Below are 55330 nucleotides of genomic sequence, written 5' to 3' on the forward strand. Positions count from 1 at the left end.
GCCGGCGATGCTGGCCGAGCTGAAGCGTGCGTACGCCAAGAAGGAGCCGATCGCGGTCACCCTGTGGTCGCCGCACTGGGCGTACAACGAGTTCGACCTCACCAAGCTGAAGGACCCCGAGGGTGCCTGGGGCGAGGGCGATGAGATCCACACGCTGGCGCGCAAGGGGTTCTCGAAGGAGTTCCCCGAGGTGGGCAAGTGGCTCAAGGACTTCAAGATGTCCGAGGAGCAGCTGACCAGCCTGGTTCCCGTGGGAGGAGGACATCGCCGCCACGTACCTGTGGAAGCACGTCCTCGAGGACCGCGGCTACAAGATGAACCTGCACCAGTTCGAGGTCGGCCCGATGTACGCGGCGATGTCGCGCGGCCAGATCGACGTGCAGTTCGACGCCTGGCTGCCGAACACGCAGAAGAAGTACTGGGACAAGTACCAGAACGAACTGGTCGACCTCGGTGACTGGTACGGCCCCACCTCGCTGGAGCTGGCCGTCCCCGACTACGTGAAGGACGTCAAGTCCCTCGCCGACCTCAAGGGCAAGGGCGAGCAGTTCGACGGGCGCATCGTCGGTATCGAGGCCGGTACCGAGACGATGGACATCCTGAAGAACAAGGTCGTCCCCGGCTACGGCCTGAGCGGCGAGTACAAGGTCGTCGACAGCTCCACCCCGGGCATGCTCGCCGAGCTGAAGCGGGCGTACGCCAAGAAGGAGCCGATCGCGGTCATGCTCTGGACGCCCCACTGGGCGTACAACGAGTACAAGCTGAACAAGCTCGAGGACCCGAAGAAGCTCTTCGGCGAGGGTGACCAGCTGCGGACCGTGGCGCACAAGTCGTTCACCGAGAACTACCCGGTCGCCTCGGACTGGTTCCGCGACTTCGAGCTCAGCGAGGACCAGCTCGCCGGGCTGGAGAACGAGATCCAGAAGCTCGGCACCGGCAAGGAGGAGCAGGCCGTCGACGCCTGGCTCAAGGAGAACCCGGAGATGGTCGACAAGCTCGCACCCATGTGAGCCTGGAGCACCCCGCGTGAGGGTTCCGGTGCCCCGGCACCGGACCACTCCACGTGACCGGAGCGTCACCTGACGGCGCGCCCCCGGCGCGCCCGGCCAAGGGGCGGACCCCACCGCGAGGCGGGGTCCGCCCCTTCGGCATGCGCCCCCGTGCGCCCGGCGATCCCGCCGGTCATGGCTTTCCACTCGCCAGGGGGCGGGTCCTTCGGGCAGGGTTACCAGGAGGGGGTGCTTCCGGACGCCGTCCGGGAGGCCCGCCGTCCGCCGGACCTGCGTAGGGTGCCGGAACACCCACGGGAGCCGAGGAACACGAGGGGGCGCCGCAGCGATGGACGAGAAAGTGACCCTGCGGGTCGGACCAGCCGTACGGCGGCGCCGCCGTGCCCTGGAGCTGACGCTCGCCGCCGTCGCGGAGCGCAGCGGGCTCTCCGTGCCCTTCCTCAGCCAGGTGGAGAACCAGCGGGCCCGCCCCAGCCTGCGTTCGCTGGAGGCCGTCGCCGACGCGCTGGAGACCACCGCCGTCGAGCTGATGGACTCCGTCGACCCCGCCCACACCGTGGAAGTGGTCCGCGCCGGACCCGAGAGCCCGGGCGCCAAGGAGGTCCGCACCCTCATCCCCGGACACCACCAGCTGGAGGCGCTGGAATTCACCGGGGACCACGACGAGGGCCGCGAACAGGTCCACCGCAACGACGAACTGCTCTACGTCGTCGAGGGCTCGGCCGAGGTCGAGGCCGAGGGGCGGGCCCACCGCCTGGGCAAGGGGGACACGCTCTACCTCACCGGCGGGGTCCGCCACCGCTGGCGCGCCACCGGGCCCGACACTCGCATCCTCGTCATCACCGTCGCCGACCACGTCGCCACCGACGAGGACACCCGCGACTGACCGGCGACCGGCCCGTCTCGCTCAGGCGGGCGGCGCCGGCAGCCGGCCCGTGACCAGGCGGCGCGCGGTGCCGGCGCACGCCACCAGCCAGGCCGCCACCAGCAGCGCGTACAGGCCCGTCGCGGCCAGGTCGAAGAGGCCCAGGCCGGTCCGGCTGCCGAGCCCCGCCAGGCCCGTGACACAGGTGCCGACCGGGAAGGTGAACCCCCACCAGGTCAGCGAGAAGCCCAGGCCGCGCCGCAGCGCCCGCACCACCAGTGCCCCGGCCAGCCCCAGCCAGAGCGCGGCGAACCCCATCACCGGCACCCCGTACAGCACGGCGAGGGTGGCGAAGCCCCCGGCGTAGGGTCCGGGGACGACGCCCTGCGCCGCCTCGGCGAGCTGGTGGACGGCGGTGGTGGACTGGCCGAGCGGTCCCAGCACCAGGAAAAGCGTGGGCGTCAGCGCCAGGGCGGGCGGGCCGCCGGTCAGCAGCCGCCCCAAGACCAGCGGCAGCATCAGCAGCGCGCCGAGCAGGCTCAGCCCGAAGAGGCCGTAACAGCAGTACAGGAGGGTCTGGCGGAGCTGGCCCGCGGGCAGGTGCGGCACCAGCAGCGGACCGAGCGCCGCCGAGACCATCGGGGCGACCACCGGCAGCAGCCACACCGGGGAGGCGTCCGCGAGCGGCGGCCGGTGCCGCGTCACCATCAGGTACGGCACGGCGACGGCCGCCAGGACGCCGGTCACCGTTCCGGCCGTGAACAGCACCAGGTCGACGGCGACCGCCGCCCGTACCCCGATCCAGTCGGAGCCCACCACCAGCGTCGCCCCGCCGACCGCCAGCAGCGCCATCGCCAGGCAGCCGTAGAACGGGGCCATGGAGGCGTCCAGGAGGTGGGCGCGCGCCTGGTCCCGGTGGTGCGCCCAGTGCAGCGCGCGGGCGGCGAGCAGCACCCCCAGCAGGAGCGCGGAGAGCGCCCACACCACGGTCAGCGCCGTCCGCATCCCCGGCGGCTGCCACGGCAGGCCCGCCCCCGCGGTCGCCACGATCGCGGTCCCCATCACCGAGGCGTACCAGTTGGGGCCCAGGTGGCGCAGGGCGGGCAGGCGGCGCACCGGCGCGCCGGCCGGCGAGGAGGCGGGCGGGACGGCGGGACGCGTGGTGAGGGCAACCATCCCTCCACTCTGCCTTTCCCCAGGTCGGGCCCACCAGCCACCGGCGAGCCATGGCCTCATAACCTGGTCCTATGAGCACCGACGAGCCGTACGCCCCGGAGCCGGCCGGCCCCGCCCCCGCCGACCCGTCTCTCGCCCACCGGATGCCCGCGCTCGGCTCGCTCCAGCTGCTCCTGGCCGTCGCCCGCCTCGGCAGCCTCGGCCGGGCCGCCGAGGAACTGGGCATCAGCCAGCCCGCCGCCAGCGGCCGGGTCCGGGCGATGGAGCGCGACCTTGGCCTCGCGCTGGTCGACCGCTCACCGCGCGGCTCGCGGCTCACCCCGGCCGGGGCCCTGGTCACCGACTGGGCGGGCCGGGTCGTCGAGGCGTCGGCCGCCTTCGACGCCGGGGTGCAGGCGCTGCGCGACCGGCGCGACGCCCGGCTCCGGGTCGCCGCCAGCCTCACCATCGCCGAGTACCTGCTGCCCGGCTGGCTCATCGCCCTGCGCCCGCTGCGCCCGGCCACCGCCGTCTCGCTGCGCGCGGGCAACTCCGAGGCGGTCGCCGCCCTGCTGCTGGACGGCGAGGCCGACCTCGGGTTCGTCGAGGGGCCCGCCGTGCCGGCCGGGCTCGACGCGGTGACCGTGGCCCGGGACCGCCTGGTGGTCGTCACCGCGCCCGGCCACCCCTGGACGCGCCGCACCGCCCCGCTGGACGCCGCGGAACTTTCCGGTCGCCCGCTGATCCTCCGGGAGGAGGGCTCCGGGACGCGCCAGGTGCTCGCCGAGGCGGTCGGCGGGCTGGCCGCGCCCCTGCTGGAACTCGCCTCGACCACCGCCCTCAAGGCCGCCGTCGCCAGCGGCGCGGGCCCGGCCGTCCTCAGCGAACTCGCCGTGAGCGACGAACTGGCCGCCGGGCGGCTGGTGAAGATTCCCGTGGAGGGCGTCCGGCTCACCCGTGAACTGCGCGCCGTCTGGCCGGCCGGCCACCCGCCCGTCGGCCCGGCCCGGGACCTGCTGGCGCTGACCCGTGGCGGGCGGGGCTGACCTGGGCGTCAGCCGGCGCGCCGCCCGCCCCAGGCGGCCGCCGCCTCCACCAGCCCCCGCATCACCCGGGTGTCCTCGCCCATCTCCGGGTGCCACTGGACGCCCAGCACCCACTGCTCCCCGGCCGGCTCGATCGCCTCCACCGTGCCGTCGTCGGCCTGGGCGGAGACGGCGAGGCCCCGCCCCAGTTCGGCGACGCACTGGTGGTGGTAGGCGGGGACCGCGGACTCCTCCGGCACCACCGCCGCGTACCGGCTGCCCGGGACCGGCTTGACCAGGTGGGAGCCGAAGACCCCGGTGGCGCCCGTGTGGCCGTCCAGGTGCTGGACGAGGGTGCCGCCGAGCGCCACGTTGAGCAGCTGCATGCCCCGGCAGATCCCCAGCAGCGGCGTGCCGAGCGCCAGCGCCGCGTCGATCAGCGCCAGCTCCCAGGCGTCCCGCGCCCGCGCCGGGGGACCGGTACGCGGGTCGCGCTCGGCCCCGTAGCGGACCGGCTCGACGTCGGGGCCGCCCGCGATGACCAGGCCGTCCAGGCGGGCGACCGCGGCCGTGGCCCGCTCGGGCGCGTCGGGCGGGAGCAGCGCGGCGAGGCCGCCGGCCGCCTGGACCAGGCCGGGGTAGCCGACGGGCAGCAGCGCCGCCGGCATCGTCCACACCCCCCAGCTGACCTCGTCCTCCAGGTAGGTGCTGACGCCGATCAGCGGCGGGACGTGCATGGGTCGTACTCCTCGTGGTGCGTGACGGTGCGGGGGCGGCGGTGGGCTCAGCCCCGGTCGAGTTCCGCCTCGGCGGCGGCCAGGGCGGCGAACTCCTCCTCGGGAGCCTTCGCCACCAGATGGTGGCGGCTGTAGAAGCCGAAGTACGCGACCGCCACTCCGTAGACCACCAGGGCGATCACCGCGGCCACCACGTCGACCAGGAAGGTCGCCACCAGCGCCGCGCAGGCCAGCGTCAGCGCCACCGAGGAGGTCGCCACCCCGCCGGGCGTGCGGTACGGCCGGTGCAGCTCCGGCTCGCGGCGGCGCAGCACGATGTGGGAGAGCGACATCAGGGCGTAGCTGATGGTGGCGCCGAAGACGGCGACGTTGAGCATCCGTGCCCCGTCGCCGGTGGCGGCGGCCAGGCCGAAGCCGATGGCGCCCGGGACCAGCAGCCCGAGGTAAGGGGCCTTGCGGCGGCTGGTCAGGGAGAGGAAGCGGGGCAGGTAGCCGGCCCGGGAGAGGGCGAAGAGCTGGCGCGAGCCCGCGTAGATCAGGGAGAAGAAGGAGGCGACGAGGCCGGCCAGGCCCGCGTAGTTGATGATCCGGCTCAGGGTGGTCGGCTCGCCGTCCGGCTGGAGCGCCTCCACCAGCGGGTTGCCCGCGTCCTGGATGGCGGCGGCGCCGCGCGACCCGGCCGAGGCGAAGAAGGTGAGCAGCGCCAGCACCACCAGGATCGCCATCGACCAGCGGATCGCCTTCGGCAGGGTGCGGGCCGGCTCGCGGGTCTCCTCGGCGGCCAGCGGGACGCCCTCCACGCCGAGGAAGAACCACATGCCGAACGGGAACGCCGCCCAGATGCCCAGCAGGCCCATCGGCAGCCAGGAGTTGGAGCCGAAGGCGCTCGCGTCGACCGGGATGTCGTTGAGGTTGGCGGCGTCGAAGCGGGTGAAGGCGCCGACCGCGAAGATGAGCAGGGCGGTCACGGCGATGCCGGTGACGACGAAGCTGAACCGCAGCGCCTCGCCGACGCCCCAGAGGTGGATGCCGATGAAGACGACGAAGCAGAACAGGTAGACCGGCCAGCCGGAGGTGAGGCCGAACAGCCCGAGGGACTCCACGTAGTCGCCGATGAAGATGGAGATGGCGGCGGGGGCCAGCACGTACTCGATGAGGATGGCGGTGCCGGTGAGGAAGCCGCCCCAGGGGCCCAGCGCCCGCCGGGCGAAGCCGTAGCCGCCGCCCGCCGTCGGCAGCACCGAGGAGAGCTCGGCCAGCGAGAAGACCATGCAGCCGTACATGATCCCCATCAGCACCATGGCGATGGCGAGCCCGCCGAAACCGCCTTCGGCCAGGCCGAAGTTCCAGCCGGAGAAGTCCCCGGAGACGACGTAGGCGACGCCGAGCCCGGTCAGCAGCAGCCATCCCGCGCTGCCCCGGCGCAGTGCCCGCCGTTCCAGGTAGTCGTCGGGGGCCCCGCCGGCCTCCGGCGGGGTGCCGGGGGAGTCCCCGGGGGCGGGACGGGCGGGGTTCACGGTCATGTCACGACTCCCACGGAGGCGGTGGAGGTGCAATGGAATGAGGCCATACCTTTGCGCTCCCTGGGTGCGCCGCGCAAGACCCGTGCGTTACGCGGTGGTTAATCCGGCGGCGGGCCCAGAGGTACCCGTCGCTCAGGTGAGGAAACCCCGCAGCAGGGCCGCCGTGCCCGCGCAGTGCTCGCGCATGATCTCCCGGGCCGCGTCCGCCTGGCCGTCCAGGACCGCCTCCACCAGCGCCGCGTGCTGCCGCTGGGAGTGCTCCAGGTTCCGCACCAGGAGCGGGATGCCGTCGAGCAGGCCGTTGACCTCGGCGCGGACCGCCGCGTACCGGGCGGTCAGGGAGGGGGAGCCGGCGAGTTCGGCGAGGGTGAGGTGGAAGAGGGTGTCCTGGCGGCGGTACTCCTCGGACGGGGCGTCGCCGGTGCGCTCCAGCGCCTCGCGCAGCCGCCCGGCCCCGGCCGCGCCGAGGCCGTGCGCCGCGCAGAGTCCGGCCGCGCCCACCTCCAGGACCTCGCGGAACCGCAGGGTGTCCTCCAGCGCCGCCGCGTCGGTCCGCCCGGGCGCCGGGTGCGGGCCGGCGCCGGGCGCGCGGACGAACGTACCGCCGTACCTGCCGCGCCGCGGCTCCACCAGCCCCTGGTCCTGAAGGGCCTTCAGGACCTCGCGCAGCGTCACGCGGCTCACCCCGATCCGCTCGGCCAGCTCCCGCTCCGCGGGCAGCCGCTCGCCCGCCGGGACCAGGCCCAGGCGGATCACCTGGAGGATCTGTTCCATCGCCTCCTCGAAGCCGTTGCCCGCCCGCACCGGCCGGAGCACCGGGGTGAGGCGGTCGTCGCGCGCCCCCGGCGCGCGGTCCCGGTCCGCGCCCCGCGGCGACGCGCTCGCGTCAGTCATCCGGCGGTACCCCCTTCCCAAGCAATGGTCGTTCCCCATACCTTATGGCCCTCGGTGACGAAGGAGGAATTCCCGTGGCACACCGCACACCCCCGCTCTCCGTCGAGGAGTTGCGCAGCCTGGTCCGCGCCGGAGAGATCGACACGGTGGTCCTGGCCTTCCCCGACATGCAGGGACGCCTCCAGGGCAAGCGGTTCGCCGCCCCCTTCTTCCTCGACGAGGTCCTCGACCACGGCACCGAGGGGTGCAACTACCTCCTCGCCGTGGACGTCGAGATGAACACCGTCGACGGCTACGCGATGGCCTCCTGGGACCGCGGCTACGGCGACTTCGCCCTCCACGCCGACCCCGCCACCCTGCGCCGAGTCCCCTGGAACGACGGCACCGCCCTGCTCATGGCCGACCTCGCCTGGGGCGACGGCTCACCCGTGGTCGCCGCGCCCCGCCAGATCCTCCGCCGCCAGCTCGACCGGCTCGCCGACCGCGGCCTCACCGCCCAGGTCGGCACCGAGCTGGAGTTCATCGTCTTCCAGGACAGCTACGAACGCGCCTGGGACCGCGGCTACCAGGACCTGACCCCCGCCAACCGCTACAACATCGACTACTCCGTCCTCGGCACCGGCCGCATCGAGCCGCTGCTGCGCCGCATCCGCAACGAGATGGCCGCCGCCGGCCTCACCGTCGAGTCGGCCAAGGGCGAGTGCAATCCCGGCCAGCACGAGATCGTCTTCCGCTACGACGACGCCCTCACCACCTGCGACCAGCACTCCGTCTACAAGACCGGCGCCAAGGAGATCGCCTCCCAGGAGGGCGTCTCCCTCACCTTCATGGCCAAGTACGACGCCCGCGAAGGCAACTCCTGCCACATCCACCTCTCCCTCACCGAGGAGGACGGCACCCCCGCCATGCCGGGCGACGGGCCCGACGGCATGTCGGAGCTGATGCGCCACTTCCTCGCCGGACAGCTCGCCGCCCTCAGCGACTTCACCCTCCTGTACGCCCCCAACATCAATTCCTACAAGCGGTTCCAGCCCGGCTCCTTCGCCCCCACCGCCGTCGCCTGGGGCCACGACAACCGCACCTGCGCACTGCGCGTCGTCGGCCACGGCCCCGCCACCCGCTTCGAGAACCGCCTGCCCGGCGGCGACGTCAACCCCTACCTCGCCGTCGCCGGCATGGTCGCCGCCGGCCTGTACGGCGTAGAGCACCGCCTCGAACTCCCCGACGCCTGTACCGGCAACGCCTACACCGCCGGGCACGACAGCGTCCCCACCACCCTCCGCGAGGCCGCCGACCGCTGGGAGAACAGCCCCATCGCCCGCGCCGCCTTCGGCGACGAGGTGGTCGCGCACTACCTGAACATGGCGCGCGTCGAACTCGACGCCTTCGACGCCGCCGTCACCGACTGGGAGCTGCGCCGCTCCTTCGAACGCATGTGAGGCACCGCATGTCCGACCCCGCACCCGCCCACGGCCAGGCCGAACTCCCCGTCCTCAACCCGGCCACCGGCGAACTCCTCACCACCGTCCCCGCCGCCACCCCCGCCGACGTGGACGCCGCCGTCCGCCGCGCCACCGCCGCCCAGCGCGGCTGGGCCGCCCTCGCCCCCGCCGACCGGGCCCGGCTGCTGCGCCGGTTCGCCGCCGCCGTCGACGGCCACGCCGAGGAACTGGCCCTCCTGGAGGTACGCGAGGCCGGCCACCCGATCGGCAACGCCCGCTGGGAGGCGTCCAACGTCCGCGACGTCCTCGACTACGCGGCCGGCGGCGTCGAACGCCTCAACGGCCGCCAGATCCCCGTCGCGGGCGGGGTGGACGTCACCTTCCTCGAACCGCTCGGCGTGGTCGGCGTCATCGCCCCCTGGAACTTCCCCATGCCGGTCGCCGCCTGGGGCACCGCACCGGCGCTCGCCGCGGGCAACGCGGTGATCCTCAAACCGGCCGAGACGACCCCGCTGACCGCGCTGCGGCTCGCCGAGATCGCCCTCGACGCCGGCCTGCCCGAGCACCTCTTCCAGGTCCTGCCCGGCACCGGACCCGTCGCCGGGGAGGCCCTGGTCGACCACCCCGGCGTCGCCAAGATCGTCTTCACCGGCTCCACCCGCACCGGCAAGCGCCTCATGGCCCGCTGCGCCGGCCAGGTCAAACGGCTCACCCTGGAACTCGGCGGCAAGAGCCCCAACATCGTCTTCGCCGACGCCGACCTCGAACAGGCCGCCGCCGGCGCCCCCATGTCCTTCCTCGACAACTCCGGCCAGGACTGCTGCGCCCGCACCCGCATCCTCGTCCAGGACTCCGTCCTCGACCGCTTCCTCGACCTGCTCGCACCCGCCCTGTCCGCCGTCACCGTCGGCGACCCGGCCGACGAGGCCACCGACATGGGCCCGCTGATCTCCCGCGTCCAGCTGGACCGGGTCCGCGGCTACGTCCCCGAGGGCGCCCCCGGCCTGCGCGGCACCGCCCCCGAGGGCCCCGGCTTCTGGTTCCCGCCGACCGTGCTGACCCAGGCCGCCGAGCGCGACCCGGTCGCCGTCGAGGAGGTCTTCGGGCCCGTCGCCGTCGTCCTGCCCTTCCGCGACGAGGAGGACGCCGTCCGCCTCGCCAACGACACCGAGTACGGCCTCGCCGCCTCCCTGTGGACCCGCGACGTCGGCCGCGCCCTGCGCGTCTCCCGCGCCGTGCGGGCCGGCAACCTCTCCGTCAACTCGCACTCCGCCGTCCGCTACGCCACCCCCTTCGGCGGCTACGGCCGCTCCGGGCTCGGCCGGGAACTCGGCCCCGACGCCCTCACCGCCTTCACCGAGACCAAGAACGTCTTCCTCAGCACGGAAGGTCCCGCCCAGTGACCCAGCCCAGCACCCCGCGCCCCGACGCCGCCGAACAGCCCGTCTGCCGCCGTCTCGTCGGCCGTACCGCCGTCGTCACCGGCGCGGGCAGCGGCATCGGCCTCGCCACCGCCCGCCGCCTCGCCGCCGAGGGGGCCCACGTGGTCTGCGGCGACATCGACGAGACCGCGGGCAAGGCCGCGGCGGAGGCCACCGGCGGCCTCTTCGTCCGGGTCGACGTCACCGACCCCGACCAGGTCGACGCCCTCTTCCGGGCCGCCCACGACACGTACGGCTCGGTCGACATCGCCTTCAACAACGCCGGGATCTCCCCGCCCGAGGACGACTCGATCCTGGAGACCGGTCTGGAGGCGTGGAAGCGCGTCCAGGAGGTCAACCTCACCTCCGTCTACCTCTGCTGCAAGGCCGCCCTGCCGTACATGCGGCGCCAGGGCCGGGGCTCGATCATCAACACCGCCTCCTTCGTCGCCGTGATGGGCGCCGCCACCTCGCAGATCTCCTACACCGCCTCCAAGGGCGGCGTCCTCGCCATGTCCCGCGAACTCGGCGTCCAGTTCGCCCGCGAGGGCATCCGCGTCAACGCCCTGTGCCCCGGCCCGGTCAACACCCCGCTCCTCCAGGAGCTGTTCGCCAAGGACCCGGAGCGCGCCGCCCGCCGCCTCGTCCACATCCCCGCCGGGCGGTTCGCCGACGCCGACGAGATCGCCGCCGCCGTCGCCTTCCTCGCCAGCGACGACGCCTCCTTCGTCAACGCCACCGACTTCCTCGTCGACGGCGGCATCGCGGGAGCGTACGTCACGCCGCTCTAGTCCGTCGCCGGTTCCGGCGGGCCTGACGGGGCCCGCCGGAAACGCTCTAGGGTGACCGCATGAACACGCCGCTCCCCCCACCCGGTTGGTACGTGGACCCGGCCGCGCCCCCGCCCGCCGTCGAACGCTGGTGGGACGGGACCGGCTGGACCGCGCACACCCGCGCCCCCGCCCCCCGGACCGCCCCGGGCCCGGCCGCCCCGCCGCCCGGCTCGCCCGTGGCCCCCGACGGCGGCTTCGGCCCGCCGCCCGCCCACGGCTCCCAGGGAGTCTTCGGCCCCGGCGGTTTCGGGCCGCCCACCCCCGCCCCCGCGCCCGGCCCCTCCCGCCCGCGCGGCACCACCGCCGCGCTGATCGCCGGGGCCGTCGTGGTGGCCGCCTGCGTCGTCGGCGGCGTCGTGCTGCTGGGCGGCGGGGACACCCCGGACGACGCCCGGCCCACGGCCGCGCCGACCAGCGCCGTCTCCGAGGCGGCCGGCACCCCCACGCCGACCCCGACCCAGGGGCCCACCGGCGAGGCCGACCCCCGGGTCCTCACCGACGACCTCAACGGCATCACCCTGCCGGTGCCCGAGGGCTGGACGACCGCCAACACCCGGAGCGTCGGCGACGTCGCCATGGTGACCGACCCGTCCTACGACTGCCCCGGCGGCGGCAACTCCGGCTTCTGCTACCGCGGCCGGATCACCTCGGCCACCCTCACCGGCAGCGACGAGACCGACCCGAAGGCCGTGGCCGAGGCCGACATCTCCGAGGCCGCGGACGACCTCTACGACCGCGACACCCTCGACCGCCGCCCCTACGACGGCGTCACCGCCAAGGAGAAGGCGGCCGCCGGGCAGGTCGCGGTGGCCGGCCGGGCCGGCTACTACGTCCGCTGGCGGGTCACCACCGGCGCGGGCGAGGGCGGCTGGGTGCAGTCGCTCGCCTTCCGCTCCTCGGCCGGCAGCGAGGCGATGGTGGTCGTCCGCTTCGCCTTCGACGCCGGCTCCGAGGGGCCGCCGCTCAGCCTGATGGACACCGTCGTCAAGGGGATCGAGCCGGTCGGCGGCTCGGGCGGCACCGGCGGCGTCGGCGAAGGGCTCACCCCCGCGCCGGGCGGCTGACCGGCGCCGCGGGGGTCAGAGGAAGGTCCGCCCCTCGCCCCGGTACGTCGGCACCGTGTCCACCACCGCGTCCCCGGAGACCAGGTGGAGCGCGGCGAACCGCTCGCACAGCTCGCCCGCCTTCGCGTGCCGGAACCACACCTTGTCGCCGATCAGCAGATCGTCGGCGGGCGGCCCGAGCAGCGGCGTCTGCACCTCGCCCGCCCCCTCCTGCGGGTCGTACCGCAGCCCCTCGGGCAGGTACGGCACCGGCGAGCGGTCCGGCCCGGCCACCCCGGAGGCCGGGTAGCCGCCGCCCAGCACCGTCACCACGCCCACCCCGGGCCGGCGCACCACCGGCTGGGCGAAGAGCGCCGCCGGACGCCCGGTGAACGACGTGTAGTTGTCGAAGAGCCGGGGCACGAAGAGGCCCGACCCCGCCGCCACCTCCGTCACCGCCGGTTCGGCCACGGTGTGCTGCACACTGCCCGTGCCACCGCCGTTGACGAACTCCAGCTCCGGCACCACCGCGCGCACCGCCCGCACCACCGCGTCCCGGCGCGCCGCCAGCTCCCGCCGCGCCGCCCGCTGCATCAGCCGGATCGCCCGCGACCGCAGCGGACTGCCCGCCACATCGTCCCCGACACCCGCCACATGACCCTCGTAGGCCATCAGCCCCACCACCCGGAAACCGGGCCGGCGGTCCACCAGCCGGGCCAGCTCGGCCACGTCGGCGGGGGAGTGCAGGGGCGAGCGGCGCGCGCCCACCCGTACCCGACCGCCCAGCAGGAGCAGCGAGGTGTCCAGCTCCAGGCAGACCCGGATCTCCTCCGCGCCCGGACCGCGCGCCTCCTCGATCAGCCGGAGCTGCGCCGGGTCGTCGATTATGACCGTGACCGAGGCCGCCAGCTTCGGGTCGGCCGCCAGCTCCGCGTACCCGTCCCGGTCCGCCGAGGGATAGGCCAGCAGCACGTCCTCGACGCCGGAGCGGGCCAGCCACAAGGACTCCGCCAGCGTGTACGACATCACCCCGGCGAACCCGTCGCGGGCCAGCACCCGCTCCAGCAGCGCGCGGCAGCGCACCGACTTGCTCGCCACACGGACCGGCTTGCCCGCGGCCCGGCGTACGAGGTCGTCGGCGTTGGCGTCGAAGGCGTCCAGGTCCACCAGGGCCAGCGGGGCGTCGAGATGCGCCGTCGCCCGGTCGTACCGGGCACGGGCGTTGGCGAGGGGCGTCATGCCCGCAGCCTGCCAGAGAGCCCTACCCGGGGGTAGGGGGTGACCAGGGATCTCCCCGCCCGGTCTGCGCCCGCCGGGGATCATCCGGGCAGAACAGGCCCGACGGCCGCGGCCGTTCCCGCCGAGGCCGCGCCAACCCGTAGAGTGACGCGCACGGAGGGCGCGCGAGATGCCCCTGCCGGGCCGCGTGAGGGAAAACGGGGGGCGCATGAGTACGCAGGCACGCCGCCCGGACGTACCACCGCCCCCGGCCCGCCGCCCGGAGGAGCCCGCGCCGCGCGCCACCGCCCCCACCCCGCCGCGCCGCCCGCGCGGCCCGAGGCCGACGACGCCGCCCCGCCGAAGAGCCCCCGCACCTTCCCGGCCTTCCCCACGCCCCGTCCCGCCGAGCCCCGGCCCCGCGACCGGCGGCACACCGGCGCCGTCGACCTCACCGACCGGCCCGGCGCCGGAGCCCCGTTCGCCGCCGCCCCCAGGGGACCCGGACACGACGAGGCCACCACGCGGCTGCGCCCCGTGCCCCGCTCCCCGCGCCGTACCGCGGCCGCCGCCGTCTGCCTCGTGCTCGGCCTCGGCCTGGTCGCGGGCGGCGCGGCCGGCACCTGGCTCGCCGGCGGGGACTCCGCGGGCGCCGCCGACCGCTTCGCGGCGGGCGCCGCCCTGTGGCACGACGCCCCCGTCGACCGCCTCTTCCCGCCGACGGTCGAGGGGAAGAAGGCCGGACCCGGCGGCGCCGACCGCACCTGGACCCGGATCGCCGTCGCCCCCGACAGCGGCTGCGCCAAGGCCCTCGACCCGCTCCTCGCCTCCGTCCTCGCACCGGCCGGCTGCGCCCGCCTGCTCCGCGCCACCTACACCGACGCCACCCGCAGCGAGGTCGTCACCGTCGGCCTCCTCTTCACCCGCGCCGGCGAACAGACCATGACCGACCTGCGGACCCGCTTCCGCACCGAGAAGCTCGACCAGCGCCGCGACCTGATGCCCCGCCCCTACGCCGCCGAGGGCACCCCCGCCGAAGGCTTCGGCGACGACCAGCGCGCCTCCTGGTCCCTGACGGTCCTGGACGACCTGCCCGCCGTCGTCTACGCGGTCAGCGGCTTCGCCGACGGGCGGGTGATCACCGAACCCCAGTCGGCCGCCTCCGCCACCGCCGACGGCGCCACCACCGCCCCGGCCCAGGCGGGCCTCGGCCACACCGCGCTCGCCCACACCGAGCGCGCCACCGCCCGCCTGCGCTCCCTCGCCCGCCCCGACACCGAGGAACGGTGACCGTGCCCCGACCCCGCCGCGCCTTCCGCGCCCTCGGCGTACCGGCCGTCGCCACCTGCCTCGCCCTGCTGCCCACCGTCGCCCACGCCGACGGCATCCGCGCCCAGCAGTGGGGCCTGGAGGCGCTCCACGCCGAGGACGCCTGGCGCACCACCCAGGGCAAGGGCGTCACCGTCGCCGTCCTGGACACCGGCGTCGACGCCGACCACCCCGACCTGGAGCGCAACGTCCTGGACGGCAAGGACCTCATAGGGTTCGGCGCCGGTCCCGGTGACCGGCCCTGGGCCCGCCACGGCACCGCCATGGCCTCGGTCATCGCCGGTCACGGCCACGGGCCCGAGGACGGCGACGGCGTGATGGGTGTCGCCCCCGAGGCCAAGATCCTCCCGGTCCGGGTGATCCTGGAGGACGGCGACCCCGCCCGCAAGAAGGCCCGCTCCACCCGGGGCGGCGCGCTGGCCGAGGGCATCCGCTGGGCCGCCGACCAGGGCGCCGACGTCATCAACCTCTCCCTCGGCGACGACAGCGAGTCCGCCCACCCCGAGGCCGCCGAGGACGCCGCCGTCCAGTACGCCCTGAAGAAGGGCGCCGTGGTTGTCGCCTCCGCCGGGAACGGCGGCGAGAAGGGCGACCACGTCTCCTACCCGGCGGCCTACCCGGGCGTCATCGCCGTCACCGCCGTCGACCGCTTCGGCGAACGTGCCGCCTTCTCCACCCGCCGCTGGTACGCCACGGTCAGCGCCCCCGGCGACGACATCGTCCTCGCCGACCCCGACCGCCGCTACTACGAGGGGTGGGGCACCAGCGCCGCCGCGGCCGCCGTCTCCGGCACCGTCGCCCTGGTCCGGGCCGCCCACCCGGAGCTGACCCCCGTCCAGATCAAACGCCTCCTGGAGGACACCGCCCGGGACAGCCCCGGCGGCGGCCGTGACGACTCCCGGGGGCGCGGACTGGTCGACGCCGCCGCCGCCGTCGAGGCCGGGGGACGGCTCGACCCCGAGAAGCTGAAGCCCGCCGCCCACTCCTCCACCCACTTCGGCCCCGGCCCCGGCCCGCACGACACCGGCTCCGGCGCCGACTGGGCCGGGCCCGCCGCGGGCGGCCTCGGGGTGCTGCTGCTGGCCGCCGCCGTCCTCCTCTGGCGCGGCCGCGCACCGCTGCGCTGAGCCGCCCGGCACCGGCCCGCCCCGGGCCCCTCCGCCGAGGCCGCCTCGATAGGCTCACGGCGTGGCGAACAAGAACATTCCCGACTCCCCCTTCTCCGACGACGACGGCACCGCCGACCCCGCGCTGGGCGCCGCGCTCGCCGCCTGGGCCGAGGACCGCACCCGGCACCGGCCGGTGCTGGAGGCGCTGCGCACCGCCCGGCTGCTCGTTCCGGTCGTCGCCGTCCTCGGCGAGAGCGAGGTGGACGAGAACGGGCTGCGCCGCGAGAAGACCAGCGACATGGCGGTCCCCACCCTCAAGGCCGGCGAGCGCACCGCCCTGCCCGCCTTCACCTCCACGGAGTCCCTCGCCCGCTGGGACCCCGGCGCGCGCCCCGTCGCCGTCGCCCTCCACCAGGCCCTGGAGGCCGCCGCGCACGAGCGGGCCGACACCCTCGTCCTCGACCTGGCCGGACCGGTGCCCTACGAGCTGACGGGCGCGGCCCTGCGCGCCCTCGCCGAGGGGCGCACCGACCCCGACCCGCTGGCCGACCCGGCCGTCACCGGGGCGGTCCGTGAGGCGCTGGCGGCCGAGCCCGAGGTGGTCCGCGCCCACCTGGCCCGCTCCACCGGCGCCACCGACGGCGTGCTCGCCGTGGTGCTGGCCCCCGGCGCCGACCCGGCCGTCACCCTGAACCGGGTCGCCCGGGCGCTGGCCGCCGCCGAGCCGCTCCGTGCCCGCCTGGTCCGCGGCCTCGACCTGGCGGTGCTGCCCGCCTCGGCCGACGGGCCGGCCGAGGAGCCCGTCTACCAGCGCTGACGGGGCCGCCGGGGGAACGCTTCCGCGCCGACAGGCAGGGCGGGGGAACCAGGGGCACAATCGGCGAAGAAACCGGAACGAACCATCCCGAACCGGAAGTAATCGCGAGGTGTGTCCATGTCTACGCGTGCGCTCATATCGGAGTTCACCGGCACCGCGCTGCTGGTGTTCTTCGCCGTCGGGGCGGCGGTCCTCGCCGGGGACTTCATCGGCACCGTCGGTATCGCCCTGGCCTTCGGCTTCGTCCTGCTCGCCCTCTGCTACGCGCTCGGCCCCGTCTCCGGCTGCCACGTCAACCCGGCGGTCACCCTCGGCATGTACACGGCCGGCCGCATCGACCTGCGCTCGGCCGTCGGCTACTGGGTGGCGCAGGTGCTCGGCTGCATCGTCGGCTCGGCCGTGCTCTTCCTGCTGGCCAAGCAGGTACCGGGGCTGGAGACCCACGCCCAGTTCGGCACCAACGGCTTCGCCGACCGCTCGGCGGTGGAGCTGGGGATGGGCGGCGCCTTCCTCGCCGAGGTGGTGCTGACCTTCCTGCTGGTCTTCATCGTCCTCGCGGTCACCAACCGGCTCGCGGTGGTCGGCTTCGACGGCCTGCCCATCGGCCTCGCCCTCGCCGCGATCCACATCGTCGGCATCCCGCTGACCGGCACCTCGGTCAACCCGGCCCGCAGCCTCGGCCCCGCCCTCTTCGCGGGCGGCGCGGCCATCACCCAGCTCTGGCTCTTCATCCTGGCGCCGCTGATCGGCGGCGGCCTCGCCGCCCTGGCCCACCGCTTCACCCATCCGCCGGGCGGGCTTCCGGTGGAGGCCGACAGGGTCGAGTGACCGTACCGGCCCACGGACGGCGAGGAGGGGGGGGGGCCCCCCGGCCCCCCCCCCCCCCCCCCCGCCCCCGGCCCCCCCCCGGTGGCCCCCGCGTCCAGCAGCCCGGCCAGGGAGTGGATGAGCTTGCGGGCCTCGTCGAGGTCCTTGTGGTCCTCGCCGCCCTCGGCCAGCCCCAGGTTGACGGCGGCGGCACTCATCAGGTGCACGCCGACCGTGGTGATCACCTCGACCGCGGGGACGTCGGCGATGTCGCGGGTCATCTCGTCGAAGCCGGGGGCCTCGCCCGCGGGGGTGGCGTCGCTCATGGCAGCTGGTCTTCTTCCCTTGTCACTGGGGTGTTCCTGGGGTGTTCCCGAGGGCGCCCGCCCGGCCCGTGGCCTGGGGGGAATCCTCTCCGGCGCGCCCTCGGGCGCGTCCGGCGCCGCCCAGCCTAATGGGGTGCTGCCCGCCCCTTCCGGCCTGCCCCGGACTCCGCGGCGGCCCGGGCGGCGGACGGTGCCGACGCTGGTATGCTTGGTAGTCGACCGGCCGGGCACCTGTGTCCGGCCACAAGTGGAGGCTCCGATCTCCCACCTGGCCGTCCCCTGGACGGCGGGTCACCGGTCAGGCCGCCACACCCCGAGTGTGGCAGGCCCGATGTGCGCCCCGCGTCCACGCGGCGGTGTTCCGGTAGTCCAGGAGCCCCGCGTGTGATCGTCCGGGGCATTTTTCGCGTTCCGGCTCGGTTGGTCTGATTGACACAGACGTAACGCGGCAGCCCGCCAGGCTGTCGTGTGGTGCTACCGAGGAGGATCCATCAGCGCCGAGCCCCGCATCAACGACCGGATTCGCGTTCCCGAGGTCCGACTTGTCGGTCCCAGCGGCGAGCAGGTCGGCATTGTGCCGCTTGCCAAGGCCCTGGAGCTTGCGCAGGAGTACGACCTCGACCTCGTCGAGGTCGCGGCGACCGCCCGTCCGCCCGTGTGCAAGCTCATGGACTACGGAAAGTTCAAGTACGAGTCGGCCATGAAGGCCCGTGAGGCGCGCAAGAACCAGGCGCACACGGTCATCAAGGAGATGAAGCTCCGGCCGAAGATCGACCCGCACGACTATGACACCAAGAAGGGTCATGTCGTCCGGTTCCTCAAGCAGGGCGACAAGGTCAAGATCACGATCATGTTCCGCGGTCGTGAGCAGTCGCGGCCGGAGCTCGGCTTCCGGCTGCTCCAGCGGCTGGCGGAGGACGTCCAGGACCTCGGGTTCATCGAGTCGAACCCGAAGCAGGACGGCCGCAACATGATCATGGTTCTCGGTCCGCACAAGAAGAAGACCGAGGCAATGGCCGAGGCACGCGAGGCGCAGGCCGCCCGCAAGGCCGAGCGTCAGGGTCGTACGGCCCAGGACGACGAGGCGGCCGAAGCTGACGCCGACGGCGCCGAGCAGGCCCCTGCCGAGGCATGATCCGGAACGCGAGTTCCGTGATCGTCAACCGACACATATGACGTTCCGGGCCGCCCGTTCGTGAGGACGGGCCCCAGGACGCCACTGACGAGGAGAGAACGGCGCTATGCCGAAGAACAAGTCGCACAGCGGTGCCAGCAAGCGCTTCAAGATCACCGGCTCCGGCAAGGTGCTCCGTGAGCGCGCCGGCAAGCGCCACCTGCTCGAGCACAAGTCGTCCCGTCTGACGCGTCGCCTCACCGGCAACGCCGAGATGGCCCCGGGCGACGCCAAGAAGATCAAGAAGCTTCTCGGCAAGTGACGTCGCGGCCTCCGCCACCACGGAGGCCGGACGCCGGGACCGGGACCAATTCGAACCGGGCCGTGTGAACACCACCACGGCCCCGCTACAAGGAGTCAACAAGTGGCACGCGTCAAGCGGGCAGTCAACGCCCACAAGAAGCGCCGGGCGATCCTCGAGCAGGCCAGCGGCTACCGCGGCCAGCGGTCGCGCCTGTACCGCAAGGCGAAGGAGCAGGTCACCCACTCCCTCGTCTACAACTACAACGACCGCAAGAAGCGCAAGGGCGACTTCCGTCAGCTGTGGATCCAGCGCATCAACGCCGCTGCCCGCGCCAACGGCGTCACCTACAACCGCTTCATCCAGGGTCTGAAGGCCGCCAACATCGAGGTCGACCGCAAGATCCTCGCGGACCTCGCCGTCAACGACGCCCCGGCCTTCGCCGCGCTCGTCGAGGCCGCCCAGAAGGCGCTGCCGAGCGACGTCAACGCCCCGAAGACCGCCGCCTGATCTCCTTCCCAGGAACAGGCACACCCGTCTTCACCCGGACCCGCAGGCGCCCGCCGCCTGCGGGTCCGGTGCGTCTCCCGTCCTGACCGCACCCACAGAAGCTGGACCCCGATCCATGGGCACCCCCGAGCTGATCTCCCCGCGCTCCACGCGGGTCACGGCCGCCAAGCGGCTGGCCCGCCGCAACGTCCGCGGCAAGGAGCGCAGATTCCTCGCCGAGGGGCCCCAGGCGGTCCGGGAGGCGCTCGGCCACCGCAGCGGCGACGAGCCGACCCTGGTCGAGCTCTTCACCACGGTCGAGGCCGCCGAGCGGTACGCGGAGATCATCGGCGCCGCCCGCGACGAGGGCGCCCGCGTCCACCTCGCCGACGAGGCCACCATCGCGGAGATCGCCACCACCGTCACCCCGCAGGGGCTGGTCGGGGTCTGCCGCTTCCTCGACACCCCCTTCGACCGCATCACCGCCGCCCGGCCCCGGCTCGTCGCGGTCCTCTCCAACGTCCGCGACCCCGGCAACGCCGGCACGGTGCTGCGCTGCGCCGACGCCGCGGGCGCCGACGCCGTGGTGCTCACCGACGCCTCGGTCGACGTCTACAACCCGAAGGCCGTCCGCGCCTCCGTCGGCTCCCTCTTCCACCTGCCGGTCGCGGTCGGCGTCCCCGTCGAGACCGCCGTCACCGGCCTGCGCGAGGCGGGGGTACGCATCCTCGCCGCCGACGGCGCGGGCGAGGACGACCTCGACACCGAACTGGACCGCGGCACCATGGGCGGCCCCACCGCCTGGATCTTCGGCAACGAGGCGTGGGGCCTGCCCGAGGAGACCAGGGCACTGGCCGACGCCGTCGTCCGCGTCCCCATCCACGGCCGCGCCGAGTCGCTCAACCTCGCGACCGCCGCCGCCGTCTGCCTCTACGGCTCGGCGCGCGCCCAGCGCCACGGCTGACCGGAATCTGGCGGGCACCCAGGGGGGAGCGGCCCATGCGGGACGCGCTGGCGGAAGGCGGCTTCGCCCTGGTGGCCGGAGCGCTGGTGCTCCTGCTCGCCCTGCTGCTGCGCGGCCGGCCCACCCGCCCCTGGTGGCGGGCGCGCGCCGAACGCTCCGCCCGGGCCCGCCGCCCCCGGGAGCTGCGGCGCGCCGCCGACATGGCCATCGCCGCCGCCCGCCGGGCCGCGGGCCCCGGCGAGCCCGCGGTGGTGCGGGTCGCCGCCGTGCGGGAGCTGGCCGCCGGCCACTTCGGGCACCCGTCTGTGAGCCACCAGGAGGCCGCTGCCGCGCTCCGTGAACGGTACGAGCGGGCCGGGTGCAACCGGGACTGCGTGACCGACGCCCACCACCGGCCCTGAGCGGGGCACCTGTACCGCCCACCATGCGCCCCCGGTGTGCGCCGATCTGCGCCCCTGGTGCGCCCCTGCGCGGAGTGGATGTCACGGGCGGGAACAGTAGAGTGGCCAACTCGGGGGCCCACAGCACGGGTTCGACTCCCCCGAGCGGTTCGGTCCGGCAGGCTCGAGCGGCCTGAGAGGTGGGATACGGGGATGGCAGCCGGTTCGAGTGAACCGCCCGCGCCGCGCGGCACGACGCGCGACCACGGCACCGGCGGACCGGCGCTCGTGCCCGACGACCTGCCCGACGGCCTGGTCGTGGCCGACCACCGTGGCCGCGTCGTCTGCTTCAACCGCGCCGCCGCCCGGATCTGCGCCGTCCGCGCCGGCGACGTCCTCGGCCTTCCGCTGGCGAAGGCCCTGCCGCTGGAGGACCTCAAGGGCCGCCGCTGGTGGGAGCTGACCGACCCCTTCGGCGGCCTCGCCATCCGCGCCGGCCAGCCCGAGCGGAACCTCCTGCTCCCCGGCGGCCGCGAGGTCCTGGTCAGCGCCCGCTACGTGCGCGAGGAGCCGCTCGGCCCGGTCCGCCAGGTCGTCGTCAGCCTCCGCGACACCGAGGCCCGCAGGCGTACCGAGCGCAGCCACGCCGAGCTGATCGCCACCGTCGCCCATGAGCTGCGCTCGCCGCTGACCAGCGTCAAGGGGTTCACCGCCACCCTGCTGGCCAAGTGGGACCGGTTCACCGACGACCAGAAGCGGCTCATGCTGGAGACCGTCGACGCCGACGCGGGACGGGTGACCCGGCTCATCGCCGAGCTCCTCGACATCTCCCGCATCGACTCCGGGCGCCTGGAGGTCCGCCGCCAGCCCGTCGACCTCGCCGCCGCCGTCGGCCGCCACGTCCACGCCCTGGTCGCCGCGGGACAGCCGCCGGAGCGTTTCCTCGTCCGGCTGCACCGGCCGCTGCCCGCCCTGTGGGCCGACCCCGACAAGATCGACCAGATCCTCAGCAACCTCCTGGAAAACGCGGTGCGCCACGGGGAAGGTACTGTCACCATCGACGTGGCACCCGCGCCCCTGAAGAACGACACCGAAGGAACAGCTGTCACCGTGAGCGACGAAGGACCCGGCATCCCCGAGGAATCGGTGAACCGTGTCTTCACCCGCTTCTGGCGCGGCAGCAAGCGCGGCGGCACCGGCCTCGGCCTGTACATCGTCAAGGGCATCGTCGAGGCCCACGGCGGAACCATCAGCGTGGAGCGCGCCCGCGGCGGCGGCGCCCGGTTCCGATTTACGTTGCCCGAGGCGGCCCCGGCCTATCTGGCCTGACCCCGCCCCGGGCGCCCCGCGGTCCGCCCCCGCACCGGCCGCGCCCCGCGCGGACGCCCCGGGTCCGGGGGAAGGACCTCCAGCTCACCCCCGTTAGACTCGGTCTCCGGCACATTTTTGCGCCCTTGGCCTCTGCGGGGACCCACAGCCAGGCCCCACCATCCGGTACCCCGCGCCCGCGACACGTACCGGGCGCGGGGCGGAGCAATCGGAAGCACGGGAAGAGATGTCGGCACCGAACAAGTCGTACGACCCAGTAGAGGTCGAGGCACTGAAACCGGAAAACATCGAGCGCATGCGGGACGAGGCGCTCGCCGCCTTCGACGCCGCGGCGGACCTCGACGCCCTCGCGCAGGCCAAGACCGCGCACGCCGGCGGGACCTCGCCGCTGTCGCTGGCCAACCGGGAGATCGGCGCCCTGCCCCCGCAGGCCAAGGCTGAGGCGGGCAAGCGCGTCGGCATGGCCCGCGGCCAGGTCAACAAGGCCCTCGCCGCCCGGCAGGCCGTCCTGGAGGCCGAGCGCGACGAGCGGGTCCTGGTCGAGGAGGCGGTGGACGTCACCCTGCCGTACGACCGCGTCCCGTCCGGCGCCCGCCACCCGCTGACCACCATGATGGAGCGGGTCGCCGACGTCTTCGTCGGCATGGGGTACGAGATCGCCGAAGGGCCCGAGGCCGAGGCCGAGTGGTTCAACTTCGACGCGCTCAACTTCACCCCGGACCACCCGGCCCGGCAGATGCAGGACACCTTCTTCGTCCGCGGCGAGGGCCAGGAGCCCGGTTCCCGCGAGGACGAGTCCGGCATCGTGCTGCGCACCCACACCTCGCCCGTGCAGGCCCGCACCCTGCTCGACCGCGAGCCGCCCGTGTACGTCGTCTGCCCCGGCCGGGTCTACCGGACCGACGAGCTGGACGCCACGCACACCCCGGTCTTCCACCAGATCGAGCTGCTCGCCGTCGACGAGGGCCTGACCATGGCCGACCTCAAGGGCACCCTCGACCACATGGTCCAGGCGCTCTTCGGCCCGGACATGAAGACCCGGCTGCGCCCCAACTTCTTCCCCTTCACCGAGCCGTCCGCCGAGATGGACATGGTCTGCTACGTCTGCCGTGGCGCCTCCGTCGGCAACCCGGAGCGGCCCTGCCGCACCTGCGGCAGCGAGGGCTGGATCGAGCTGGGCGGCTGCGGCATGGTCAACCCGAAGGTCCTGGTGGCCTGCGGCGTCGACCCCGAGAAGTACAGCGGATTCGCCTTCGGGTTCGGCATCGAACGGATGCTGATGTTCCGCCACAACGTCGAAGACATGCGAGACATGGTCGAGGGTGACATCCGGTTCACCCGGCCGTTCGGGATGGAGATCTGATGCGGGTCCCGCTTTCCTGGCTGCGGGAGTACGTCGACCTCCCCGCCACCGAGACCGGCCGCGACGTGCAGGCCAAGCTGGTCGCCGCCGGCCTGGAGGTCGAGACGGTCGAGCAGCTCGGCGCCGGCCTCACCGGCCCCCTCGTCGTCGGCGAGGTGCTGACCATCGAGGAGCTGGAGGGGTTCAAGAAGCCCATCCGCTTCTGCACCGTCGACGTCGGCACCGCCAACGGCACCGGCCTGCCGCAGGAGATCGTCTGCGGCGCCCGGAACTTCGCGGTCGGCGACAAGGTCGTCGTCGTGCTGCCCGGCGCCGTCCTCCCCGGCGACTTCGCCATCGCCGCCCGCAAGACCTACGGCAAGGTCTCGCACGGCATGATCTGCTCCAGCGACGAGCTGGGCATGGGCTCCGACGGCGACGGCATCATCGTGCTCCCCCCGGAGTACGAGCCCGGCACCGACGCCATCGAGCTGCTGGAGCTGGCCGACGAGGTCCTCGACATCGCCGTCACCCCCGACCGGGGCTACTGCCTGTCGATGCGCGGCGTCGCCCGCGAGACCGCCACCGCCTACGGCCTGCCGCTGCGCGACCCGGCCCTCCTCGACGTCCCCGGCCCCAACGCCGAGGGCCACCCCGTCGAGGTCGCCGACCCCTTCGGCTGCGACCGCTTCACCGCCCGCACCGTCAGCGGCCTCAACCCCGAGGCCCGCTCGCCGATCTGGCTGCGCCGCCGCCTCCAGAAGGCAGGCATGCGGCCGATCTCGCTCGCCGTCGACATCACCAACTACGTGATGCTCGAAGTGGGCCAGCCGCTGCACGCCTACGACCGCTCCCGCGTCCAGGGCGCCCTCGGCGTCCGCCGCGCCGAGCCCGGCGAGAAGCTCACCACCCTCGACGGCGTCCGCCGCACCCTCGACCCCGAGGACCTCGTCATCACCGACGAGCGCGGCGTCATCGGCCTCGCCGGGGTCATGGGCGGCGCCGACACGGAGATCGCCGACGCGGCCCCGGACCCGCAGACCGGCCGGGTCTCGGGCACCACCGAGGTGGTGATCGAGGCCGCGCACTTCGACCCGATCGCCATCGCGCGTGCCGCCCGCCGCCACAAGCTGCCCTCCGAGGCGTCCAAGCGCTTCGAGCGCGGCGTCGACCCGCTGGCCGCCCCCGCCGCCGCCCAGCGCACCGTCGACCTGCTGGTGCTGCTCGCGGACGGCACCGCGGGCGCCGGGGTCACCGAGGTCATCTCGCCCTCGGCCCCGCACACCGTCGCGATGCCCGCCGACCACCCCGCCAAGGTGGCCGGGGTCGCCTACGACCGGGAGACCGTCGTCCGCCGCCTCCAGCAGGTCGGCTGCGACGTCTACGGCCAGGACGACCTGGTCGTCACCGTCCCGTCCTGGCGCCCCGACCTGCGCGCCCCCAACGACCTCGCCGAGGAGGTCATCCGGCTGGAGGGGTACGAGAACCTCCCGTCCACCCTGCCGAAGCCGCCCGCCGGGCGGGGCCTCACCGACCACCAGCGGCTGCACCGCCGCATCGGCCGCGCGCTGGCCGCAGCGGGGTACACCGAGGCGCTGAACTACCCGTTCATCTCCGAGCAGGTCCTCGACCAGCTCGGCCTCGCCGCCGACGACCCGGCCCGCCGCGTCGTCACCCTGGTCAACCCGCTCTCCGACGAGGAGCCGGCGCTGCGCACCACGCTGCTGCCCGGCCTCCTCGGCGCGCTCCGCCGCAACGACGGCCGGGGCAGCCACGACCTGGCCCTCTTCGAGACCGGCCTGGTCTTCCACCCGAGCGGGCACCCGCCCGTCGCCGAGCGGCTGCCGGTCGACCACCGGCCCACCGACGAGCAGCTCGCCGCCATCAACAAGGCCCTGCCCGTCCAGCCCCGGCACGCCGCCGTCGTCCTCGCGGGCGCCCGCGAGCAGGCCGGCTGGTGGGGCAAGGGGCACCCGGCCGACTGGGCCGACGCCGTCGAGGCGGCCCGGCTGATCGCCCGCGAGTCCGGCACCGAGCTGCTGATCCGCGCCGGTCAGTACGGCCCGTGGCACCCCGGCCGCTGCGCCGAACTGGCCGTCGTGATCGACGGTGACGAGCGCGTCGTGGGCCACGCCGGTGAGCTGCACCCGCGTGTCCTGAAGGCGCTGGGCCTGCCCGCGCGCACCTGCGCGATGGAGATCGACCTGGACGCCGTCGAGGCGGCGGGCACCGGCACCGTCGAGGCGCCGCGCATCGCCACCTTCCCGGTCGCCACCCAGGACGTCGCGCTCGTCGTCGACGCCGGGGTCCCGGCCGCCGAGGTGGAGGCCGTGCTGCGCGAGGGCGCGGGTGAACTCCTGGAGTCCATCCGCCTGTTCGACGTCTTCACCGGCGAACAGCTCGGCGAGGGCCGCAAGTCGCTCGCCTACGCGCTGCGCTTCCGCGCCGCCGACCGGACGCTGACCGTCGAGGAGGCCAGCGCCGCCCGCGACGCCGCCGTCGCCCTCGCGGCCGAGCGGACCGGCGCCGTGCTGCGCGGAGCCTGACACAGGGGGTGCCCCGGCCGGTCCGGGGCACCCACCCGGCGTACCACCCGCCCCCCAGGGGGCACGGAACGCCACGAGAAGGGGCCCACCCGGCACTCCGGGCGGGCCCCTCACTCGTTCGGGTGGGAACCCGGTCCACCCCGGCCGCGTCGCCGCCACCGCCGGACACAATCAGTCCGGCCGAAGGGGTGGGCCCCACCGGGTACGGTGCGCGGTGCACCGGCTCTCCGACCCCCGGCCACCCCTCAGGGAGGCCGTCGGATGTTCCGTACCAAGCCTGGCAGCCGCGAAGCGCGGCCCCGAGCGGCCGGCGCCGCCCGGCCTGCCCGGCACCACCCCCTCACCTCCCTCGCCCCCGCCCTGCTCTGGGGCGCCGCCGTCCTCGGCTACAAGTACGCCTGCCCCTTCGCCCAGCGCGACGACCTGCCGAGCCGGATCGCCACCAGCGCCGTCCTCTTCGTGGTCGGCGCGGTGCTCATCATCCGCATCCACCGCAGCCTGCTGCGGGACCTGCGGCGGATCGACGAGGTGGCCGGAGCCGCCCAGGGCGTCCTGCTCCGCCCCCTCCCCGCCCGCCTGGACGGCCTCACCCTCGCCGCCCGCCGCTTCTCGGCCCACCCCGCCGCGACCGTCGGCGGCGACCTCTACGAGGCGGTCGCCAGCGACCACGGCGTCCGCGTCGTCATCGGCGACGTGCGGGGCTCGGGACTGACCGCCATAGGTACCGTCGCCACCGTCCTCGGCAGTTTCCGCGAGGCCGCCCACGACGAACCGGCCCTCGGCGGAGTCCTGCGCCGCCTCGACCGGGCCCTCGACCGCGAACTGCGCCGCCGCGCCCGCCTGGAACATCCCTCAGGAGGCCCGGCCGAAGCGGGACACCCGCTCGCCGAGGAGTTCGTGACCCTGCTCCTGCTGGAGATCCGCCCCGACGGCACCCTCCTCACCGTCAACTGCGGCCACCCCTGGCCCCACCTGCTCTCGGCCGGCGCCGAACCCCTCAGCCACGCCGACCCGCTCCCGCCGCTGGGCCCCTTCCCGCTCCCCACCGACCTGCCGGTACGCCACTGCGGCCGCCTCCTGCCCGGCCAGGCCTTGGTCCTGCACACCGACGGGGTCGAGGACGCCCGCGACCCCTCCGGCCGCTTCTTCCCTCTCGTGGACACCCTCTGCTCCATCGCGAACGGCCCGTTCACCGCCCGGACGGCGGCCTCCGACATCCAGGCGGCCCTCCTCGCCCACAGCCAGGGCCCACCCACCGACGACGCCGCCGTCCTGGTCCTGTGCTCCGAACCCTCCCGAACGGTCCCGCCCCAGTCCACCGGCCACGAACCCTGCTCGGCGGCAGAGCCGTCGGTGCAGTGAGACGACCCCACCGGTTTCACCGGAAACCGGGTCGGTGCGGCCTCGGCCTACTGGAGAGCCGTCACTCTCCGGGCCGCTCCGGCACCATCACCAAGGGCGCCGAGCGCACCGGGCAGCACTGGGGGAGGCAGGTGGTCGTCCAGGTGCCGACCGCGACGCTGCGGCAGATCAACAAGGTGCTCGGCAGGAACTTCGTCACGGAGTACGGGACCAGGCAGGGCATCGTCGTCCTGGGCCGGGTCGCGCCGTTCGGTATCGGCGCGGTGATCGGCGGCGGCGCCAACGCGGCCCTCGCCTCCCTGGCGGTCAGGGCGGGACGCCGCGCCTTCGGCCCGGCACCGGAGCAGTGGCCGGCGTCCTGGGACGAGCCGCTGGACTGACCTGGCGTCATGCGGCCCGGGCGAATGGGCCCGAGCGGTGGGTGGTCAGCCGGCCTGACGCCGCCGGGAGCCCGCCTCGGCGGCGTCGAGTGCCGGGGCGAGAGGGGCGAGGGCGGCGCGGAGCAGGTCGGGCAGGGAGCCCGACGGGATGACGAGCCGGTCCGGCGCGGTCGACGGCGCGGGGGCGGTGCCGAGCCACTGGTGCAGGGCGATGCGCACGGCGGCGGCCACCGCGGCCGCCAGCACCGGGGCGGTGGGCGTCGTGGTGTCGTCGAGGCGCCGGCCGATCGCGTCGGCGAGGGGGCCCTCCAGCTCCGTCGCGGCCTCCAGGAAGGCCTCGCGCAGGGGCGGCGTCGCGGTGACCAGGAAGCGCTCGGTGTCGCCCGGCTCGGTGTACCGCGCCAGGATCGCGCCGGTCAGGGCGTCGGCGAGGGAGGTGTGGGCGGGTGCCGCCGTGACCTCCTCGGCGATCCGTGCCTCCCGCTCGGCGGTGATGGCGGCGACGATCGCCTGCTCGCGGCTGGAGAAGTAGTTGTTGTACGTCCTCGGGGAGACCCCGGCGGCGTCCGCGATGTCGTCCACCCGGACGTTCTCGGGTCCGTGCTCCAGGGCCAGCCTCAGCGCCGCCTCGCGCAGCGCCGCCCTGGTCGCCTGCTTCTTCTGCTCACGCAGTCCGGTCCGCCTCGTCGTCACGCCCGCATTCTCCCAGCTCCGCCACGCATCCGTGAAAATGCGCGCACGCAAACTTGCGTACACGCAATCTTTGCCTCTATGCTCGTATTCCGGCAGAGGCGACAGATGGGGACAGATTCGTGCGCGCCAAAGGCATTTGCTATGACACCGGCTTCCTCCGCCCTGGAAGCAACTCGCGGACGCGGTTCGATTCCGGCCTGGTCAGGAGAGAGCTGACCGTCATCCGGGACGACCTCCACTGCGACGCCGTCCACCTCACCGGCGGTGATCCGGAGCGCCTGGAGCTGGCGGCCCGTCACGCCGCCGACCTGGGGCTGGAGATCTGGTTCTCGCCCTATCCGCTGGAGCTGGGCACCGAGGAGATACTGCGGCTCCTCGCCGACTGCGCCGAACGGGCCGAGCGCATCCGGCGGCGGGGCGCCGAGGTCGTGTTCGTCACCGGCGTCGAGCTGAGCGTCATGAACCAGGGGTTCCTCGACGGTGCCGACACGGAGGAGCGCCTCACCTGGCTGCTGGCCGATCCGGAGCTGCGGGCCGACCGCATGGCGACGGCGAGTACCCGCGTCAACGCCTTCCTGCGTGATGCCGTGACCGTCGTCCGCGAACGCTTCCACGGCAGCATCACCTACGCCGCCATCCCGTTCGAAGGCGTCGACTGGAGCCCGTTCGACTTCGTGACCTACGAACTCATCCGCTCGGCCGAGGTCGCCGACCGCTTCCGCGAAGGCGTGCGCGGCCTCACCGCCCAGCGGAAGCCGGTCGCCGTCACAGGCTTCGGCACCGCTACCTGGCGAGGGGCGGGGGAGGTGGCGCCGCGCAGCATGGAGGTGCTCGAGAACGACCCGGTGACCGGCGCCCCCCTCCGGCTGACCCGCGCCTGCGAGCGCGACGAGGAGGGCCAGGCGGCCTACCTCCGCGAGCTGCTGGAGATATTCGACAGCGAGGGCGTCGACAGCGCCTTCGTCTTCCTCTTCGCCCTCGACAACCTGCCGCACCGCCCGGACGGAGACCCACGCGACGACCTCGACCTGGCCAGCCTCGGCATCGTCAAGGTTCTCGAAGGCGGCTGCGGCGAGACCTATCCCGACATGCCCTGGGAGCCGAAGGCGGCCTTCGCGGCGGTCGCGGAGTGCTACGGAGGTGGATGAGCGGGGAGCCGGCGCGACCGGCGGTGGTACGCGCGAAGGCCGCCCCTTCGCGGCGGAAAAGGCGGCCTTGATGTCGCGCGGGCTACCGGGCCCGTGGTGGCCGGGGCTCGTGCGGCCCTCGGCGCCGGCTCACTGGTAGGCGTAGAACCCGGAGCCCGTCTTCCGGCCCAGCCGGCCCGCGTCGACCATGCGCTGGAGGAGCGGGGGAGCGGCGTACAGGGGCTCCTTGTACTCGGCGTACATGGAGTCGGCGACCGAGGCGACCGTGTCGAGGCCGATCAGGTCGGAGAGCTTGAGGGGGCCCATGGGGTGGGCGCAGCCGAGTTCCATGCCGTTGTCGATGTCCTCGCGGCTGGCGATGCCGGACTCGAACATGCGGATGGCGGAGAGGAGATAGGGGATGAGCAGCGCGTTGACGACGAAGCCGGAGCGGTCCTGGGCGCGGATCGCGTGCTTGCCGAGGAGCTTCTCCACGACGGCCTGGGCGCGGCTGATGGTGCCCTCGGAGGTGGTCAGTGCCGGGATCAGCTCCACCAGGCTCTGGATGGGAGCCGGGTTGAAGAAGTGGATGCCGATGACCTGGTCCGGGCGGCTGGTCGCCACGGCCAGCTTGACCAGCGGAATGGAGGAGGTGTTGGAGGCCAGGATGGCGTCCTCGCGGGTCACGACCTGGTCGAGGACCTGGAAGATCTCCGTCTTGACCTGCTCGTTCTCCACCACGGCCTCGATCACGAGGTCGCGGTCGGCGAACTCGCCTAGGTCGGTGGTGAAGGTCAGCCGCTCCAGGGTCTCGTTCAGCTCGTCCTCGGTGATCTTCCCGCGCGCCGCAGCCTTGGTCAGGGAGTTCTGCAGGCGGGTGCGGCCGATCTCCAGGGCCTCGCCGGTGGTCTCGGCGACCATCACGTCGAGCCCGGACCGGGCGAACACCTCGGCGATGCCCGCTCCCATCTGGCCGCAGCCGACTACGCCGACGCGTGCGATATCCGCCATCGAGTCCGTCCCTCGTGTCTCTCGCTGATCTTCGGACCGGCTACGTCCAGGGTGCGGACGTGCGCCTGAACGCTGAACGTTACTCCGGATGAGTGCTCCCGTGGCGAGGCGGGGCGTTCGCTCCGGCTCACAGAAAGCCCTATAGCAAGACAAGGGCCTTAAGAGTGATGAAAGGTGCGAAACGGATAAAAAGGGTGCATGGAGTCCGGGGTGCGCCGGTCTCGTGCGGGAAGGGCGGACGGGGTGATCGGCGGAGGCGGGGCGGTTCGGCTGTGAGTATCCGCACGCCTCGGTGCGGGATGGCGGGGGCTTCCGCGTGGCCGGGAGCAGTGGCGGTGCGTGACCGGGGCGCCGCACGGGGTGCCGGGTGATGGTTCCGTGCGGCGGGCCGGGGTGGTCAGCCGCGGGCGCGCTGGGTGACGGCGATGCAGACCAGCACGCCCGTCGCCGCCAGCGGGGCCGCCCAGGTCAGCTCCTCGCCGAGCAGCCAGAACGACCAGACCAGCGTCATCAGTGGCTGGGCCAGCTGGAGCTGGCTGGCCCGGGCCACCCCGATCCCGGCCATGCCCCGGTACCAGACGTACAGCCCGAGGAAGGTCGACCCCGCGGCGACCCAGGCGAGGCCCACCGCGCCGTGCGGGCTCCAGTGGACCGGTTCCAGGCTGAGGGCGACCACCGATCCGGCGACCGTGACGGGCAGGCAGAGGACCAAGGCCCAGCCGACCACCTGCCATCCGGGCATCAGGGCGGCGAGCCGGCCGCCCTCCGTGTAGCCGGCGGCGCAGACCAGCAGTGCGCCGAAGAGGTACAGGTCGCCGGCGGACAGGGCGCCGCCGCTCTGCTGCCAGGTGAAGGCGGCCACCACCGCCGCCCCGGCCACGGCGGCCGCCCAGAAGACGCGCGAGGGGCGGTGGCCGGTCCGCAGTGCCGCGAGCGTCGCCGTGGTGAGCGGCAGCAGGCCCACCACGACGGCCGCGTGGGCGGTGGAGGAGGTGCCCAGCGCCAGCGTGGTCAGCAGGGGGAAGCCGATCACCACACCGCCGCCGACCACCGCGAGCCCGGCCCAGTGGCGCCGCTCCGGCAGCGGGACCCGCTGCGCCAGCAGGAACACCGCGGCGACGGCGGCGGCCAGGACGCCGCGTACGGCCACCAGCGACCACGGGCCGAAGCTCTCCAGGCCCCACACGGTGGAGGGGAAGGTCAGGGAGAAGCAGAAGACGCCGAGCAGGGCGAGGGCGGTGCCGGAGCGGGGCCGGGTGCCCGGGCCCGACGACCGGGCGGCCGTGGGGGCGTGCGGGGGAGTGACCGCTTTCGCGGTGCGGGCGGTAGCGCTACTCTGTGCTCTCATGACCGAGCGTAGCAGTGTGGCGGATCTGGCGAAAACTCTGCGAGAAGAGGTGGACCGCTACTCTCCGGGGGAGCGTCTGCCGTCGAGCAGGGCGCTGGTCGAGCGGTACCGGGTCAGTCCGGTCACCGTCTCCGGGGCGCTCGCGCAGCTCGCCGCCGAAGGGGTCGTGGTCACCCGGCCCGGCGCCGGCGCGTACCGGGCCGAGCCGAGCGGCCCGGCCAAGCCCGCGCCCGGGGACACCTCCTGGCAGGAGGTGGCGCTGTCGGCGCAGACCGCCGCCGGGCCCGTGCCCCGCTCGGTGGACGCCTCCGGCGTGCTCGACACGCTCGCCGAACCGCCGCCCGGCGTCATCGAGTTCAACGGCGGCTACCTGCACCCCTCGCTCCAGCCCGAACGCGCGCTGGCCGCCGCGCTGGCCCGGGCCGGACGCAGGCCGGGGGCGTGGAACCGGCCGCCCACCGACGGGCTTTTCGAGCTGCGGGCCTGGTTCGCCCGCCAGATCGCGGGGCCCGGCGGCGAGGGCGGGCCGACCGGCGCCGACGTGCTGATCACGGCGGGCGGACAGTCCGCGCTGACCACGGCCCTGCGGGCGCTGGCGCCGCCGGGTGCGCCGGTCCTCGTCGAGTCGCCGACCTACCCCGGGATGCTCGCGGTCGCCCGCGCGGCGGGGCAGCGGCCCGTCCCCGTACCGGTCGACGCGGACGGCCTCAGGCCCGAGCTGTTGGCGGCGGCGCTGCGGGCCACCGGTGCCCGGGTCCTCGTCTGCCAGCCGCTCTTCCAGAACCCGACCGGTGCCGTGCTCGCCCGTGAGCGGCGTCGCGAGGTGGTGCGGATCGCCCGCGACGCCGGGGCGTTCGTCGTGGAGGACGACTTCGCGCGCAGCCTCGCCCACGAGGACGCGGGCGCGCTGCCGCCCCCGCTCGCCGCCGACGACCCGGACGGCGTCGTCGTCCATCTCCGCTCCCTCACCAAGATCACCTCGCCGAGCCTGCGGGTCGGTGCGCTGGCCGCGCGAGGGCCGGTGCTGGAACGGCTGCGGGCGATCCATGTGGTCGACCAGTTCTTCGTCCCGCGCCCGCTCCAGGAGGCCGCCCTCGAACTGGTCGGCTCCCCGGCCTGGCCCCGCCACCTGCGGGCCGTCGCCGCCGCGCTCCGCCCGCGCCGCGACCACCTCGCCGCCGAACTGCGCCGCCAGGTGCCCGCCCTGGTCCAGGCCGCCGCTCCACGCGGCGGATTCCACCTGTGGGTCCGCGCCCCGGAGGGCACCGATGAAGCGGCGCTCACCGGGGCCGCCCTGCGCGCCGGCGTCGCGGTCACCCCGGGCAGGCCGTACTTCTGTGCCGAGCCGCCCGCCGTCCACCTGCGTCTCGGTTTCGCCGCCACCGCCGGTACGGCCGAGATCACCGAAGGGGTGCGCCGCCTCCGTACCGCCTGTGCGCAGGCGCTGCCCCACGGCGCCGGGGGAGAGGAGCAGGCTCCCGCGTAATCCGGCTGCACGCGCCCCCTCCCGCCTGCGAACCTCGCCCTGTGATCGATACTCAGGAACTCCTCGACGCCGCTGTCCGCCACCCGCTGCCCGCGGGATACGTCTGCTCCGCCGACCCCGGGCGCTTCGACGCGGACCTCGTCCACCGCTGGCTCTCCACCGACGCCTACTGGGCGATGGGCCGCAGCCGCGAGGCCCAGGCCCAGATGCTCGCCGGCTCGCTCGTCTACGGGGTGTACGAGGAGGGGTCCGGCGCGCAGGCGGGATGCGCGCGGGTCGTCACCGACCTGGCCGCCTTCGCCTACCTCTGCGACGTCTACATCGCGCCGGACGCCCGGGGGCGCGGGCTCGGCACCTCCTTCGTGGCCGCCGTACTCGCCGACGTGGTCCAGCGGGCGCCGCACGGAATGCACCACGTCCTGCTCGCCACCCACAACGCCCACGGCGTCTACGCCAAGCTGGGCTTCACCCCGCTGCCGCGCCCCGAGCAGTGGATGGTCCTCGGCGGCTCCTGACCCGGCGCGCGACGGTGGCCCCAGAGACGGCGTTGAGCCTCAACTCCCCCTGGGGGAGGCCCTCTTGACCCGAGGCGCGATTGCCCCGACGATCGCCGCATGCACGTTCGGGTGACGCTCGTCACAGCACCGCTCGGCACCTCGCGACTCGCCGAGCGGTTCGCCGACGACCGCCCGCTGGACCAGGCCGCCTGGCACGCCGTGCAACTCGCCTCGCACGCCCTGGTCCCGCTCAGCGCCGCCGACCTGCGCTACTGCTCCCCGACCCACCGCAGCCGGGCCACCGGCGACGCCCTCGGCTTCGCCCCGCTCGTCCAGCCCGCCCTCAGCGACTGGGACATGGGCGGCTGGCGGGGGCTGACCCTCGGCGAGGTCGCGGCGCACGACCCGCGCGCCGTCGACGCCTGGCTCCGGGACCCGCGTGCCGCACCACACGGCGGGGAGAGCCTGCTCGACCTCGTCACCCGCGTCGGCGGCTGGCTCGACACCCGCCCCTTCGAGGACGGCGGCGCCCTGGTCGCCGTCGCCGAACCCGCCGTCGTCCGCGCCCTGTTGGTCTACGCACTCAAGGCGCCCCCGGCCACCTACTGGAACGTCGACCCCGGCCCCCTCTCCGCCGCCACCGTCACCGGCCACCCGGGCCGGTGGAGCCTGCGGATGGAGGCCCCGCGCTGAGCGGCCGACGGCTACCCTCGCCGGGGTGATCATCTGGCTGAACGGCACCTACGGCGCGGGAAAGACCACCACCCGCGAACTGGCCGCCCTCCTGCCCGGCTCCCGGGTCTTCGACGCCGAGACGGTGGGCGCCCTGCTCGGCCCGATCCTCGCCTCCGAGCCGGTCGGCAACTTCCAGGACTGGCCGCCGTGGCGCGGCGTGGTCGTCGCCACCGCCACCCAGGTCCTGCGGTACACCGGCGGCACTCTGCTCATCCCGCAGACCGTGCTCAGCGAGGAGTGCTGGGCGGAGCTGTCGGCGGGCTTCGCGGAGCAGGACGTACCGGTCCGGCACGTCCTGCTCCACTGCGACCCCGACACCCTCACCCACCGCATCCGCACCGACACCGCGCCCGAGAGCGCCACCGCCGGACCCTGGCGCCTGCGCCACCGCGCGCCGTACCGCGAGGCCCTGCCGTGGCTGCGCCGCAGCGCCGAGGTGGTCGACACCACGCACCTGACACCGGCTCAGGCGGCGGCGGTGATCGCGGCGGGCCGGGAAGCCTGACAGGCGCCGCCTACTCCCGGGGCGCCCGCCCCGGCAGGTACCGGCAGGCCGCCACCGTCAGCAGGGAGAGGCCCGCGATCCCCGCGCTCCAGTCGAAGGCGGCCGGGACGGCGGCACCCGGTTCCCCGCCCGCCCGGTTGTACGGGACGAGCAGGAGGGCCAGCCCCAGCGTGCCGCCGACGGTCAGCGCGGCCTGGAGGATGCCCGCCGTGACGCCGGTGTCCTCGGGCCGGGTGGTGGCGAGGATCGTCAGGTTGAGCGGGACGAGGGCCAGGCCCACCCCGATGCCGAGCAGGGTCGTCGGACCCAGCATCCCGGTGATGTAACCGCTGTCCTCGTGCAGGCGGGTCAGCCAGAGAACTGCCAGCAGGACGACGGCGAGCCCGGTGACGGCGCGGGGGCGGTGGCCGAGGCCCGCCAGGAAGCGGTCCAGGAGTTGGGTGGTGACCAGCAGGCTCAGGCCGAACGGCAGGATCGCGAGCCCGGTGCCGAGCGGACCGAGGCCGAGGACGGCGTCGAGGTACTGGACCATGAGGAAGAGGAACGAGGTCAGCACGGCGGCCAGGGTGACGAGTCCGAGGAACCCGCCTGCCCGGCGCCGGTCGGCCAGCACGTGCGGCGGTACGAGGGGCTCGGCGGAACGGCGGTCCACCGTGACCCAGGCGGCGCCGAGCAGCAGCGCCCCGCCGAGGCACAGCAGCGCGGCGGTGTCGTTCCAGCCGTGGTCGGCGGCGCGGACCAGGCCGTACACCAGCGCGGTCAGCGCGCCGACGACCAGGGCGGCGCCGGGCAGGCCGGCCGGGCGGCGGTCCGGGCGCGGGGGAGCGGGGCTGAGGGTGCGGGCGCCGAGGAGGACGACGGTCAGCGCCACCGGCACGTTGACCAGTAAGGTCCAGCGCCAGTCGCCGAGCCAGGTGAGGAGCGCCCCGAGCAGCATGCCCGAGACCGCGCCGAGGCCGGTGACGACCGCGTAGAGGCTGAACGCGCGTTCGCGCCGGGGGCCTGTGAACTCCCGGGTCAGCAGGGCGAGTCCGGCCGGCCCGGCCACGGCGGCGCCCGCGCCCTGGAGCGCGCGGCCGGCGACGAGGACCGGCAGGTTCGGGGCGAGCCCGGCGAGGAGCGAGGCGGCGCCGACCAGGCCCACGCCCCAGAGGAAGAGGCGGCGGTGGCCCAGCAGATCGCCGAGGCGCCCGGCGGGCAGCAGCAGTCCGGCGAAGGCCAGGAAGAAGCCGTTGACCACCCAGGACGCCTCGCTGATCCCCAGGTCGAGATCGCTCCGCAGGCCGGGCAGGGCGACGTTCACGATGGTGCCGTCGAGCTGAAGCATGAACTCGGCGCCGACGACGGCGAGCAGGACCAGGAGCCGGCCGCGCGGGGGGCCGTCGGGCGGGCCGGTCCCGGAGGGTGTCGTGGTCTCGGCGGGTGTCGTGGTTTCGGTGGGCGGGGGTGTCTCAGCGGACACGCGAGGGCTCCTTCGGGAGGGGCGGAGGGCAGCCGGAACGGCAAACTGAGGCCGCCTCAGGTTGCGAACAGTTAAGCTGAGGCGGCCTCAGGTGGTCAACAGCGGGAGGAAACCGTCCATGGAACCGGCGCCCTACATCGCCCGGCGCCCCAAGCGGGCCGACGGGCGGCGCAACTACGACGCGATCCTCACGGCGGCCCGGGCCGCCTTCGACGCGCACGGCTCCGGCGCCTCGCTGGAGGAGATCGCCGCCGAGGCCCAGGTTGCGATCGGCACCCTCTACCGGCACTTCCCGACCCGCGCCGCCCTGGTCGAGGCCGCCACCCGGGACGGCCTCGACGCCCTGATCGCCGAGGCGGCCGAGCTGTCCGGACATGCCGACCCGCTCGCCGCCCTCACCCGGTGGACGCGCAGCGCCGTCCGGCACATCAGCACCTTCCGCGGCCTGGTCGGCATCCTCAGTGAGGCGATGTACGACGAGGGCACCCCCTCGCACGCCGCCTGCGCGGCCATGCACCAGGGCGCCGCCGAACTGCTCACGGCCGCCCAGGAGGCGGGCCGGGTCCGCCCCGACCTCACCCCCGATGAACTGTTCGACCTGCTCACAGCCGCCGCCTGGATCCGCGAGCACGCCACCTCCCGGCCGGAGGCGGGCCCGCGCGTCCTGGAACTGATGCTGGAGGGGATCACGGCGGGACCCGCCGCCCGCCCCTGAACCCCGGGCACCCGCACCGGAAAACGGCTTGGCTCCCGCCATCCGCCGGTGGTGGAGTCCCGCCATGGACACCCCGCCGCGTACCGCCGCCCCCGCCGCCCCGAGCCCCGACGAACTCCGGGCCCACTACGACCTCCGCATGCGCCGGGAAGCGCGTCCGGACGGTCCCGGTGCCGTGGTCGAGCGGGTCGGCGAGAGCCTGCGCCAGACCGGTGGGGCCGAGGGGTGGGACGGGGTGGTCTGGTCCGGGCTCGACGTCGGTGAGGCCGATGCCGTCATCGCCGCGCACGTGGCCCACTTCGCGGCGCTGGGCCGGTCCTTCGAGTGGAAGCTGTACGGACACGACCGGCTGCGGCCCGCCGGGCGCCGGCCCGGCGAGGACGCCGAGGGGCTGGCGGCCCGGCTGCGCGCGGCGGGTTTCGTCGCCGAGCCGGCGGAGAGCCTGATGGTGGCCGAGGCCGGCCGGCTGGAGCACCGGGTCCCGCTGCCCGGGGGGACACGGCTGCACCGCCTGACCCGGCCCGAGGAGGCGGACCTGGTCGCCGAGGTCCACCAGGCCGCCTTCGGCGACGACCGGGCCCGGACCCGCGCCTGGGTCCGCGACCTGCTCACCGACCGCGCCCGCAGCAGCGCCGTCCTGGTCGTTCTCGACGGCGACCGGCCGCTGAGCGCGGGCCGGCTGGAGTGGGAGGAGGGCGGGGAGTTCGCCGGGCTCTGGGGCGGTGGCACCGTCCCGGCCGCCCGTGGCCTCGGCCTGTACCGCGCCCTGGTCGCCGAACGGGCCCGGATCGCCGCCGCGCAGGGTGTGCGCTGGGTCCAGGTCGACGCGACCGACCGCAGCAGGCCCATCCTGGACCGCCTCGGCTTCCGCACGCTCACCACCACGACCCCGTACGTGTGGACGCCGCCCGCCGGCTGACCACCGGCCGCCCGCGCGGTGGCGGGCGGGCGGGGCCGCGCCTAGCGTGAGGCTGCGGCGGACCGCACCGGGCCCGCGCGGCCGCCGGGCAAGCAGCCGCCGCCCCGGGAAAGGACACCCGATGAGCCCAGTCGCCGCCGAGCGCCGTGCGCCCGGGCGGAGCGTCCGGTGAACCTCACCGTCTTCGGCGCCACCGGCCGCACCGGCCGCGCCCTGCTCACCGCGGCCGCCGCCGCGGGCCTGCCCACCACCGCCCACGTCCGCGACCCGGCCCGCCTCGCCGGGGCCCCCGCCGGGCGGATCGTCACCGGGTCGGTCTTCGAACGCGACACCGTCCTGGAGGCCCTCGACGGCGCCACGGCGGTGGTCGTCGCCTTCGGCCTGCGCCGCCGCGAGCGCCGCGTCCCGCTCTACGCCCAGGGCACCCGCAACATCGTCGACGCCATGCACCTGCTCGGCGTCCACCGCCTGCTGGTCGTCTCCGAGGCCGCTTACGGCGACCACGTGCACGGCGCCGTCCAGCGCGGGCTGGCCAAGCTGTACGGCACCGTCGCCGCCCCCGCCGTACGCGGGCGCCGGGAACAGGACGCCGTGGTCACCGCCAGCGGCCTCGACTGGACCGTGGTGCGCCCCGCCGCCCTCACCGAGGGGCCCGCGCGGGGGTACCGCCCGCCCGCGACCGCCCCGCGCCGGGCCGACGCCCACCGCCTCACCTACGCCGACCTGGCCGAGCTGATCCTCCAGGCGCTGCCCGACCCCGCCACGTACCGGCGCAGCCTCTACCCCTGAGCGGGCGGAGGGCCCTTTCGAACAGAGGGGCCGGACGAGATATCTTGATGTCGAGCAATGTTGCAGACGTGGAGCGGAGCACCGGTGACTGACTCGACCATCTTCTATACGCACACCGACGAGGCCCCGGCCCTGGCGACGTATTCGTTCCTGCCGGTCGTCGAGGCGTACGCCTCGACCGCGGGGGTCACGGTGGAGCGCCGTGACATCTCGCTGGCCGGACGGATCATCGCGAGCTTCCCCGAGCGTCTCGCCGAGGGCCAGCGCATCGAGGACGCCCTCGCCGAGCTCGGCGAACTCGCCAAGACGCCGCAGGCCAACATCATCAAGCTGCCGAACATCTCGGCCTCCATCCCCCAGCTCAAGGCGGCCATCGCCGAGCTCCAGGGGCAGGGCTACGCGCTTCCGGACTACCCGGACGACCCGAAGACCGACGAGGACAAGGACGTCCGTGCCCGGTACGACAAGGTCAAGGGCAGCGCCGTCAACCCGGTCCTGCGCGAGGGCAACTCCGACCGCCGCGCCCCGGCCTCGGTGAAGAACTACGCCAAGGCCCACCCGCACCGCATGGGCGCCTGGACGGCCGACTCCAAGACCAACGTCGCCACCATGGGCGTCGACGACTTCCGGTCCACCGAGAAGTCCGCCGTGGTCGCCGAGGACGGCACCCTGCGCATCGAGCTGGTCGGTGACGACGGCTCCACCACCGTGCTGCGCGAGTCCGTACCGGTCCTGGCCGGCGAGGTCGTCGACGCCTCCGTGCTGCGCGTCGCCGCCCTGCGCGAGTTCCTCACCGCGCAGATCGCCAAGGCCAAGGCCGAGGACGTGCTCTTCTCCGTGCACCTCAAGGCGACGATGATGAAGGTCTCCGACCCGATCATCTTCGGCCACGTGGTCCGCGCCTTCTTCCCGAAGACCTTCGCCCAGTACGGCCCGGCGCTCGCCGCCGCCGGCCTGAGCCCCAACGACGGCCTCGGCGGCATCTACAAGGGCCTGGAGGGCCTGGCCGAGGGTGCCGAGATCAAGGCGTCCTTCGACGCCGAGCTGGCCGAGGGCCCGGCGCTCGCCATGGTCGACTCCGACCGCGGCATCTCCAACCTGCACGTCCCCAGCGACGTCATCGTGGACGCCTCCATGCCCGCGATGATCCGCACCTCCGGCCACATGTGGGGCCCGGACGGCGAGGAGGCCGACACCCTGGCCGTCCTCCCGGACAGCAGCTACGCCGGTGTCTACCAGGCCGTCATCGAGGACTGCCGCGCCAACGGCGCCTACGACCCCTCCACCATGGGCTCGGTGCCGAACGTCGGCCTCATGGCGCAGAAGGCCGAGGAGTACGGCAGCCACGACAAGACCTTCGAGGTGCCCACCACCGGCACCGTCCGCGTGGTCGACACCAAGAGCGGCGAGGCCGTCCTGGAGCAGACCGTCGGCGCCGGCGACATCTTCCGGATGTGCCAGACCAAGGACGCGCCCATCAAGGACTGGGTGAAGCTCGCCGTCACCCGCGCCCGCGCCACCGGCAACCCGGCCGTCTTCTGGCTGGACGAGGACCGCGCCCACGACGCGCGCCTCATCGAGAAGGTCCAGGCGTACCTGCCGGAGCACGACACCGAGGGTCTGGAGATCAAGATCCTCTCGCCCGTCGAGGCGACCCGCTTCTCCCTGGAGCGCATCCGCCGCGGCGAGGACACCATCTCCGTCACCGGCAACGTGCTGCGCGACTACCTGACCGACCTCTTCCCCATCCTGGAGCTGGGCACCAGCGCCAAGATGCTGTCGGTCGTCCCGCTGATGAACGGCGGCGGTCTCTTCGAGACCGGCGCCGGCGGCTCCGCCCCGAAGCACGTCCAGCAGCTCGTCAAGGAGGACTACCTCCGCTGGGACAGCCTCGGTGAGTTCCTCGCCCTGGCCGTCAGCTTCGAGCACCTCGCGCAGACCACCGGCAACGCCCGCGCCCAGGTGCTGGCCGACACCCTGGACCGCGCCACCGGCACCTTCCTCAACGAGGACAAGTCGCCCAGCCGCAAGCTCGGCGGCATCGACAACCGCGGCAGCCACTTCTACCTCGCCCTGTACTGGGCGCAGGAGCTGGCCCAGCAGACCGACGACGCCCAGCTCGCGGAGGCCTTCGCGCCGCTGGCCGCGACCCTCGCCGAGCAGGAGGGGACGATCGTCGCCGAGCTGGCGGCCGTCCAGGGCAAGCCGGTCGACATCGGCGGCTACTACCAGCCCGACCCGGCCAAGGCCGAGGCCGTGATGCGCCCGTCGAAGACGCTGAACCAGGCCATCGCCACCCTGGCCTGACCTCGTACGGTCCCCGGACCGCACAGGAACGCCGCCCCGCCCCGGACCTCGTGTCCGGGGCGGGGCGGCGTCGTCGTGCGGCCAGGGCCAGAGCCAGGGCCAGGGCCGGTCCGGCGGCTCCGTACGCGGTGTCATGCCGAAGGCGCGGCCCGTCCGGACCGCGCCTTCGCGCCTCGCGTGCGTGCCGCTCAGTCCTCCGCGCGGGCCGCCTTCTCCGCCCGGGCCGCGTCGCGCTCCGCGATGCGGGCCGTCTCCTTGCGGACGTCGGCCTGGGTGGCGCGCTCCTTCTCCAGCCACTCGGGCCGCTCGTCCTTCAGCGCCTCGATCTGCCCGGTGGTGAGCGCCTCGGTGACGCCGCCGCGGGCCAGCCCGGCGATGGAGACGCCCAGCTTGGCGGCGACCACCGGACGCGGGTGCGGGCCGTCGCGCCGCAGGTCGCGCAGCCACTGGGGCGGGTCGGCCTGGAGGGCGTTGAGCTCGGCCCGCGAGACGGGCCCCTCCTGGAACTCACTGGGGGTGGCCGGGAGGTACACACCCAGTTTCTTCGCCGCGGTCGCGGGCTTCATGGTCTGGGTGTTCTGGTGCGAGGTCATGCCGACCAGGGTATCGAGCACCGGTGGCTGCTCCGAACCACCCGCTCGCGGGACCGTCAGCCCCCGAGGTTCTCCAGGTCGGCGAGGAGCCCCGGCCGGACCGGCGTCCAGCCCAGCCCGGCCCGGGTACGGGCGCCGGAGGCGGGCTGGTCGGTGGCGAAGACCGGCCCCAGTGGCCCGAAGGCCTCCTCGGGCACCGACTCGACGGGGAGTCCGAGCCGGCGTCCGATCACCGAGGCGATGGCGCGGACCGCGACGCCCTCGTCGGCCACGGCGTGCCAGGAGCTGCCGCCCGGCGCCTCCTCCAGCGCCAGCCGGAACAGCACGGCGGCGTCGAGGGCGTGGACCGCCGGCCAGCGCTGCGCCCCGTCGCCCGGATATCCGGCGACGCCGGTACGGCGGGCGTGCTCCGTGAGCAGGCCGGCGAAGCCGCCCCGGCCGTCGTGGTGGACGGTGCGCGGCAGCCGGACGGCGGCGGCGCGCACCCCGCGCGGGGCGAGGGCGAGGACGCGGGCCACCGATTCGCTGCGACCGCCGACCGGGCCCTCGGTGGGCAACGGGTCCTCCTCGGTGGAGGCCCGGCCCGGCGCCACCGGCGTGCCCGCGACGGTGACGAGCGGCCGGCCGGTGCCGATCAGCGGGCCGGCCAGGGCGGCGAGGGCCTCGGCCTCCTCGGTGACGTCCCGGGCGATGGCCTCGGGTGAGCTGAAGTCGTTGCCGAAGGCGAGGTGGATGACGCCGTCGGCCCGCTCCGCGCCGGCCCGCAGGACCTCCAGGTCGGTGAGGCTGCCGCGCAGGGGCGTGGCTCCGGCGGCCTCGGCGCGCTCCGCAGAGGAGGCGGAACGGCTGAGCGCGGTGACGGTGTGCCCGGCCGCGACGAGTTCCGCGACGACGGCGGAACCGACGAGCCCGGTCCCGCCGGTGATGAAGACCTTCATGGGTGCTCCCCGACGTGATGCGACAGGTGTCGCGTCATGGTAGCGCGAGTGATGCGACACCTGTCGCATCCCCTAGGATGGCGACATGCCGAGATGGAAGCCCGACGCCGGACAGCGGCTGGTCATGGCCGCGTTCGAGCTCTTCGCCGAGCAGGGCTACGACGGCACGACCGTCAGCCAGATCGCCACGCGGGCGGGGCTCACCCGTAGCACCTTCCACCGGCACTTCTCCGACAAGCGGGACATTCTCACGGCGGGTCAGGCGACGCTCAGCCGTCTGCTGACCGACGGCATCGCGGCGGCCCCCGCCACCGCGACCCCCGTGGAGGCCGTCGCCCGTGGTCTGGAACGGGCCTCGGCCGGGATGACCACGTTCAACCGCGAGCTGAGCCCGCTGATGCGCGCGGCGCTCGACGCCGACGAGGAGCTGCGGGAGCGCGAGGCGCTCAAGAGCGTCGGCATGGCCCGGGCGATGGCCGAAGCCCTCCGCGCCCGGGACGTTCCCGACCCGGCGGCCCAGGTGACGGCCGAACTCGGGGTGCTCGCCTTCAAGACCGGTTACGGCCGGTGGGCCGGGGCCGCGCAGGACGAGGCCCCCGGCGGACTGCCGGCCCTCACCGTCGCCGCCCTGCGCGAACTCCACGCGGCCGCCGCCGGGCTCACCTGACGTACCGCCCGCCCACGGGGGAGCGGCCGCACGGAACCGGCCGGTAGCCTGGCCGGGTGACAAGCACCGAAGACCGGCCCGCCGCCGACGCGTCCCCCTCCTTCCGGCTCGCGTTCGTCCCCGGCGTGACGCCCGGCAAGTGGGTGCGGATCTGGCAGGAGCGGTTCCCCGCCGTCCCCCTCACCCTGGTGCAGGTCCCGGCCCCCGAGGCCACCGCCCTGCTGCGCGCGGGCGGGGCGGACGCGGCACTGCTCCGGATGCCGGTCGACGGCGAGGACCTCAGCGCGATCCCGCTCTACACCGAGACGACCGTGGTCGTCGTCCCCCGGGACCACCTGCTCACCGCGGTGGACGAGGTGCCGGTCGAGGAACTGGCCGAGGAACTCGTCCTCCACCCGCTCGACGACCCCCTGGAGTGGGAGCACCCGCCGGGGCTGCCCGCGATCGAACGCCCCGCCACCACGGCCGACGCGATCGAGCTGGTGGCGGCCGGGGTCGGCCTGGTGGCCGTGCCGCAGTCGCTGGCCCGTCTGCACCACCGCCGCGACCTCACCTTCCGGCCGCTGCTGGACGTCCCCGCCTCCCGGGTCGCCCTCTCCTGGCCCGAGGAACACACCACCGACCTCGTCGACGCCTTCATCGGCATCGTCCGCGGCCGCACGGCCAACAGCACCCGGGGCCGCCTGGCCGCCACCCCCGGCCCGGCCAAGCCGAAGGGCAAGGGCGCCGACGCCAAGTCCGCCCCGCACAAGGCCGCCGCGAAGTCCGGCTCCGGCGGGAAGGGGGCGCGCGGCACCACGGGCGGGCCGAAGGGGACCAAGGGCGGCAAGGCGTCCGGGGGAGCCAAGGGAGCCAAGGGCGCCAAGCGGGGGAAGCCGCGCCGCAGGTCGTAGGCGCTGCCGCTCCTCGTGAGGGGGGGCGTGCGGGGCGCTTCCCGGCGTGACCGCTACGGGGCGGGCGCGAGGTCGAGGCGCCAGACGACCTCGACGCCGTTCTCCCCGGGCGTCACCGGCCCGCCCTCCGCCGGGTTCCGGCTGATCTCGGTGAAGCCGAGCCGCCGGGGGACGGCGGCGCTGGCGGTGTTGGCCTCGTCGTGGTGGACGGCCACGTGGTCCACGCCGGGCAGCGCCCGTGCCGCCGTGATCAGCGCGCCGACGGAGCGGGTGACGAGCCCTCGGCCCGTCCACCCCGGATGGATCCAGTAGCCGATCTCCAGCCCGCCCGGCCCGATCCGCCGCATCAGCCCGCAGCTGCCGAGCACCGCCCCGCCGGCCGTCAGCGCGTACATGTACGCCTCGCCGCTCGCCCACTCCTCGTCGCAGCGCGCCAGGTACTCGTCCGTCTCGCGCGGGCCCTGCCCGGCCGCCCACGGCATCCAGGGCACCAGGTGCTCCCGTGACTCCGAGATCACCCGGTGCAGCGCCTCGGCGTCCTCGCGGCGCCAGCGGCGCAGCTCGGCGGGGTGGGCGGGGAGGAGTTCGGGGGGCGCGATGTCCATGCCGGGGATGCTGTCGCAGCGGGCCGCAGGCGGGCAAGCGGCTTTCGCCGGGCGCCTCGCGCCCGCCCCCGTCCAGTAGGGTGACGGCGGGCCGTGACTGGCGCTGAGGTGGAGAACCACCGGGGAGCGGCCCGGCGACCCGCCTTCCGTGCCGCGCGCCTGGGCGACTCACCGCGAGCCCCGGGAGCGCCCCATGACCCAGTCACCGACCGCCCGCCTGATGGACGGCACCGCACTCGCCCGCCGGATCACCGAGGAGAGTGCCGAGGCGGCGGCGGAGCTGCGCCGGCGTACCGGCACCGCCCCGTGCCTCGCCACCGTGCTGGTCGGGGAGGACCCGGCCTCGGTCACCTACGTGCGGATGAAGCGCGCCCGCTGCCGCCAGGCCGGCATCGCGTCACGGCACGTCGCCCTGCCCGCCTCGGTCACCACCGCCGAACTGGTCGGGACCGTCACCGCGCTCTCCCAGGACCCGTCCGTGCACGGCATCCTGCTCCAGCACCCGGTGGGGCCGCACCTCGACGAGCGCGCCGCGTTCGAGGCCATCGCGCCCGAGAAGGACGTGGACGGCGTCACCACGCACTCCTTCGCCGCCATGAGCTTCGGCCTCCCCGGCTTCGTCTCCTGCACCCCCGGCGGCATCATGCGGCTGCTGGACGCGTACGGGGTGGAGCCCGCCGGCAAGCGCGCGGTCGTCGTCGGACGCAGCGCCATCCTCGGCAAGCCCGCCGGGATGCTGCTCCTCGCCCGCGACGCCACCGTGACGTACTGCCACTCCCGCACCGCCGACCTGGCGGCGGCCGTCCGCGAGGCCGACATCCTGATCGCCGCGGTCGGCCGCCCGCGCTTCCTCACCGGTAGTGACCTCAAGCCGGGCGCGGTGGTCGTCGACGCCGGCTACAACGAGGGCAACGTCGGCGATGTCGACTTCGACTCGGCCGCCACCCGCGCCTCGCTGATCACCCCCGTCCCCGGCGGCGTCGGCCCCATGACCATCGCCGTCCTCCTCGCGCAGACGGTGGAGGCGGCGGGCCGGCAGCTCGGTACCGCCTGACGCCGGGTCAGTCAGGAGTCCCGGCCGCGAGCAGCGCGCCCAGGACCCGGCGCACCGTCCGCCCGAACAGCGCCTCCGGGTCCTCGGCCGGGTCGCCTCCCGGCGCGCCGGCCAGGGCTGCCGCCAGGTGCGGATACGCGCCGGCTGCGGCCGTCTCGCCCAGGTAGGCGGCCTGTGCCGCCCGCCGGTCCGCCCCCGCCGCGCCCTGCTGCCGCTGAGCCCGGGCGAACTGCGCCACCAGCGCGTCGACGACGGCGACGACCTCCAGCCGGGCCGGGCCCGGCAGCCGCGCGGGCGCCATGGCCCGCAGGGCGAACTCCAGGTACGCCAGCCCGTGCGGCCCCAGCCGCAGCGGCTCCGGCGGCAGCTCCGCCAGCCACGGGTGCCGCAGGTGGACCGCCTTGGCCCGGACGGCCAGGGCGAGCAGGTCCTCCACGGGGTCGCCGCCGAGCGGCACACCGAGGTCGATCTCCCCCGCCACCGCGTCCGCCATCAGGTCGAGGAGGTCGTTCCGTCCGCCGAGGTAGCGGTAGAGGGAGGACGGGCCCGTGCCCAGCTCCGCGGCGACCTGCCGCATGGAGACGGCGGCCAGTCCGCTCCGGTCGGCCAGCGTGACGGCCACCGCCGCCAGTTCGGCCCTGCTGTGCCCGGCGGCAGGCCCACGGTTGCCCCGCTCGGGCCGCGTCCAGATCAGTCGCTCCATGAGCCTCTTCCGTTTGTGCGATGCGGCCTCTACTCTAAAACTGCGAACACTGATCGCAGTAAAGGAGAAGCCGTGTCCCCGACCTTCCGTGAACGGTGGAGTCCCGTGCGGTACGCCGGGAACGGCCCGGTGCGACTCGCCTTCGACCGGCTCGTCGAAGGGGGCGACGGCCAACCGCTCCTGCTCGTCACCGGACTGGGCGTCAACCGTCACTGGGTCCCCGACGGGTTCTGTCGCGCGCTCGCCGCCGAGGGCTTCGCCGTGGCCCGCTACGATCAGCGGGACGGCGGCGAGTCGACACACCTGCCGCACACCTCCGCCCGCACCCCGGTCTCCGCCCTACTCGCCCGGGGCGCCCCGGCCTACACGGCGGAGGACGTGGCGGACGACGCGGTCGCCGTCATGGACGCCCTGGGCTGGCCGTCGGCGCACCTCGTCGGCGTCTCCCTCGGTGGCGCCGTCGCCCAGCGCGTGGCGCTGCGCCACCCCGGCCGCGTCCGGACGCTCACCACCGTCGCGGCGGTCCCGGGGGACCTCGGCGGCCTGCGCACACTGCGGTACGTCCGCCTTGGGACCCTCGCGAAGTTCGCCCGGCTGAACGTCCCCGACACCCACGGGGGCGCCGTCGCGGCGGGCGTCGCCGTCTCCCGCCTCCTCGCCTCCCCGCACCGTGCTTTCGACGAGGCCGCAGCGCGCGCCGCCGCCGAGCGCAACGCCGACCGGGGAGTGGGCGACCAGCGCGCGCAGAGCCGCCAGATCGCCGCCCGCTGGCACGGCCCGCCCGTCGAGGCGGTCACCCGGCCCACCCTCGTCGTCCACGGTGAGGACGACCCCCTCATCAAGGTCCGCGCCGCCCACGCGCTCGCCTCCCGGATTCCCGGGGCACGGCTGCTGCTCCTCCCGGGAACCGGCCACGAACTCCCCGAACCCGCCTGGGAACCCCTCGTCACCGCGATCGGCCGGCTCGCCGCGGACGCGGCCGCCAGGTGAACACCAGCGGCCGGACGCGCCCCTGAGCACCCCTCAGCCGGTGCCCTTCCGCAGGCGGAGGAGGTACGCGGCGGTCAGGGCGACAGCCCGGTCCTCGTCCTGCGACAGCTCCGTGAGGGCCCGGGTGGCCACCGACCCCGGGATATCGGCCAGCGCCTGGGTCAGCCGCCCCCGCGCGGCGGCCCGGGTGGTGGTGTCCGCGAGGCGGGCGGTCATCGCCCGGGCCACGCGGTCCGCCGTCGCCCCGTCGGAGGCCAGGACGCCCAGCGTGTCGGCCGCGTCCGTGTCGCGGTGCCCCGACACGACCATGTCGAGCAGCGCCGGCACCGCCCCGTCCTCGCCGCGCGCCCCGAGCGCCAGCGCCGCGCGCCCCCGCACCACGGCGTCCGGATGCCCGAGCGCCTCCCGGAGCCGCCCGGCCGGCCCTTCCCCGGGCAGCTCGGCGAGGGTCTCGACGGCCCGTTCCCGCACCGCGGCCTCCGGTGATCCGAGAGCCTCGGCCAGCAACTCGGCGGCGCTCCCCTCCGACCGCGCCAGAGCCCAGCTCAGGGCACCGGCGACATTCGGCTCCGGCTCGCTCAGTACCGCCTCGACCAGGGCCTCCACCGGCACCGGCACCGCGTCGCCCGAGGAGAGGGCCGCCCGCTGGCGCGCGTCGGCGCTGGCCGACGCCAGAGCCTGGAGCAGGGCGACGACCCGCAGGGCGTCCTCCCAGCCGGCCGGGTCCGCCGCGTCGAGCCGCCGCAGCCGCGTCAGCAGCTCCGTCTCCGCCGCGATACGCGCCCGGGTCTGCCGGATGAGGTCGCCGACCAGCGCCGAGGGCGTGAAGCCGGGATCGTCCAGGGCCCGCCCGATCTCCCGCAGCGACAACCCGAGCGACCGCAGGCTCTCGATGTGCAGGATGCGGCGGATGTCGGCGCCGGAGTACTCCCGGTAGCCCGAGCCGGTGCGGCCCGAAGGCCGGACCAGGCCCAGCGACTCGTAGTGCCGGAGCATGCGGGCGCTGACCCCGGAGCGCCTGGCCACCTCACCGATCAGCACCGGCCCATCATCCCTCCCGGCCGGACCCGCCGAGCGCCACGACCCGCTTGGCCTCCTCCACGGCGCCCTCGAACCCCGAGTCGGGGTCGCGCAGCAGCCGCTCGGTGGCGAGCGCGTGTGCCCGTACCTCCGGGTCCGCCGCCTCGGCCGTCGCCCGCAGCGCGGGCACGATCACCTCGCCCAGTCCGGCCAGCGCCCGGCTGAGGCTGCGCCGCGTCTCCAGCGGGCCGCGCCCGAACTGCGTCACCAGCACCGCGACCAGCGCGGCCTCCCCGCCCTCGGGTACGAGCACCACCGCCGCCCGCCAGGCGCTCCGGGCCACCTCGTCGTCGGCGTCGGTCAGCAGCGCCCTGGTGATCGCCGGGTACGCCCGCGCGTCCCTGATCTTGGAGAGCGTGTGCAGTGCCTGGCTACGGGCCGGCGGCCGCTGCGAGCCCAGCTCGCGCAGGAGCGCGGGAAGCGTCAGCGGGACCGGGTGACGGGTAAGCGCCCAGGTCAGCATGTCCCTTACGGAGAACTCCGGTTCGACGGCGCACCGCTCCACGAGCGCCCCCACGAAGCCCGGCCGGGGCGCCGAACCGATCGCCAGAGCCGCCCGCAACCGGACCGACGCCCGCTCGTCCGCCAGCCCTCCGAGCAGCCGCGCCTCGTCCCCGTCCTGCTTCCGTCCCGTGACCGTCATCGAGACCACCTCCTCGCCCGCAGTGAAGACCTTGTCACCGTGTCAAGGTCAACCACGGGCGGGGCGACGCCGGCCGCACCGTCACGCCGGCGGCCGGTCCAGCCTGGCCGCCACCGCGTCCAGGACCCACTCCAGGCCGGTCGCGAAAGACGTCGCGGCGTCCACCTCGGAGCCCTCGTGCACCGCCCTGGCCAGCGCGGGGAATCGGCCCGTGGCCAGCTCCCGCGTCACGTGCGGACCCCGGGCGCGCTGCCATTCGCGGTCCGAGAGGCCCGAGGCGCGCTCGGCCCGCAGAGCGGCGACCTCGCGCCGGATCGCGCCGATGAAGTAGGAACTGACGGTCTCCACCGCCCGCAGAGCGGTGTCGACGTCGGTGACGCCGTCCAGGGCGGCCAAGGTGGACTCGGTCAGGGCGAGACCGTTCGGCCCCAGCGCCGGGCGGCCACCCAGAAGTTCGGCCAGCCACTCGTGGCGCAGAGCCGCCTCCCGCGTGCGCCGGGCGAGGCCGCCCAGCGCCTCCCGCCAGTCCTCCGCTCGCTCCCCGGGGAGAATCTCCGCCTGGACCTCGTCCAGCATGAGGTCGAACAGGTCGTCCTTGGTGGAGATGAACCCGTACAGCCGCATCGGGCCCGCGTTCAGCCGGGCGGCGACCTTGCGCAGCGACACCGCTTCCAGTCCGCCTTCGTCGGCCAGCGCGACGGCGGCCGCGACGATCCGCTCCCGGTCGAGCGGTACGGGTCGAGTCGGCGGCTCCGGCCGCTCCCACACAGTCATGGGTCCCACCGTACTGTTGCGATACGCCGCCTCGGGTCAATACAGTGTATCGACGCGAGACGCCGCATGGATACGTGGCGGCGAAGCAGAGACACGGCGCCGTACGGAGGAGACGCGGCAGCGCACGGACGTGCGGCGCCGCATCGAGGTGAGACGGGGCAGGCAGATGAGACACCGTATTGCTGTGGTCGGGGCCGGTCCTGGAGGCCTCACCCTGGCCCGCATCCTGCACCGCCACGGCCTTTCCGTCACCGTCCTCGAACGCGACGCCGGTCCGGACGCCCGCCCGCCCGGCGGCTCCCTGGACCTCCACGAGGGGATGGGGCAGCGGGCGCTGGAAAAGGCGGGGCTGCTGGCGGAGTTCGGGGCGCTGTCCCGTCCCGAGGGCCAGGCCATGCGCATCCTCGACCCCCACGGAACGGTCCTGCGTGACTGGCGTCCCCGCCCGGACGACCGGGCCAACCCGGAGATCGACCGGGGCCACCTCCGCGACCTGCTCCTCGGTTCCCTCGACGTCCGGTGGGGCAGCGGCGTGAGGGGGGTGACCGCAGAAGCCGGGGGAGCCGCGCGGGTCCGTCTCGCCGACGGGCGGCAGGAGCGGTACGACCTCGTGGTCGGCGCGGACGGCGCTTGGTCGCGGGTCCGCCCCGCGCTCTCGCCGGCGACCCCGCAGTACACCGGCGTCACCGCGGTCGAGACTTCCCTGGACGAGGTCGACCGCCGCCACCCCGGCCTCGCCCGGCTGATCGGCGACGGCTCCTTCGCGGTGTACGGAGTCCGGCGCTCCCTCGTCGCGCAGCGCGGCAGCGGCGGCCACGTCAAGGTGTACGCGCAGTTCCGGGTACCCCTGGACCGGGGCGCGGAACCAGGTCCGGCCGATGCCGAGACGGTGCGCGCACGGCTGCTGGAGCGGTACGAGGGCTGGGCGCCGCCCGTGCTGGACCTCCTCCGCCACGGCACCGCCTTCGTCCACCGCCCCCTGTACGCGCTGCCCGTCGACCACGCCTGGCCGCACGTCCCCGGAGTGACGCTCCTCGGCGACGCCGCGCACCTGATGCCCCCGCTCGGCGCGGGCGCCAACCTCGCGATGCTGGAAGGCGCCGAACTCGGCGACGCCCTCGCCGCCGCCCCCGCCGGCCTGGACGAGGCCGTCCGGGCCCACGAGCAACGGATGTGGCCCCGGGCACGCCGGTGGGCGGAGCTGACCGCGGCCGGCCTGAACCGCCTCGTCGGCCCGGACCCCGCCGAGGCCATCGCCCTCTTCGACGAGGTCCAGCCGGAGTGAGCGGTGGGGAGAGCGGCGGCCTCAGGCTCGACGGTTGACCACCGAGCCCCCTCCCGAAGCTGTCACGCGTCATCACGACGGATACGGACGGATGCGCGCCCATCTCCCGGCGTATTACGGCGTGTTCGGGTCATAGGAGCCGGTGACGGTCTTCCGCCTCCAGGGGGAGGGGGAGGGGGAGGGGGAGTGGATCCGCCCCCTTGTGGTCGAGGTGAGCGCCCGGGTGGGCTGAATCCTTACGCCCGGACGCCCTCGTACGCGTGGTTCTCCAGGGCCTGGGGTGCGTCGAGGTCGGCCGCCTCGCCCCGGTGGAGGGCGATGCCGGAGTGCTGTGTGACGGGGAGAGGGTGGTCGGACGTGCAGGTGAAACCAGGATCACGGGTCATGGCGCCGGAGCTTGAGCGGCGAGCGCGCGGTCACCGCCCCGCCCACACCCCTCATTGCATAAACGTGCACCTATGCGTATAGTCATGCCACCTAGAAGGAGGGTTCCATGACGGTACGCGCGGCAGTGGCGGGCGCGAGTGGGTATGCGGGTGGTGAGGTGCTGCGGCTGTTGCTGCAGCATCCTGAGGTCGAGATCGGGGTGCTGACGGCGGGGTCCAACGCCGGGCAGCGGCTCGGGGCGCTTCAGCCGCATCTGCTGCCGCTCGCCGACCGGGTGCTGGCGGCGACCACGGCCGAGACGCTGGCCGGGCACGACGTCGTCTTCCTGGCGCTGCCGCACGGGCAGTCGGCCGCCGTCGCCGAGCAGCTCGGCGAGAGCGTGCTGGTGGTGGACATGGGGGCGGACTTCCGGCTCGCGGACGCCGCCGACTGGGAACGCTTCTACGGCTCGCCGCACGCCGGGACCTGGCCCTACGGCCTCCCCGAACTGCCGGGTGCCCGTGCCGCGCTGGAGGGGTCCAGGCGCGTCGCGGTGCCCGGTTGCTACCCGACGGCGGTGTCGCTGGCGCTCGCCCCGGCCTACGCCGCCGGCCTCGCCGAGCCCGAGGCCGTGGTCGTCGCCGCCTCCGGCACCTCCGGCGCGGGCAAGGCGGCCAAGCCGCACCTGCTGGGCAGCGAGGTCATGGGCTCCATGTCGCCGTACGGCGTGGGCGGGCTGCACCGGCACACCCCGGAGATGATCCAGAATCTCAGCGCCGCCGCCGGGGAGCGGGTCACTGTCTCCTTCACCCCGACCCTGGCCCCGATGCCGCGCGGCATCCTCGCCACCTCCAGCGCCAAGGCCCGCCCCGGCGTCGACGCCGGGCGCCTGCGCGAGGTCTACGAGAAGGCGTACGCGGACGAGCCCTTCGTCCACCTGCTGCCCGAGGGCCGGTGGCCGGCGACCGGCGCCGTGTACGCCTCCAACACCGCGCAGCTCCAGGTGGCGTACGACGAGGCCGCCGGGCGGATTCTGGTGATCAGCGCCATCGACAACCTGACCAAGGGCACCGCGGGCGGGGCCGTGCAGAGCATGAACCTCGCCCTCGGACTCCCGGAGACCAGCGGACTGCCCGCCACCGGTATCGCCCCCTGAGCGGGGCGCGGGCGGCGGACCCGGGCGCGCACCCCGTACGGGTGGCGCCCTGAACCACGCCCCGGGCCCACGCGGGCGCCGGGGTGGAAGAGGCCGGAAGGCCGGAAGGAGAAGACCGTGAGCGTCACGGCAGCACAGGGATTCACCGCGGCGGGCATCGCCGCGGGCATCAAGGCGAACGGCAACCCGGACCTGGCCCTCGTGGTCAACACCGGCCCCCGCCGATCCGCTGCGGGCGTCTTCACCGCCAACCGCGTCAAGGCCGCGCCGGTCCTCTGGTCCGAGCAGGTCGTCAAGGACGGGCAGGTCGCCGCGGTCGTCCTCAACTCCGGCGGCGCCAACGCCTGCACCGGGCCGCAGGGTTTCCAGGACACTCACGCCACCGCCGAGAAGGTGGCCGAGATCCTCGGTGAGGGCGCGGGCGACATCGCGGTGGCCTCCACCGGCCTCATCGGCGAGCTGCTGCCGATGGACAAGCTGCTGCCCGGTGTCGAGACCGCGGCCGCCGCGCTCAGCGCGCACGGCGGCGAGAAGGCCGCCATCGCGATCAAGACCACCGACACCGTCCACAAGACGGCCGTCGTCACCGGCGACGGCTGGACCGTCGGCGGCATGGCCAAGGGCGCGGGCATGCTCGCCCCCTCCCTCGCCACCATGCTGGTCGTCCTCACCACCGACGCCGACCTCGACAGCGACACCCTCGACCGGGTGCTGCGCGGCGCCACCCGCACCACCTTCGACCGCATCGACTCCGACGCCTGCATGTCGACCAACGACACCGTGCTGCTGCTCGCCTCCGGGGCCTCCGGCAAGGCCCCCGGCGAGGCGGAGTTCGCCGAGGCCGTCCGCACCGTCTGCGACGACCTGGCCCGCCAGCTCATCGGCGACGCCGAGGGCGCCAGCAAGGACATCCGGATCGAGGTGACCGGCGCCGCCAGCGAGGAGGACGCCGTCCAGGTGGGCCGCACCATCGCCCGGAACAACCTGCTCAAGTGCGCCGTGCACGGCGAGGACCCCAACTGGGGCCGGGTGCTCTCCGCCATCGGCACCACCGACGCCGTCTTCGAGCCCGACCGGCTCGACGTGGCCATCAACGGTGTCTGGGTCTGCAAGGACGGCGGCGTCGGCGAGGACCGCTCGCTGGTCGACATGCGCTACCGCGAGGTCACCATCACCGCCGACCTGCACGCGGGCGACGCCTCCGCGGTCATCTGGACCAACGACCTCACCGCCGACTACGTCCACGAGAACAGCGCGTACTCCTCCTGACCAGGAGAGCGCCCGGCCCGCCCGGCCGACCCGGACCCGAAGGACGCCCGCACCCATGAGCACCCGCAAGCACACCGCCCTGCCCAAGGCGCAGATCCTCGTGGAGGCGCTGCCCTGGCTCACCCGGCACCACGGCAAGACCGTCGTCGTCAAGTTCGGCGGCAACGCCATGATCAACGAGGAGCTGAAGGCCGCCTTCGCCCAGGACGTCGTCTTCCTGCGCCACGCCGGCCTCAAGCCCGTCGTCGTGCACGGCGGCGGCCCGCAGATCAACGCCCAACTCGACCGGCAGGGCCTGGTCAGCGAGTTCAAGGCCGGACTGCGCGTCACCACGCCCGAGGCGATGGACGTCGTCCGGATGGTCCTCGCCGGCCAGGTCCAGCGGGAGCTGGTCGGCCTGCTCAACCAGCACGGCCCGCTCGCCGTCGGCCTCACCGGTGAGGACGCGCACACCATCACCGCCACCAAGCACCAGCCGCGCATCGAGGGCGAGCTGGTCGACATCGGCCGGGTCGGCCAGATCACCGAGATCGACACCGGCGCCATCGAGGCCCTGCTGGAGAACGGCCGCATCCCGGTCGTCTCCTCCATCGCCCGCAGCGCCGACGACGACCACGTCTACAACGTCAACGCCGACACCGCAGCCGCCGCCCTGGCCGCCGCGCTCAACGCCGAGACGCTCATGGTCCTCACCGACGTCGAGGGGCTCTACGAGGACTGGCCCCACAGCGACGAGGTGATCAGCCGCATCACCGCCACCGAGCTGGAGAAGCTCCTGCCCGACCTGGCCAGCGGCATGGTCCCCAAGATGGAGGGGTGCCTGCACGCCGTGCGCAACGGCGTCACCACCGCCCGCGTCATCGACGGCCGGGTCCAGCACTCCATCCTGCTGGAGATCTTCACCGACGAAGGCATCGGCACCATGGTCGTCCCGGACCCGGAGGAACTCACGTGACCGC

At 74.5% G+C, this 55330-nt stretch carries 55 protein-coding genes, 2 pseudogenes and 1 riboswitch (1 of these 58 cut by a window edge); of the genes and pseudogenes, 39 read left to right on the forward strand and 18 right to left on the reverse strand.

The window, feature by feature from the left end:
• Positions 1-1010, forward strand: a pseudogene (locus IF45_RS31405) (glycine betaine ABC transporter substrate-binding protein); the annotation flags it as partial.
• A 328-nt stretch (positions 1011-1338) separates the two neighbouring features.
• A complete protein-coding gene (locus IF45_RS0115740; protein WP_008414772.1) occupies positions 1339-1896 on the forward strand; it encodes a helix-turn-helix domain-containing protein in 558 nt (185 codons plus the stop codon).
• 21 nt (positions 1897-1917) lie between these two features.
• Here IF45_RS0115740 and IF45_RS0115745 read toward each other — a convergent pair whose 3' ends face one another.
• Positions 1918-3051, reverse strand: a complete 1134-nt coding sequence (locus IF45_RS0115745; protein ID WP_030308015.1) for a TDT family transporter — start codon at positions 3049-3051, stop codon at positions 1918-1920.
• 71 nt (positions 3052-3122) lie between these two features.
• Here IF45_RS0115745 and IF45_RS0115750 point away from each other — a divergent pair, with 71 nt between their 5' ends.
• On the forward strand, positions 3123-4076 hold the full coding sequence (locus tag IF45_RS0115750; RefSeq protein WP_030308017.1) for a LysR family transcriptional regulator: 954 nt from the start codon (positions 3123-3125) through the stop codon (positions 4074-4076).
• 8 nt (positions 4077-4084) lie between these two features.
• On the opposite strand, the gene IF45_RS0115755 is transcribed toward IF45_RS0115750, so the two are convergent.
• The 3 genes from IF45_RS0115755 to IF45_RS0115765 form a co-directional block, all read right to left on the reverse strand.
• The gene (locus tag IF45_RS0115755) at positions 4085-4792 is read right to left on the reverse strand and encodes a gamma-glutamyl-gamma-aminobutyrate hydrolase family protein (RefSeq protein WP_008410492.1); all 708 of its coding nucleotides are present in this window, start codon (positions 4790-4792) and stop codon (positions 4085-4087) included.
• A 47-nt stretch (positions 4793-4839) separates the two neighbouring features.
• A complete protein-coding gene (eat, locus tag IF45_RS0115760; protein WP_010636644.1) occupies positions 4840-6315 on the reverse strand; it encodes an ethanolamine permease in 1476 nt (491 codons plus the stop codon).
• A gap of 132 nt (positions 6316-6447) precedes the next feature.
• Positions 6448-7209: a FadR/GntR family transcriptional regulator gene (locus tag IF45_RS0115765; protein ID WP_003947168.1), complete on the reverse strand. Its 762-nt coding sequence runs from the start codon at positions 7207-7209 to the stop codon at positions 6448-6450.
• 74 nt (positions 7210-7283) lie between these two features.
• Between IF45_RS0115765 and IF45_RS0115770 the strand changes: the two genes are divergently transcribed.
• The 4 genes from IF45_RS0115770 to IF45_RS0115785 are packed head-to-tail and all read left to right on the forward strand — an operon-like array spanning position 7284 to position 11969.
• Positions 7284-8648, forward strand: coding sequence for a glutamine synthetase family protein (locus IF45_RS0115770; protein WP_003947167.1), 1365 nt, complete (start codon positions 7284-7286; stop codon positions 8646-8648).
• A gap of 8 nt (positions 8649-8656) precedes the next feature.
• A complete protein-coding gene (locus tag IF45_RS0115775; protein ID WP_030308019.1) occupies positions 8657-10054 on the forward strand; it encodes an aldehyde dehydrogenase family protein in 1398 nt (465 codons plus the stop codon).
• Positions 10051-10863, forward strand: a complete 813-nt coding sequence (locus IF45_RS0115780) for a 3-oxoacyl-ACP reductase (protein ID WP_003947165.1) — start codon at positions 10051-10053, stop codon at positions 10861-10863. The genes IF45_RS0115775 and IF45_RS0115780 overlap by 4 nt, the downstream gene beginning before the upstream one ends.
• A 59-nt stretch (positions 10864-10922) precedes the next feature.
• Entirely contained in the window at positions 10923-11969 is a 1047-nt protein-coding gene (locus IF45_RS0115785) for a DUF2510 domain-containing protein (protein ID WP_030308020.1), read from the forward strand.
• Between the two features lie 15 nt (positions 11970-11984).
• On the opposite strand, the gene IF45_RS0115790 is transcribed toward IF45_RS0115785, so the two are convergent.
• Positions 11985-13187 carry an alanine racemase gene (locus IF45_RS0115790; RefSeq protein ID WP_008410486.1) on the reverse strand — a complete coding sequence of 401 codons (1203 nt, stop codon included), beginning with the start codon at positions 13185-13187 and terminating at the stop codon, positions 11985-11987.
• A gap of 144 nt (positions 13188-13331) precedes the next feature.
• Here IF45_RS0115790 and IF45_RS31410 point away from each other — a divergent pair, with 144 nt between their 5' ends.
• The 4 genes from IF45_RS31410 to IF45_RS0115810 all read left to right on the forward strand — a co-directional run bounded on the left by IF45_RS31410 (position 13332) and on the right by IF45_RS0115810 (position 17249).
• Positions 13332-14456, forward strand: a complete 1125-nt coding sequence (locus tag IF45_RS31410) for a hypothetical protein (protein ID WP_256671084.1) — start codon at positions 13332-13334, stop codon at positions 14454-14456.
• Entirely contained in the window at positions 14453-15622 is a 1170-nt protein-coding gene (gene mycP, locus IF45_RS0115800) for a type VII secretion-associated serine protease mycosin (protein WP_030308022.1), read from the forward strand. Before IF45_RS31410 ends, mycP begins: the two co-directional genes overlap by 4 nt.
• Before the next feature lie 61 nt (positions 15623-15683).
• Positions 15684-16421, forward strand: a complete 738-nt coding sequence (locus IF45_RS0115805) for an SseB family protein (protein ID WP_003947160.1) — start codon at positions 15684-15686, stop codon at positions 16419-16421.
• Between the two features lie 117 nt (positions 16422-16538).
• Positions 16539-17249: an MIP family channel protein gene (locus IF45_RS0115810; protein WP_008406244.1), complete on the forward strand. Its 711-nt coding sequence runs from the start codon at positions 16539-16541 to the stop codon at positions 17247-17249.
• An 80-nt stretch (positions 17250-17329) separates the two neighbouring features.
• Here IF45_RS0115810 and IF45_RS32395 read toward each other — a convergent pair.
• Positions 17330-17554, reverse strand: a pseudogene (locus IF45_RS32395) (DUF1844 domain-containing protein); the annotation flags it as partial.
• A 466-nt stretch (positions 17555-18020) separates the two neighbouring features.
• Here IF45_RS32395 and infC point away from each other — a divergent pair.
• From infC to IF45_RS0115860, 10 genes are all read left to right on the forward strand, one after another.
• Positions 18021-18689, forward strand: coding sequence for a translation initiation factor IF-3 (gene infC / locus IF45_RS0115815; RefSeq protein ID WP_003947157.1), 669 nt, complete (start codon positions 18021-18023; stop codon positions 18687-18689).
• Positions 18690-18795: 106 nt separating this feature from the next.
• Complete coding sequence (gene rpmI, locus IF45_RS0115820; protein WP_003947156.1) at positions 18796-18990, forward strand: 50S ribosomal protein L35; 195 nt, start codon at positions 18796-18798, stop codon at positions 18988-18990.
• 102 nt (positions 18991-19092) lie between these two features.
• Positions 19093-19479, forward strand: a complete 387-nt coding sequence (rplT, locus tag IF45_RS0115825) for a 50S ribosomal protein L20 (RefSeq protein WP_003947155.1) — start codon at positions 19093-19095, stop codon at positions 19477-19479.
• A gap of 115 nt (positions 19480-19594) precedes the next feature.
• Entirely contained in the window at positions 19595-20422 is an 828-nt protein-coding gene (locus IF45_RS0115830; RefSeq protein ID WP_010636635.1) for a TrmH family RNA methyltransferase, read from the forward strand.
• A gap of 35 nt (positions 20423-20457) precedes the next feature.
• Entirely contained in the window at positions 20458-20823 is a 366-nt protein-coding gene (locus IF45_RS0115835; protein ID WP_015508137.1) for a hypothetical protein, read from the forward strand.
• Between the two features lie 192 nt (positions 20824-21015).
• Positions 21016-22131 carry a sensor histidine kinase gene (locus tag IF45_RS0115840; RefSeq protein ID WP_003947152.1) on the forward strand — a complete coding sequence of 372 codons (1116 nt, stop codon included), beginning with the start codon at positions 21016-21018 and terminating at the stop codon, positions 22129-22131.
• Positions 22132-22357: 226 nt separating this feature from the next.
• Positions 22358-23494, forward strand: coding sequence for a phenylalanine--tRNA ligase subunit alpha (gene pheS / locus IF45_RS0115845; RefSeq protein WP_008411022.1), 1137 nt, complete (start codon positions 22358-22360; stop codon positions 23492-23494).
• On the forward strand, positions 23494-26019 hold the full coding sequence (gene pheT / locus IF45_RS0115850) for a phenylalanine--tRNA ligase subunit beta (RefSeq protein WP_003947150.1): 2526 nt from the start codon (positions 23494-23496) through the stop codon (positions 26017-26019). Before pheS ends, pheT begins: the two co-directional genes overlap by 1 nt.
• 261 nt (positions 26020-26280) lie before the next feature.
• A complete protein-coding gene (locus IF45_RS0115855) occupies positions 26281-27381 on the forward strand; it encodes a PP2C family protein-serine/threonine phosphatase (RefSeq protein ID WP_008411025.1) in 1101 nt (366 codons plus the stop codon).
• A 143-nt stretch (positions 27382-27524) separates the two neighbouring features.
• Positions 27525-27761 (forward strand): hypothetical protein, encoded by a 237-nt coding sequence (locus IF45_RS0115860; RefSeq protein WP_008411028.1) that lies wholly within the window; start codon positions 27525-27527, stop codon positions 27759-27761.
• Between the two features lie 45 nt (positions 27762-27806).
• Here the strand turns inward: IF45_RS0115860 and IF45_RS0115865 are convergent, their stop codons facing one another.
• Complete coding sequence (locus tag IF45_RS0115865; protein WP_008411029.1) at positions 27807-28454, reverse strand: TetR/AcrR family transcriptional regulator; 648 nt, start codon at positions 28452-28454, stop codon at positions 27807-27809.
• Between the two features lie 119 nt (positions 28455-28573).
• On the opposite strand from IF45_RS0115865, the gene IF45_RS0115870 reads away from it, so the two are divergent.
• Positions 28574-29602, forward strand: a complete 1029-nt coding sequence (locus IF45_RS0115870; RefSeq protein ID WP_030308027.1) for a glycoside hydrolase family 113 protein — start codon at positions 28574-28576, stop codon at positions 29600-29602.
• 129 nt (positions 29603-29731) lie between these two features.
• On the opposite strand, the gene IF45_RS0115875 is transcribed toward IF45_RS0115870, so the two are convergent.
• Positions 29732-30592, reverse strand: a complete 861-nt coding sequence (locus IF45_RS0115875; protein ID WP_003947145.1) for a 3-hydroxybutyryl-CoA dehydrogenase — start codon at positions 30590-30592, stop codon at positions 29732-29734.
• Positions 30593-30989: 397 nt separating this feature from the next.
• Positions 30990-31940 carry a DMT family transporter gene (locus tag IF45_RS0115880; RefSeq protein ID WP_030308029.1) on the reverse strand — a complete coding sequence of 317 codons (951 nt, stop codon included), beginning with the start codon at positions 31938-31940 and terminating at the stop codon, positions 30990-30992.
• On the opposite strand from IF45_RS0115880, the gene IF45_RS0115885 reads away from it, so the two are divergent.
• The 4 genes from IF45_RS0115885 to IF45_RS0115900 all read left to right on the forward strand — a co-directional run bounded on the left by IF45_RS0115885 (position 31939) and on the right by IF45_RS0115900 (position 35163).
• Complete coding sequence (locus IF45_RS0115885) at positions 31939-33426, forward strand: aminotransferase-like domain-containing protein (RefSeq protein WP_242536820.1); 1488 nt, start codon at positions 31939-31941, stop codon at positions 33424-33426. The two genes, IF45_RS0115880 and IF45_RS0115885, sit on opposite strands and share 2 nt — an antisense overlap.
• Before the next feature lie 41 nt (positions 33427-33467).
• Positions 33468-33941: a GNAT family N-acetyltransferase gene (locus IF45_RS0115890; RefSeq protein WP_008411039.1), complete on the forward strand. Its 474-nt coding sequence runs from the start codon at positions 33468-33470 to the stop codon at positions 33939-33941.
• A gap of 99 nt (positions 33942-34040) precedes the next feature.
• Positions 34041-34616, forward strand: coding sequence for a histidine phosphatase family protein (locus IF45_RS0115895; RefSeq protein WP_008411042.1), 576 nt, complete (start codon positions 34041-34043; stop codon positions 34614-34616).
• 25 nt (positions 34617-34641) lie between these two features.
• On the forward strand, positions 34642-35163 hold the full coding sequence (locus tag IF45_RS0115900) for an AAA family ATPase (RefSeq protein ID WP_030308035.1): 522 nt from the start codon (positions 34642-34644) through the stop codon (positions 35161-35163).
• 10 nt (positions 35164-35173) lie between these two features.
• Here the strand turns inward: IF45_RS0115900 and IF45_RS0115905 are convergent, their stop codons facing one another.
• Positions 35174-36625: an MFS transporter gene (locus IF45_RS0115905; RefSeq protein WP_030308036.1), complete on the reverse strand. Its 1452-nt coding sequence runs from the start codon at positions 36623-36625 to the stop codon at positions 35174-35176.
• A gap of 118 nt (positions 36626-36743) precedes the next feature.
• On the opposite strand from IF45_RS0115905, the gene IF45_RS0115910 reads away from it, so the two are divergent.
• From IF45_RS0115910 to IF45_RS0115925, 4 genes are all read left to right on the forward strand, one after another.
• Positions 36744-37340, forward strand: a complete 597-nt coding sequence (locus tag IF45_RS0115910) for a TetR/AcrR family transcriptional regulator (protein ID WP_018896166.1) — start codon at positions 36744-36746, stop codon at positions 37338-37340.
• 64 nt (positions 37341-37404) lie between these two features.
• Positions 37405-38259 (forward strand): GNAT family N-acetyltransferase, encoded by an 855-nt coding sequence (locus IF45_RS0115915; RefSeq protein WP_030308038.1) that lies wholly within the window; start codon positions 37405-37407, stop codon positions 38257-38259.
• A gap of 168 nt (positions 38260-38427) precedes the next feature.
• A complete protein-coding gene (locus IF45_RS0115920; protein ID WP_030308040.1) occupies positions 38428-39048 on the forward strand; it encodes an NAD(P)-dependent oxidoreductase in 621 nt (206 codons plus the stop codon).
• Between the two features lie 84 nt (positions 39049-39132).
• Positions 39133-41355 (forward strand): NADP-dependent isocitrate dehydrogenase, encoded by a 2223-nt coding sequence (locus tag IF45_RS0115925; RefSeq protein ID WP_003947137.1) that lies wholly within the window; start codon positions 39133-39135, stop codon positions 41353-41355.
• A gap of 188 nt (positions 41356-41543) precedes the next feature.
• On the opposite strand, the gene IF45_RS0115930 is transcribed toward IF45_RS0115925, so the two are convergent.
• Together IF45_RS0115930 and IF45_RS0115935 are read right to left on the reverse strand one after the other, a co-directional pair.
• A complete protein-coding gene (locus IF45_RS0115930; RefSeq protein WP_003947136.1) occupies positions 41544-41948 on the reverse strand; it encodes a DUF5997 family protein in 405 nt (134 codons plus the stop codon).
• A gap of 56 nt (positions 41949-42004) precedes the next feature.
• Positions 42005-42886, reverse strand: coding sequence for an NAD-dependent epimerase/dehydratase family protein (locus IF45_RS0115935; protein ID WP_030308042.1), 882 nt, complete (start codon positions 42884-42886; stop codon positions 42005-42007).
• Positions 42887-42971: 85 nt separating this feature from the next.
• On the opposite strand from IF45_RS0115935, the gene IF45_RS0115940 reads away from it, so the two are divergent.
• Together IF45_RS0115940 and IF45_RS0115945 are read left to right on the forward strand one after the other, a co-directional pair.
• On the forward strand, positions 42972-43553 hold the full coding sequence (locus IF45_RS0115940) for a TetR/AcrR family transcriptional regulator (protein ID WP_030308044.1): 582 nt from the start codon (positions 42972-42974) through the stop codon (positions 43551-43553).
• A 56-nt stretch (positions 43554-43609) separates the two neighbouring features.
• Positions 43610-44446: a LysR family substrate-binding domain-containing protein gene (locus IF45_RS0115945; RefSeq protein ID WP_030308045.1), complete on the forward strand. Its 837-nt coding sequence runs from the start codon at positions 43610-43612 to the stop codon at positions 44444-44446.
• Between the two features lie 53 nt (positions 44447-44499).
• Here IF45_RS0115945 and IF45_RS0115950 read toward each other — a convergent pair whose 3' ends face one another.
• Positions 44500-45051 carry a GNAT family N-acetyltransferase gene (locus IF45_RS0115950; RefSeq protein ID WP_003947132.1) on the reverse strand — a complete coding sequence of 184 codons (552 nt, stop codon included), beginning with the start codon at positions 45049-45051 and terminating at the stop codon, positions 44500-44502.
• Positions 45052-45134: 83 nt separating this feature from the next.
• Positions 45135-45223: riboswitch (ZMP/ZTP riboswitch) on the forward strand.
• Positions 45224-45244: 21 nt separating this feature from the next.
• On the opposite strand from IF45_RS0115950, the gene IF45_RS0115960 reads away from it, so the two are divergent.
• The gene (locus IF45_RS0115960) at positions 45245-46105 is read left to right on the forward strand and encodes a bifunctional 5,10-methylenetetrahydrofolate dehydrogenase/5,10-methenyltetrahydrofolate cyclohydrolase (protein WP_003947131.1); all 861 of its coding nucleotides are present in this window, start codon (positions 45245-45247) and stop codon (positions 46103-46105) included.
• A 7-nt stretch (positions 46106-46112) separates the two neighbouring features.
• Here IF45_RS0115960 and IF45_RS0115965 read toward each other — a convergent pair whose 3' ends face one another.
• Positions 46113-46808 (reverse strand): TetR/AcrR family transcriptional regulator, encoded by a 696-nt coding sequence (locus IF45_RS0115965; RefSeq protein ID WP_003947130.1) that lies wholly within the window; start codon positions 46806-46808, stop codon positions 46113-46115.
• Between the two features lie 72 nt (positions 46809-46880).
• On the opposite strand from IF45_RS0115965, the gene IF45_RS0115970 reads away from it, so the two are divergent.
• Entirely contained in the window at positions 46881-47798 is a 918-nt protein-coding gene (locus tag IF45_RS0115970) for an alpha/beta fold hydrolase (RefSeq protein WP_030308048.1), read from the forward strand.
• 33 nt (positions 47799-47831) lie between these two features.
• On the opposite strand, the gene IF45_RS0115975 is transcribed toward IF45_RS0115970, so the two are convergent.
• From IF45_RS0115975 to IF45_RS0115985, 3 genes are all read right to left on the reverse strand, one after another.
• Positions 47832-48839: a MerR family transcriptional regulator gene (locus tag IF45_RS0115975; protein ID WP_030308049.1), complete on the reverse strand. Its 1008-nt coding sequence runs from the start codon at positions 48837-48839 to the stop codon at positions 47832-47834.
• A 7-nt stretch (positions 48840-48846) separates the two neighbouring features.
• Positions 48847-49521: a HEAT repeat domain-containing protein gene (locus IF45_RS0115980; protein ID WP_030308051.1), complete on the reverse strand. Its 675-nt coding sequence runs from the start codon at positions 49519-49521 to the stop codon at positions 48847-48849.
• Positions 49522-49602: 81 nt separating this feature from the next.
• Complete coding sequence (locus IF45_RS0115985; protein ID WP_026235425.1) at positions 49603-50295, reverse strand: TetR/AcrR family transcriptional regulator; 693 nt, start codon at positions 50293-50295, stop codon at positions 49603-49605.
• Between the two features lie 166 nt (positions 50296-50461).
• Here IF45_RS0115985 and IF45_RS0115990 point away from each other — a divergent pair, with 166 nt between their 5' ends.
• On the forward strand, positions 50462-51580 hold the full coding sequence (locus IF45_RS0115990; RefSeq protein ID WP_078842880.1) for an FAD-dependent oxidoreductase: 1119 nt from the start codon (positions 50462-50464) through the stop codon (positions 51578-51580).
• A gap of 236 nt (positions 51581-51816) precedes the next feature.
• Here the strand turns inward: IF45_RS0115990 and IF45_RS33130 are convergent, their stop codons facing one another.
• Positions 51817-51966 (reverse strand): hypothetical protein, encoded by a 150-nt coding sequence (locus IF45_RS33130; protein ID WP_157841179.1) that lies wholly within the window; start codon positions 51964-51966, stop codon positions 51817-51819.
• Between the two features lie 107 nt (positions 51967-52073).
• Between IF45_RS33130 and argC the strand changes: the two genes are divergently transcribed.
• The 4 genes from argC to IF45_RS0116020 form a co-directional block, all read left to right on the forward strand.
• The gene (gene argC, locus IF45_RS0116005; RefSeq protein ID WP_003947123.1) at positions 52074-53102 is read left to right on the forward strand and encodes an N-acetyl-gamma-glutamyl-phosphate reductase; all 1029 of its coding nucleotides are present in this window, start codon (positions 52074-52076) and stop codon (positions 53100-53102) included.
• A gap of 117 nt (positions 53103-53219) precedes the next feature.
• Positions 53220-54371, forward strand: coding sequence for a bifunctional glutamate N-acetyltransferase/amino-acid acetyltransferase ArgJ (gene argJ / locus IF45_RS0116010; protein WP_008412508.1), 1152 nt, complete (start codon positions 53220-53222; stop codon positions 54369-54371).
• A gap of 55 nt (positions 54372-54426) precedes the next feature.
• Positions 54427-55326, forward strand: a complete 900-nt coding sequence (argB, locus tag IF45_RS0116015; protein WP_030308055.1) for an acetylglutamate kinase — start codon at positions 54427-54429, stop codon at positions 55324-55326.
• On the forward strand, positions 55323-55330 hold the beginning of the coding sequence (locus tag IF45_RS0116020; protein WP_008412507.1) for an acetylornithine transaminase. 1237 nt of this gene lie beyond the right edge of the window; only the first 8 of its 1245 coding nucleotides appear in the window; its start codon is at positions 55323-55325; its stop codon lies off the right edge, out of view. Before argB ends, IF45_RS0116020 begins: the two co-directional genes overlap by 4 nt.

The sequence above is a fragment of the Streptomyces albidoflavus genome (assembly GCF_000719955.1).
GTDB classification, from domain to species: Bacteria; Actinomycetota; Actinomycetes; order Streptomycetales; family Streptomycetaceae; genus Streptomyces; species Streptomyces albidoflavus.

Bases quoted from the DNA above. Each gene is read 5' to 3' on its own strand.
- IF45_RS0115740 (WP_008414772.1), top strand. From the start codon at position 1,339: ATGGACGAGAAAGTGACCCTGCGGGTCGGACCAGCCGTACGGCGGCGC.
- IF45_RS0115745 (WP_030308015.1), bottom strand. From the start codon at position 3,051: ATGGTTGCCCTCACCACGCGTCCCGCCGTCCCGCCCGCCTCCTCGCCG.
- IF45_RS0115750 (WP_030308017.1), top strand. From the start codon at position 3,123: ATGAGCACCGACGAGCCGTACGCCCCGGAGCCGGCCGGCCCCGCCCCC.
- IF45_RS0115755 (WP_008410492.1), bottom strand. From the start codon at position 4,792: ATGCACGTCCCGCCGCTGATCGGCGTCAGCACCTACCTGGAGGACGAG.
- eat (WP_010636644.1), bottom strand. From the start codon at position 6,315: ATGACCGTGAACCCCGCCCGTCCCGCCCCCGGGGACTCCCCCGGCACC.
- IF45_RS0115765 (WP_003947168.1), bottom strand. From the start codon at position 7,209: ATGACTGACGCGAGCGCGTCGCCGCGGGGCGCGGACCGGGACCGCGCG.
- IF45_RS0115775 (WP_030308019.1), top strand. From the start codon at position 8,657: ATGTCCGACCCCGCACCCGCCCACGGCCAGGCCGAACTCCCCGTCCTC.
- IF45_RS0115785 (WP_030308020.1), top strand. From the start codon at position 10,923: ATGAACACGCCGCTCCCCCCACCCGGTTGGTACGTGGACCCGGCCGCG.
- IF45_RS0115790 (WP_008410486.1), bottom strand. From the start codon at position 13,187: ATGACGCCCCTCGCCAACGCCCGTGCCCGGTACGACCGGGCGACGGCG.
- IF45_RS0115810 (WP_008406244.1), top strand. From the start codon at position 16,539: ATGTCTACGCGTGCGCTCATATCGGAGTTCACCGGCACCGCGCTGCTG.
- rpmI (WP_003947156.1), top strand. From the start codon at position 18,796: ATGCCGAAGAACAAGTCGCACAGCGGTGCCAGCAAGCGCTTCAAGATC.
- IF45_RS0115830 (WP_010636635.1), top strand. From the start codon at position 19,595: ATGGGCACCCCCGAGCTGATCTCCCCGCGCTCCACGCGGGTCACGGCC.
- IF45_RS0115835 (WP_015508137.1), top strand. From the start codon at position 20,458: ATGCGGGACGCGCTGGCGGAAGGCGGCTTCGCCCTGGTGGCCGGAGCG.
- IF45_RS0115840 (WP_003947152.1), top strand. From the start codon at position 21,016: ATGGCAGCCGGTTCGAGTGAACCGCCCGCGCCGCGCGGCACGACGCGC.
- pheS (WP_008411022.1), top strand. From the start codon at position 22,358: ATGTCGGCACCGAACAAGTCGTACGACCCAGTAGAGGTCGAGGCACTG.
- pheT (WP_003947150.1), top strand. From the start codon at position 23,494: ATGCGGGTCCCGCTTTCCTGGCTGCGGGAGTACGTCGACCTCCCCGCC.
- IF45_RS0115855 (WP_008411025.1), top strand. From the start codon at position 26,281: ATGTTCCGTACCAAGCCTGGCAGCCGCGAAGCGCGGCCCCGAGCGGCC.
- IF45_RS0115875 (WP_003947145.1), bottom strand. From the start codon at position 30,592: ATGGCGGATATCGCACGCGTCGGCGTAGTCGGCTGCGGCCAGATGGGA.
- IF45_RS0115885 (WP_242536820.1), top strand. From the start codon at position 31,939: ATGACCGAGCGTAGCAGTGTGGCGGATCTGGCGAAAACTCTGCGAGAA.
- IF45_RS0115880 (WP_030308029.1), bottom strand. From the start codon at position 31,940: ATGAGAGCACAGAGTAGCGCTACCGCCCGCACCGCGAAAGCGGTCACT.
- IF45_RS0115895 (WP_008411042.1), top strand. From the start codon at position 34,041: ATGCACGTTCGGGTGACGCTCGTCACAGCACCGCTCGGCACCTCGCGA.
- IF45_RS0115910 (WP_018896166.1), top strand. From the start codon at position 36,744: ATGGAACCGGCGCCCTACATCGCCCGGCGCCCCAAGCGGGCCGACGGG.
- IF45_RS0115915 (WP_030308038.1), top strand. From the start codon at position 37,405: ATGGACACCCCGCCGCGTACCGCCGCCCCCGCCGCCCCGAGCCCCGAC.
- IF45_RS0115930 (WP_003947136.1), bottom strand. From the start codon at position 41,948: ATGACCTCGCACCAGAACACCCAGACCATGAAGCCCGCGACCGCGGCG.
- IF45_RS0115935 (WP_030308042.1), bottom strand. From the start codon at position 42,886: ATGAAGGTCTTCATCACCGGCGGGACCGGGCTCGTCGGTTCCGCCGTC.
- IF45_RS0115940 (WP_030308044.1), top strand. From the start codon at position 42,972: ATGCCGAGATGGAAGCCCGACGCCGGACAGCGGCTGGTCATGGCCGCG.
- IF45_RS0115950 (WP_003947132.1), bottom strand. From the start codon at position 45,051: ATGGACATCGCGCCCCCCGAACTCCTCCCCGCCCACCCCGCCGAGCTG.
- IF45_RS0115960 (WP_003947131.1), top strand. From the start codon at position 45,245: ATGACCCAGTCACCGACCGCCCGCCTGATGGACGGCACCGCACTCGCC.
- IF45_RS0115965 (WP_003947130.1), bottom strand. From the start codon at position 46,808: ATGGAGCGACTGATCTGGACGCGGCCCGAGCGGGGCAACCGTGGGCCT.
- IF45_RS0115980 (WP_030308051.1), bottom strand. From the start codon at position 49,521: ATGACGGTCACGGGACGGAAGCAGGACGGGGACGAGGCGCGGCTGCTC.
- IF45_RS0115985 (WP_026235425.1), bottom strand. From the start codon at position 50,295: ATGACTGTGTGGGAGCGGCCGGAGCCGCCGACTCGACCCGTACCGCTC.
- IF45_RS0115990 (WP_078842880.1), top strand. From the start codon at position 50,462: ATGAGACACCGTATTGCTGTGGTCGGGGCCGGTCCTGGAGGCCTCACC.
- IF45_RS33130 (WP_157841179.1), bottom strand. From the start codon at position 51,966: ATGACCCGTGATCCTGGTTTCACCTGCACGTCCGACCACCCTCTCCCC.
- argC (WP_003947123.1), top strand. From the start codon at position 52,074: ATGACGGTACGCGCGGCAGTGGCGGGCGCGAGTGGGTATGCGGGTGGT.
- argB (WP_030308055.1), top strand. From the start codon at position 54,427: ATGAGCACCCGCAAGCACACCGCCCTGCCCAAGGCGCAGATCCTCGTG.